Source organism: Specibacter cremeus (assembly GCF_003946885.1).
Lineage (GTDB): Bacteria > Actinomycetota > Actinomycetes > Actinomycetales > Micrococcaceae > Specibacter > Specibacter cremeus.
In genome coordinates, this window is record NZ_RWKQ01000013.1 from 28,729 (window position 1) to 86,399 (window position 57,671).

Sequence of the window (57,671 nt, forward strand, 5' to 3'; positions counted from 1 at the left end):
CTGCTTGAGCCATCGCGTGACAGTACCTTCGGTGACGCTTTCACCCAAGGCGGGCAAGTTCACGGATTCAGACATTTCGTCCCCGTTCTCCTAAATTCTTTTCGCTTAAGTCTGTGATGCACTGCACGGAACGCACGGGTGACGCTGTCCCTCGCAAAATGCCCGACTTCCCAAATGTGTGCTGATGTGATGCGGTGCACCCGGCGCATGCGCCGGGTGCACCGAGATGATTCGCTAGCCGTGCAGCGGGCGGCCCGCCAGGGCCATGGCCGCTTCCCCGAGGGCTTCGTTCTGCGTCGGGTGGGCGTGGATGAGGCCGGCCACGTCCTCCGGGTACGCCTCCCAGTTCACGATGAGCTGGGCCTCGCCGATCTGCTCGCCGATGCGGGTGCCGATCATGTGCACGCCGACCACCGGGCCGTCCTTCTCGCGCACGAACTTGATGATGCCGCCGGTGCCGAGGATGGCGCTCTTGCCGTTGCCGGCCAGGTTGTACTCGGTGCTTTCGACGTTGGCGTCGCCGTACTTCTCCTTGGCCTGCATCTCGTTCAGGCCGACGGAGGCGATCTCGGGATCGCAGAACGTGACCTTCGGGACGTTGATGTCCTCGACGACGACCGGGTTCAGGCCGGCGATCTCCTCGGCCACGAAGATGCCCTGCTGGAAGCCGCGGTGCGCCAGCTGGACGCCGGGGACAATGTCGCCGACCGCGTAGATGTTGCCGACGCCGGTGTGCAGGCGCTCGTTCGTGATGACGAAGCCGCGGTCGATCGTGACACCCGCCTCCTCGAAGCCCAGGCCGGCAGTGGACGGACCACGCCCGACGGCGACGAGCAGCAACTCGGCCTCGAACGTCTTGCCGTCCACCAGGGTGACCTTGACGCCGTCGTCGTCCTGCTCCACGCCCTGGAAGAACGTGCCGGTGTTGAACTTGATGCCGCGCTTGCGGAACGTGCGCTCGAGCACCTTGACAATCGAGGCGTCCTCGTTGGGAACCAGCGAGGGAAGGCCCTCGACGATGGTGACGTCCACGCCGAACGACTTCCACACGGAGGCGAATTCGACGCCGATCACGCCGCCGCCGAGCACGATCACGCTCTTGGGCACGTAGTCCATGGTCAGCGCCTGGTCGGAGGTGATGACCCGGCCGCCGATCTCCAGGCCGGGCAGGGTGCGCGAGTAGGATCCGGTGGCGAGCACGATGTTCTTGCCCGTGTAGTTCACGCCGTTCACGGTGACGGTGTTGGCGGCGGTCAGCCGGCCCTCGCCCTCGATGACTGTGATGCCCTTGCCCTTGATGAGGCCCTGCAGGCCCTTGTACTTGCCGGCGACGATGCCGTCCTTGTACGCGTTCACGCCGGCCATGTCGATGCTGGTCAGTTCGACATTGACGCCGACCTTTGCACCGTCGCGGGCGTGATCGGCAACCTCGGCCGCGTGCAACAGCGCCTTCGTGGGGATACAGCCATTGTGCAGGCAGGTACCGCCAAGCTTGCTCTTCTCCACCAGGCCGACCGTCATGCCCAGCTGGATGGCGCGCAGTGCCGCGGCATAACCGCCGCTGCCGCCGCCGAGAATCAGGATGTCAAATTCTTGCGCAGGTGCCTGTTCGGCCACTTAGACGCTCCCTCGTATTCTGGTGGCGCGCGGGTTTGCGCGCCAGGTACTCAAAATTCGGCAAACACTAGTGCATTCACCTTAGCGGTCACTCGTACCATGCTCCACCCATGCCATGGGATGCGGAATAGGTTTGTGGCCAGTGTCACGCGGCCCTATGCGGCACGGGACACGACGTCCTCGACATAGGCGATGAGCGTGCGAACGGCGTAGCCGGTGCCCTGTTTCGGGGTGTAACCGTACGCGCCGGACTCGTTGAACGCCGGGCCGGCGATGTCCAGGTGCGCCCACGGGATCGTCGCCCCGTCCTTCCCGGCCCCGACGAACTCCTGCAGGAACACGGCGGCCGTCATCATGCCGCCCATGCGTTCGCCGATGTTCGCCATGTCCGCCACGGTCGAATCCAGGGACGGGCGCAGTTCCTCGGGCAGCGGCATCGGCCAGATGAGCTCGCCGGCCCGGTCGGCGGCGGCCTTGATGGCGGCGCTGACCCCCTCGTCGCCCATGACGGCGGCCGTGCGGTGCCCGAGGGCCAACACCTGGGCGCCGGTCAGGGTGGCCACGTCGAGGATCGCGTCGGGCTGTTCGAGCGACGCGGCCGCCAGCCCGTCCGCCATGACCAGGCGGCCCTCGGCGTCGGTGTTGAGCACCTCGACGGTCTTGCCGCCGAACATGGTGAGCACGTCCGAGGGGCGGATGGCCGTGCCGGAGGGCATGTTCTCGGCGATGCACAGCCAGCCGGTGACCTTCACGGGCAGGCCGAGCCGCGCCACGGCCAGCACGGCGTTGAGCACGGCGGCCGCGCCGGCCATGTCGCACTTCATCGTGATCATGCCGGCGCCGGGCTTGATGGAGATGCCGCCGGAGTCGAACGTGATGCCCTTCCCGACGAACGCCAGCGAGACCAAGGCCTTGGCGGGGGCGTATTCCACCTTGACGAGCCGTGGCGGGCGGGCCGAGCCCTGGCCGACACCCATGATACCGCCGTAGCCCTCCTTCTCCAGGCGTTTCTCATCGAGCACCGTCACCTTGACCGGCAGCCCCTTGGCCAGGTCCCTGGCCGCGTCGGCGAACGTGGCCGGGTACAGCCGGCTCGGCGGCTCGTTCACGAGCGTGCGCGTGGCGTTGACGGCGGCGGCGACGACCGAGGCGCGTTCCAGGGCGGTGGCGAGTTCCGGGGCCTTCGACAGGGAGGTGTGGATGGTCACCGTGGCGACGGGGGCCTTCCGGCCATCCTTGCTCGAGTGCAGGCTGTCGAACTGGTAGGCGCCCAGTGCGGCGCCCTCGGCGATGGCGGCGATCTGGGCGACCGACGTCGTCGGCAACGCCATCACCACATGGGCCAGGCCGGCCAGCTGGCGCACGGCCGAACCGGCGGCGCGGCGCAGCGCCTCCTCCGTGATTTCGCCGTTGCCGAGCTTGCCGACGCCGGCCAGGACCAGCACCTTCGCGCCCGTCTCGGCCAGGCCCGGCACGCGGACCACCTGGTCGGCGGCCCCGGTGACACCGAGCCCCTCCAGTGACGCGGCCAGCGACGCGACCGCGTCGGCCGGCAGCGGCGAATCGAGCAGGACGGGGCCGTCGGCGCCCTTGCCGACGCCGACGACGAGCGCGTCCGCCGCCGTCTTCAACAGGTTCCCGGCGATGACGTTGAAGGTGATGTCTTGAGTGGTGACCACGAAATCCGCTTCCGATCGTGTTGGTGTGATGGCTGTGCCTCTTCGTACTGATCGTAGCCGCTTGCCTGCGGCCGCCGCGGCTGCCACGGCCGCTGCGGTACCGTTGGGCCATGACTGAAAATTCCCCCGTACTGCTGCACGGCCCCCTGCATGAATGGCATGTGGCGCATGGTGCGAAGATGGCCGAGTTCGGCGGCTGGCTGATGCCGCTGCAGTACGACGGCGGCGGGGTCGTCGCGGAGCACTCCGCGGTTCGCGAGACGGTTGGCCTCTTTGACGTCTCCCACTTGGGGAAGGCGACGATCACGGGGCACGGCGCGGCGGCTTTCGCGAACCGCTGCCTGTCCAATGACCTGGGCCGGATCGGCCCCGGCCGCGCCCAGTACACGCTGGCACTCACCGATGCCGGCACGGTCACCGACGACCTCATCGCCTACCTGCGGGGGGACGACGACGTCTTCCTGATCCCGAACGCGGCCAACACGGCCGCGGTCGTCGCCGCCCTGCAGGCCGCCCGTGACGCCGAGGGGATCGCGCTGGAGGTCACCGACCGGCACCGCGAGTTCGGCGTGTTCGCCGTCCAGGGACCGAGGTCGGCCGACGTCATGCAGGCCCTGGGCCTGCCCGAGCCCACCGGCTACATGGCCTTCGTGGACGCCACCGTGACCATCGCCGGCACGCCGGTGCCGTTGACCGTCTGCCGGACCGGCTATACCGGCGAACACGGTTACGAGATCGTGCCGCGGTGGGCGGACGCCGCCGTCGTCTGGGACGCGCTCGCGGCCGCCGTCGAGCAGGCGGCGGGCTTGCCGGCCGGCCTGGGCGCCCGCGACACGCTGCGCACGGAGATGGGGTACGCCCTGCACGGCCACGAATTGTCGACGTCCATCACGCCGCTGGAGGCGGGCGTCGGGTGGGCCGTCGGGTGGGGGAAGGACGCGTTCTGGGGCCGCGACGTGCTGGTGGCGCAGAAGGCGGCCGGTGCGCCGCGCAAGTCCGTGGGCCTGCTCGCCACCGACCGGGGCGTCCCGCGCGCGGACATCGACGTGCTGGACGGCGGTGGCGCCGTCGTCGGCCACACGACGTCCGGGACATTCTCGCCGACCCTGGGCGCCGGCGTCGCACTGGCCCTCGTTGATCCGTCCGTGCAGCCGGGCGACACGCTCGCCCTGGACATCCGCGGCCGCAAACTGGCCGTGACCGTCGTGAAGCCGCCGTTCGTCGAGGTCCATGTGGCGAACTGACCACTGCCCATGCCGTGGGAATCGGCGGGTGCCCGGAATGTTTCCGGGCACCCGCGACGTTGTTATGGGGTAGAGAACCTGCCCGGAGGAGAAATTGAAAGACTTGCAGTACACCCCGTTCCAGGACCCGCACGGCCTGTACGCGCTCAATGAGACGCTCATTGGGGAGGCGGACCTGCGCGGGCTGAACCTCCTGATGACCTACACCGGTTTCGCCGACGCCGGGCACGTGGCCGGGCAGGTCGCCGGGGAACTGCTGGAGCAGCTCGACGCCGAACCGCTGGCCGTGTTCGACATCGACCAGTTGCTCGACTACCGGTCCCGCCGGCCGCGGATCACGTTCGACGAGGATCACCTGACCGACTACCAGCAGCCCCGGCTGTGCCTGTACCTGTTGCATGACCCGCTCGGCCAGCCGTTCCTGTACCTGGCCGGCAGCGAACCGGACCTGCAGTGGGAGCGGTTCGCACGGGCGGTGCTGGCCCTGGTGGAACGCTTCGACGTGAACCTCGTCGCCTGGGCGCAGGCCGTGCCGATGCCGGTGCCGCACACCCGGCCCATCGGCGCCACCGTGCACGGCAACCGGCCCGAGCTGATCGAGGGGATTTCGGCCTGGAAGAGCACGGTGGAGATCCCGGCGTCGATCGGCCAACTGCTGGAGGTCCGGCTGACCGAGGCCGGCCGCAACGTCGTCGGCTACGCCATCCATGTCCCGCACTACCTGGCCGAGGCCGAGTACCCGCCCGCGGCCGTGGCGGCGCTCGAATACCTGGGCGCCGCGGCCACGCTGATGCTGCCCAGCGAGCGACTGCGCGAGGCCGGGCGGGCGGTGGAACGCCAGATCGCCGACCAGGTCAACTCCTCGGCCGAGGTCCAGGCGGTCGTGACGAACCTGGAGAAGCAGTACGACCAGTTCAGCGACGGCGCCGGCCGCCGGTCGCTGCTGGCCGGACAGGGCGACGAATTGCCGGACGCCGATGAGCTTGGTGCGGCGGTCGAGGCCTACCTGGCCAGTCGTGACGCCCGTCCGGGCGACGATGACGGGCGCCGCTGAGGTTTCACCCTAGACTGGACCGGTGGATAGCCGGAAAGCGTGGATCGTCTGGGGCGTGGGCGTTTTCGCCTACCTGATCGCCATCACCCAGCGAACGTCGTTCGGCGTGGCCGGGCTGGCGGCGACCGACCGCTTCAACGCGACGGCGTCGGCCCTGAGCGCGTTCACCGTCCTGCAGTTGCTCGTCTATGCGGGCCTGCAGATTCCCGTCGGCGTCCTCGTCGACAGGTTCGGCCCACGCGTCATGATCGCCACGGGCGCCGGGCTCATGGCCATCGGACAGATCCAATTGGCCGCCGCCACGTCGGTGCCGGGCGGCGTCGTGGGGCGTGTGCTCGTCGGCGCCGGGGACGCCATGACCTTCATCGCGGTGATCCGCCTCATCCCGGCCTGGTTCCCGACCGCCCGCGTTCCGGTGCTCACCCAGCTCACCGGCCAGTTCGGCCAGTTCGGCCAGCTCATCAGCGTCATCCCGTTTGCCTTCGTGCTGCACCAGGCGGGGTGGAGCCAGGCGTTCCTGGGCTGCGCCGCGCTCGGCCTGCTGGCCTGCGTGGCGTCCGCCGCCGCCATCCGCAACTGGCCCGACGCCGCGCCCGCCGCCCCCCAGCCCGGTCTCAGGGAGTCGGCCGGGGACTTGGCGAGGGCCTGGCAGCAGCCGGGTACGCGGCTGGGCATGTGGAGCCACTTCACCGTCCAGTTCACCGGCACGGTGTTCATGCTCACGTGGGGTTATCCGTTCCTCGTCTCCGGCCAGGGCGTCGCCCCCGCCGTCGCGACCGTGCTGCTGAGCCTGTTCGTCGTCGTCGGGATCATCTGCGGTCCGCTGTTGGGCGGCTGGGTGGGCCGGCATCCGCTGCGTCGCTCAACCATGGTGCTGGCCGTGACGGCGCTCATCGCCGTCAGCTGGGCCGCCGTGCTGCTCTATCCGGGGCCTGCGCCGCTGTGGCTGCTGGTGGTGCTGGTACTCGCCCAGGCGCTGGGCGGGCCGGCCTCGATGATCGGGTTCGACCTGGCCCGCACGTACAACCCGTCGCACCGTATCGGCACGGCCACCGGCATCGTCAACGTCGGCGGGTTCGTGGCCGCACTCATCGCCATGTACGTGATCGGCCTCGTGCTGGACCTGCTGCACAACAGCGCCGGCGGCGAACTGTATTCCCTGGATTCCTTCCGCATCGCCATGTCCGTGCAACTGGTGCTCATCGCGTTCGGGACGGTGTGCATCATCGCGTGCCGGCGCGAGGTGCGACGGCGCATGGCGGAGGCCGGTTCGGCGGTGCCGCCGCTGCGTGTCGCGCTGGCGGACAACAGGCGCCGGCGCGCCCAGTTTCGGCGCGAACGCCAGGAAGTACGCGGCGGACGCCGGGAACCATAACGGCGCGGCCCCGTCCTCCACAGGACGTCATTTCGGCGGATACGGCACGTCTTGTCCACAGCCGCACCGCCCACCCTGTCGGCCGGTACCGGGTCCGTGCAGCCTTGGGGCATGAAAGAAAACAACGAGCACCCCGCCACCGCAGGCACAGCCAACCCCGGCACGGGTGCATCAAAGACGACAAAGGCAAGCAGGTCCAAGGCCGGCTCGACCAAGGCGGGCGCGGCCACGGCGGGCGATGGAAAGCCCCGTGTGCCGACGTCCGGCGCTGCCCGGCCCGGCACGGGTCCGGACCGGCCGCCGGCCGGCCCGCCCGCTAGTCCGCCCGCGCTCCCGGACCAACCGCTCGAGGCGATTCGGGTCAGCACGGGTGCCGACATCCTCGCGGTCATCCCGCACATCGTCGGGTACTGGCCGAGCAATGCCGTCGTCTGCATCGGCATGGCCGGTCCGCGGCTCCGGGCCACCATGCGGATGGACCTGCCCGCCGCCGGAACGGTCAGTGCCCGGCGCTTCGCCGACACGGCCGCGCACCACCTGGCTGTCGACGGGGAGGCGGACGGGGCGCTGGTCGCCTTCTTCGACGACGCCGAGTGGGCCGGCCCCGGCGACCGGCCGCATGCCGCCCTGTTCGAGGCGATGCTGCACGCCTTCGGCCGGGCCGGCATCCCCGTCCACGACGCCTGGCACGTCGGCCCGGGACACTACCGGCATTACGACTGCACCGAGGCCGACCCGTGCGGATTTCCCGGCCGGCCCAACGACGAGATCCTGGGCAGCCGGGCAAGCGCCGAGCTCGTGTATCGCGGCAGCACCGTCAGGGACAACCCGTTCGACGCCGTACCCGAGCTGGTCAAGGTCGCCGACCGGGCCTTTGCACGCACCGTCCGGTCCCTGCTCGGCCCGTTGCGCCGGGACCTGCTGGCCCGCGGCACCGACGAGAACCAGCTGGCCGTGACACTGGCCGTCTGGGAGCGGGCGCTCACACACTGGCCGACGCCACCGGACGCCGCCACGGCCGCCTTCCTGCTCGCATCACTGGGCAACGTCGGGGTGCGCGACACGGTCCTGGTCCAGTTTGCGCAGTCGCCCGAGGCCGCCTTCAACGGCGCCGACGCCGTCCGGATCGTCCACCGCCCCTCCGCCGGGCCGGTGGCGCCCGCCGGGTGGGACGACGTCGACGCGGCGGCCTACGCGGTACCACGGCCCGGCCAGACACCGGACGCCGCCGACCTGCGCGACATGCACGCGGGGCTGTACACGGAGGTGGTCCTGGGCGGTGCCGTCGACGGACCGCCCCGGCTTGCCCCCGACTGGCCTCGGCTGGCCCGCGCCCAGGCGCTGCTCCTTTTCCTGGCCTGTTCGTCCGGCGGCCCGGACAAGGCGCCCGTGCTGTGCATGCTCGGCTGGATCCAGTGGTGCAAGGGCAGGGGTACGTGGGCCGGGGTGTACTTCCAGGCCGCGCAGCGATACCGGCCGGGCTACCGGCTGGCGGAGCTCCTGGAGCGGCTGCTGGACGCCGGCGTCATCGCCGGCTGGGCCAAGCACCCCCGCACCGCGTGGCGGGGTGATCCGCTTGGCGAGGAGGCGGCCTGACCGGGTGGGTGGGCCAGCCATGAGACAATGAAAGCCGACGACCCGGTTGGGTCCGTGTTTTCAGGCACCAACACCGCTGACGGTCCATAATGACCAACATGCCTGCCCGCGACGGGAACAATGTCGCGGCGGCGGCAGTTGTACATCATGACCCTTCAAGCGTGTGATGCTGTCCGGAAAAGCATCGCGGACTTGACAGGGTCATAGTGGTGTTACCCGCAGGTGACGCCACAGGCCGCTGCATGAAAGGTTTTCTGTGTCTGCAACTTCCAAGAGCAATGACTCTGCACCTGCCGGGGACGCAGCCTCGGTGACCACCGAGGCGTTGACGCCCGCGCAGAAGAGGGCCGCCACGCTCGCCGCCAAGAAGGTCGCCGGCGGCAACGCGCCGGCCAGGGCCGGCCGCAAGGCGGCGGCAGCGAAGAAGGCCGGTTCGAAGAAGGCCGCGACGGACGACGGCGACGATCACGACGAGGCGGCCGGGCCGGCCGACGTGGATCTCGAGCACACGGACGACGCCATCGAGCCGGACGCCGAGGACGTGGCGAAGGATGACGACGAGCAGTCCGGCGAAGCGGCGGCCCCGGCCACCGGCAGCGGCTTCGTGTACTCCGACGCCGACGACGACGACGCGCCCGTCCAGCAGGTCATGTCGGCCGGCGCGACCGCCGACCCGGTCAAGGACTACCTGAAGCAGATCGGCAAGGTCGCGCTGCTGAACGCCGAGCAGGAAGTCGACCTGGCCCTGCGCATCGAGGCCGGCCTGTTCGCCGATTCCAAGCTGAACGGTCCCGACGCGGACAAGATGGACCCACAGCTGCGCCGTGACCTGGTCCGGATCGTGCACGACGGCAAGCGGGCCAAGAACCACCTGCTGGAGGCCAACCTGCGCCTTGTCGTGTCGCTGGCCAAGCGGTACACGGGCCGCGGCATGCTGTTCCTGGACCTGATCCAGGAAGGCAACCTGGGCCTGATCCGTGCGGTCGAGAAATTCGACTACACGAAGGGCTTCAAGTTCTCCACGTACGCCACGTGGTGGATCCGCCAGGCCATCACCCGCGCCATGGCCGACCAGGCCCGCACCATCCGCATCCCCGTCCACATGGTCGAGGTCATCAACAAGCTGGCCCGCGTGCAGCGCCAGATGCTCCAGGACCTGGGTCGCGAACCCACGCCCGAGGAGCTGGCCCTGGAGCTGGACATGACCCCGGAGAAGGTCGTGGAGGTCCAGAAGTACGGCCGTGAGCCGATCTCGCTGCACACGCCGCTGGGCGAGGACGGCGACTCCGAGTTCGGCGACCTGATCGAGGACTCCGAGGCCGTGGTGCCCGCGGACGCCGTGTCGTTCACGCTGCTGCAGGAGCAGCTGCACTCCGTGCTGGACACGCTCTCCGAGCGGGAGGCCGGCGTCGTCGCCATGCGCTTCGGCCTCACCGACGGACAGCCGAAGACTTTAGACGAGATCGGCAAGGTCTACGGCGTCACGCGCGAGCGCATCCGCCAGATAGAGTCCAAGACCATGTCGAAGCTGCGCCACCCGTCGCGGTCGCAGGTCCTGCGCGACTATCTGGACTGATCCCCATGCGAAAGGGAGGGACCCGCGGGGTCCCTCCCTTTCGCATCCCTTTCGCGGGCCGAACGGCCCGCCAGGGTGTCAGTCGACCTGTCAGTCGACGGCGACGGGTTCCTTCTCCAGGAGCCGGCCGGTCTCGTCCTGCCAGGCGGAGGACAGTGGGCGCAGCGACGCCTCGACGCCGCGGGCGTGGTGGCCGCAGAAAAGGAGTTCGCCGCCCGAGGACTCGAGCACGACGCGCACGTAGGCCTGCGCCCCGCAACGGTCGCAACGGTCCAGGGTGTTCAGTTTCTGCTCGGCAACTGCGTTCATCATGGCGGCCTCCTTCGTAGTACCTGTACCCCATACAACCATCCGTGCACCCTTTTCAGTTCACCTGACGCCCCACTTTCGCTGACCGCGTAGCGGGCGGTGCCCGGCACGCCCGCCTCGCCCGCTTACACGGCGACCGCGCCGGCACGCGTTAACCTTGATGGGGGACCCGTCGGCCGGCAGCGGCAGGCGGGGGTCTCGCCGTCGTACTTGATGCAAAAGGAGCCGCCGACCGTGGCACGCCAGAATTCCGATTACACCGCCCGCCACCTCTCGGTGCTCGAGGGGCTGGAAGCGGTCCGGAAACGCCCCGGCATGTACATCGGCTCCACGGATTCGCGCGGGCTCATGCACTGCCTGTGGGAGATCATCGACAACTCGGTCGACGAGGCGCTGGCCGGGTTCGGGCAGAACATCCTCGTGGTGCTGCACCCGGACAACTCGGTGGAGGTGCACGACGACGGTCGCGGCATCCCCGTCGACATCGAACCGAAGACCGGGCTCAGCGGCCTGGAGGTGGTGCTGACGAAGCTGCACGCCGGCGGCAAGTTCGGCGGCAGCTCGTATGCGGCCTCCGGCGGCCTGCACGGCGTGGGTGCGAGCGTCGTGAACGCGCTGTCCGCCCGGATGGACGCGCAGGTGGACCGCGGCGGCAAGACGTACCAGATGAGTTTCCGGCGCGGCGAGCCCGGCCACTTCAAGGACGTGGGCGGGAGGCCGGGCCCGGACGCCGCCTTCGAACCGTTCGTCTCGACGTCCTCCCTGGACGTCGTGGGCAGCACGAAACGCGGCGTCACCGGCACGCGCATCAGGTACTGGGCCGACCGCCAGATCTTCACGCCCGACGCCGCGTTCTCCTACCCCGACCTGGTCGCCCGCGCCCGGCAGACCTCGTTCCTGGTGCCCGGGCTGCGGCTGACCATCCGCGACGAGCGGCGGCTGGCCGGCACGCCGGGGGAGTCCGGCCCGCACGTGGAGGTGTTCCACCACGACGGCGGCATCTCCGAGTTCGTCGACTTCCTGGCCGCCGACGGCCCGGTCACCGACATCTGGCGGCTGCAGGGGCACGGCGCGTTCAAGGAAACCGTGCCCGTGCTCGACGACAGGGGGCACCTCAAGAGCACGGAGGTGCAGCGCGACTGCGAGGTCGACATCGCGCTGCGCTGGGGCATCGGCTACGACACCACCATGCGCAGCTTCGTGAACATCATCGCCACGCCGAAGGGCGGACGGCACCAGGAGGGCTTCGAGGCGTCGCTGCTCAAGACGTTCCGCAAGACCGTCGAGGCGAACGCACGCAAGTTGAAGGCCGGCAACGACAAGATCGAGAAGGACGACGTGCTGGCCGGGCTCACGGCCGTGCTGACCGTCCGCCTGGCCGAGCCGCAATTCGAGGGGCAGACGAAGGAGGTCCTGGGCACCCCGGCCGTGCGCGCCATCGTGGCCGGGGTGGTCGAGAAGGAACTCAAGGCGAAGTTCGCGTCCACGGCCCGGGCCGACAAGACCCAGACGGCGCAGCTGCTGGAGAAGGTCGTCTCCGAGATGAAGTCGCGCATCTCCGCGCGCGTGCACAAGGAAACCCAGCGGCGCAAGAACGCGCTGGAAACCTCCAGCCTGCCGGCGAAGCTGGCCGACTGCCGCAGTGACGACGTTGCGCGCAGCGAACTGTTCATCGTCGAGGGCGACAGCGCCCTCGGCACGGCGAAGCTGGCCCGTTCCTCCGACTTCCAGGCGTTGCTGCCGATCCGCGGCAAGATCCTGAACGTGCAGAAGGCGTCGGTGGGCGACATGCTGGCCAACGCCGAATGCGCGGCCATCATCCAGGTCGTCGGGGCCGGGTCGGGGCGCACCTTCGACCTGCCCGCCGCCCGGTACGGGAAGATCGTGCTCATGACGGATGCGGACGTGGACGGCGCACACATCCGCACACTGCTGTTGACGCTGTTCTTCCGGTACATGCGGCCCATGATCGACGCCGGGCGCATCTACGCGGCCGTGCCGCCGTTGCACCGGGTCGAGGTGGTCAACGCCGGCGCGAAGGCGAACGAGATGGTCTACACGTACTCCGAGGCCGAGCTGCACGCGCTGCTGGCGAAGCTGGAGAAGCAGGGCAAACGCTACAAGGAACCGATCCAGCGCTACAAGGGCCTGGGCGAGATGGACGCCGACCAGCTGGCCGAGACCACCATGGATCCGCGCCACCGCATGCTGCGCCGCGTCACGGCCGCGAACGCCGAGGCCGCGGAGCGCACGTTCGAGCTGCTCATGGGCCAGGACGTGGCCCCGCGCAAGGAATTCATCGTCGCCGGCAGCGCGCAGCTGGACCGGGACCGCATCGACGCGTAGCCGTCAGCCGGCAATGGGCGTGGCCGTCCCCGTGACGGTGATGCCGCCGGTCACGGGGACGTCGACGTGCAGGACACTGGGCCGGCCGACGTGCCGGCCCTGGTGGATCACCACGTGGCCGGGCACGGCGATCAGTCCCAGGTCGCGCAGGTACGCGCCCACCGACGCCGCCGCGGACCCCGTGGCCGGGTCCTCGGCCATGCTGCCGACGGGGAACGGGTTCCGGGCCTCGAACTCGGTCCCCGACATGGCGTGCAGGATGGTCACCGTCCCCGTCCAGCCCCGGCGGTCCATGAGGGCGCGCATGGCGGCCGGGTCGAACGTGAACGCGTCGAACGCGTCGGACCGCGCCAGCACCAGCACCGGGTGCGGATTGCCGGCATGGGACAAACGGGGTGGGTAGCCGGCGGCCAAGTCCACGACACCCAGGCCCAGCAGGGCCAGGATGTCATCGCGGTCGCCATCTGGTAGTTCGCTGACGGCCGGTTCGATGGAGGTGAACGACGCCATGATCCCGTCCGGGGAGCGGGACGTGTCCAGGACGACCGGACCGGCGGCGGTCTCGAAGACGAACGGTCCCACGCCGTGGCGTTCGGCCAGGGCGACCGCCGTGGCGACGGTCGCATGCCCGCAAAACGGCACCTCGGCGATGGGGGAGTAGTAGCGGATGCCCACCGCGCGTGGCGCCGCCGCGGTGGGCGGGGCCGTTACGAACGCCGACTCCGCATAGCCGAGATCGGCGGCGATGCGGAGCATCTGCCCGGCCGTCAGGGTGCTGGCGTCCAGGATCACACCGGCGGGATTGCCGCCGTCGGCCGTTTCGGCGAAGGCGCTCAACCTGAGGATCTCGGTCATGCCCTCAGGTTAGCCGAACGCGCCGGGGACGATCAGCAGCGCCGTCGGCACGGCCAGCAACAGCAGCGCCACCGCCAGGACGAGCGCCTGCCCGCCGGTCCCCATCGCCGGGGCCGGGGTGAGCAGCCTGCCCAGCCGGGCCGACGTCGTCGCCGGCGTGTCGATCTGCTCCGCGCCGGAGCCCACCAGCGAACTGGCCGGCAGTTGCGCCGACCCGCTGGCCACCAGCGCGATGGCCGTGACCAGCGTGTTCGGGGTGACGGTCCGCAGCGCCACGTCGTCGGCCAGGATTTCGATCAGCGACGACACCGACCGCTGGGCCAGCTTGGACGTGGGCAGCCACGGCAGCGCCGACCGCCAGGCCGCGAACGCCCACAGCAGCAGGTGGTGGCGCTGGGCCAGGTGCGTCTGCTCGTGGATGAGCACCGCATGCAACTCGTCGTCCGAGAGCAGCGTCATCAGCCCGTCGGACAGGACGGTGATGGACCGGGCCCCGCCCGGCAGGCAGTACGCCACCGGCGCCTCATGGTTGATGACGAGCGTGTCCGGGCGGTCAAGTGAGGGAGAGCTGAGCAGGGTCAGTAATTCGCGGTGCCGGCGACGCTGCTTGATGATCCGGTAATACGTCAGCCACAGCGTGAACACCAGGTGGGCGGACAGCAAAGCGGCGGCACTGAGGGCGAACGCGTGGACCAGCCCCAGCTCGTCGAGCGAGCGCCGGCCCAGGATGATGTCGACCACCCCGCGCAGGCCCGCCGCCAGGTTGCCGCCCAGCGGGACCAGGCCGTAACAGAGCATGGCGCCGACCATGGACAGCCCGCCGGCCAGCGCGATGGCCTGCCACAGCACCATGGCCGCGAACGGCGCCCGGGCCGGCCAGTGGGCGCGCGACAGCAGCACCGGCACGGGCCAGGCCAGGATGATGGCCAGGGCGGCGAGGAACCATGAGGTCCAGAACATGGTTTAAGGCTAGCGTGCCGGGGTGTGCGGCTGCGGCGAGGCTAGTGGCCGCCGAGCAGCTTGCGCAGCGTGGCGGCCTCGCCGTCGCTGACGGTGCCGATGAAGCGGGCCAGCACGGCCTCGCGGTCCGGCGCCGAACCGAGCACCTCGAGCATGAGCTCGGCCGTATGGTCGGCGCGGGAGGTGACGGCCTTGTAGCGGTGCGGACGGATGGAGCGTTCGCGCTCCACCAGGCCCTTCTTCTCCAACCGGGACAGCACGGTCAGCACGGTGGTGACCGCCAGTGGCCGGGTGTCGCGGGACTGGTCCGCGGCGCTGGGACGAGACGACAGCAGATCCCGCAAGGTGTTCGCCGTCATTGCTTCCGGATGTTCCCAGAGCAGGTCCATGACGGCCCGTTCGAGTTCCCCAAGTGTGGCCATGTGATTCCTTCGCGCGTGATGCTTCCAACATGTAACACTACAAATGTACCCGTTTTCCCGACGATGTTCTACAGTAGGTAGAAGTTACAGTTCTACGCCACGTAGAACTCACTCGCCCGACCTCGTTCGAAGGGGAAAAATGGACGCGTTGGAGATTGCGCGCTGGCAATTCGGCATCGTGACGGTGTACCACTTCCTGATGGTGCCGCTGACGATCGGGCTGGGGCTGCTGGTGGCCGTCCTGCAGACCGTCTGGCACCGCACCGGCAAGGAGGAATACCTGCGCGCCACGAAGTTCTGGGGCAAGCTGTTCTTGATCAACTTCATCATGGGCGTGGCCACCGGCATCGTCCAGGAGTTCCAGTTCGGCATGGCCTGGAGCGAGTACAGCCGCTTCGTCGGCGACGTGTTCGGCGCGCCGCTGGCCATGGAGTCGCTGCTCGCGTTCTTCGTTGAATCGACGTTCCTGGGCCTGTGGATCTTCGGCTGGAAGAAGCTGCCGGCCAAGATCCACCTGGCCTGCCTCTGGGTGGCGGTCGTCGGCTCCGTGGTCTCGGCGTACTTCATCCTCGTGGCCAACTCCTGGATGCAGCACCCGGTGGGGGTGCAGATGGCCAACGGCAAGCCGCACATGGTCGATGCCTGGGCCGTGTTCACCAACAACACCGCGCTCGTGGCGTTCTTCCACACCATCACCGGCGCCCTGGCCGTGGCCGGCGCCTTCCTGCTCGGCATCGCCTGGTACCACCTGTGGCGCCGCCGCCGTGACGGGATCGACACCGTGGGCGCCGACGGCCGGGTCGTCGTGGGCGAATCGGTCGCCATCCCCGGCCGCGACAAGGCGGACCACGCCGTCTGGATCAAGTCGCTGCGCATCGGCGCCGTCGTCGCCATGCTCGCGTTTGCCGGCACGGCCATCTCCGGCGACATGCAGGGCAAGCTGATGTTCGAGCAGCAGCCCATGAAGATGGCCGCCGCCGAGGCCGCCTGCCACGACGGCACCAGCTTCTCCATCCTGTCCCTGGGCGACCTGAGCAGCCGCGACTGCTCCAAGGTGGTGGCCGTCATGGAGGTCCCCGGCCTGCTTTCCTTCCTGGCCCACAACGACTTCTCCACCGACATCAAGGGCGTCAACACGCTGGTGCCGGAATACCAGGCCAAGTACGGCACCCGCCTGCCGGACAACCCGATCTACGGTGACCGGGCCGGCCAGCCCATCAACTATGTGCCCGTCATGCCCGTCACCTATTGGGGCTTCCGCATGATGATCGGCTTCGGCGGGCTGGCCGCGCTGGCGGCGTTCATCGCGTTCTTCATCGCCCGCAAGGGCACCGTCCCCGAGTCGAAATGGCTGATGCGCCTGGCGCTGGTGGGCATCCTGGCCCCGTTCGGGGCGAACGCGGCCGGCTGGATCTTCACCGAGATGGGCCGCCAGCCGTTCGTGGTGGCGCCCAACCCGGCGATGAGCGGCATCGACCAGGTGTTCATGTTCACCGCCGCCGCCGTGTCCCCTGGCGTCTCCGCCGGCGAACTGGTCTTCTCCCTCGTGGCGCTGGGCTCCGTCTACGCGGTGCTGTTGGTGGTGGAGGTGAGGCTGCTGACCAAGTACATCCGCGGCGGCGTGGCCTCGGCCATGCCCGAGCTGGGCGGCCACGGCACCGGCGGCCCCGGCCCGGGCGGGGAGGGCGGCGACGATGTGCTCGCGTTTGCCTACTAGCCCGCCTGCCGGCAGCCCCGAACCGACCCCGCTTCCCGGACCCAAGGACTAGAGACAATGGACTTCCTTCCCACCCTGTGGTTTGTGCTCATCGCCGTGCTGTGGACCGGGTACCTGTTCCTGGAGGGCTTCGACCTGGGCGTCGGCATGCTGATGAAGGCGTTTGCCCGCGACGAAAGGGAGCGGCGCCTGCTCCTGAACACCGTTGGCCCGGTCTGGGACGGCAATGAGGTCTGGCTGATCACCGCCGGCGGCGCCACGTTCGCGGCGTTCCCGCTCTGGTATGCGTCCCTGTTCTCCAGCCTGTACATCCCGCTGGTGTTCGTGCTGCTGGCGCTGATCTTCCGCGCCGTCGCGTTCGAATACCGCGGCAAAGTCCAGCACGACACCTGGCGGCGGGTCTGGGACTGGGCCATCGCCGTCGGGTCCCTCGTGGCCGCGTTCGGCATCGGCATGATGCTGGCGCTGACCACCACCGGCCTGCCGCTGGATGCCAATGGCGACCGCGTGGGCGGCCCGTTTGCCTGGTTCACCTGGCCCGGCGTGCTCGGCGGGCTGGCCGTGGTGGGCTTCTGCCTGATCCAGGCCGCGGCCTTCCTGGCGTTGAAGACCGACGGCGGCGTCCGCCACCGTGCCCGCGCCCTGGTGCGCCGCTGGTTGCCGGCGGGGCTGCTGCCGCTGGCGGCCTGGGTGGTCCTGGTGGCGGTGCAGAACGGCAAGGGATTCAGCTGGATCCTGGTGGCCGTGGCCATTGCCGCCGCCGTGGTCTCGTGGCTGGCAACCCGGGCCGGCCGCGAGGGCGTCGGCTTCCTGGCCATGGGGGCGTTCCTGCTGGCCGGCAGCGCCGCGATCTTCAGCGGCGTGTTCCCCGTGGTGCTTCCATCCACGCTGGACCACGCCTGGGACCTGACCGTCGCCAACGCCTCCTCCTCGCCGTACACGCTGGGCCTGATGTCCGTCGTGGCCGCCATCGGGGTGCCGCTGGTGATTGCGTACCAGGCGTGGACGTACTGGGTGTTCCGCAAGCGCATCAGCGTCCACCACCTGCCCGAGCCGCACGACTTCGCGCCGGCGATTGCACGGTGAGCCCCGCATGAGTCCCCGCCCGCACTTGCCGTCCGGCCGCCCCGCCCGCCTCGCGCTGGCGGCGCTGGCCGGGCTGGCCGCGTTGAAGGCGGCCGCCCTCGTCGTCCTCATGGGTGCGCTGGCCCAGGCGCTGGCCGCGCTGGCCGGCGGGCGGGCCCAGGACGCGGCCGCGCTCGCCATCCAGGGCGGCGCCGGCACGCTGATGCTCGGCGCGGCCGTGTGGGGGCAGCAGGTCGCCGCCCGGCGTGCCGCGCTCGGCACGAAGGAGGAACTGCGGGCCAGGCTGCTGGCACACCGGCTCACCGGGCACCGCGCCCACGGCGACGACAATGCCGGCGCCGAGGGCATGCTGGCCAGCCGCGGCCTGGACGGGCTGGACAACTACTTCACCACGTACCTGCCCGCCCTCGTCGGCTGCGCCGTGCTGCCGCTGCTGATCGGCGTGCGCATCCTGGTCGCCGACTGGGTCAGCGCCCTCGTGATCGTGCTGACCGCCCCGCTCGTGCCGGTCTTCATGGTCCTGATCGGCCACTACACCCAGGACCGCGTCGCGGCGGCCGCGCGCGGGCTGGACAGGCTCTCCACCCACCTGCTGGAGCTGGCCCACGGCCTGCCCGTGCTCGTGGGCCTGCGCCGTGCCACCGCGCAGCGCCGCGCCCTGACCGACATCTCCGACCGCTACCGGCAGACCACCATGGCGACGCTGCGCACCGCGTTCCTGTCCGCCATGGCGCTCGAGCTGATCACCACCATTTCGGTCGCCGTCGTGGCCGTGTTCATCGGCGTGCGCCTGGTCGGCGGCGCCATGGGGCTGGAGGCGGGGCTGCTGGCGCTCATGCTGGCCCCGGAGTGCTTCCGCCCGCTGCGCGACGTGGGCGCCGCCCACCACGGCAGCGAGGACGGCGTCGAGGCGCTGCGGCGGGTCGGCGCCATCCTGGCGGACGAGTCTCCGGTTCCGGTCGTGGCGGGGACGGACGACGGCGGCGCGTACGTCGTGCGCGCCCGTCAGGTCACGCTGGCCTACCCGGGCCGCACCGAACCGGCCCTGGCCGGGTTCAGTCTCGAGCTGCCGCGCGGCGGCACGGCCGTGCTGTCCACGGCCAGCGGCACCGGCAAGTCGACCGCCCTCGCCGTCCTGGCCGGGCTGCTGCCGCCCACGGCCGGGACCGTTGACCTGCCGGCCGCCGGCCGCACCGTCTGGGTCGCCCAGCACCCGGCATTCACCGAGGAGCTGGTCCGGGACGAGGTGTCCTTGTACGCGGCCGGCCCGGACCAGGCTCCCGTCCCGGCCCACGCCGTCGCCGCCGCCCTGGCCGCCGTCAACGCGGCGCACCTGGCCGACCGCCCGGTGGCGGACTGCAGCCCGGGGGAGCTGCGCCGCGTCGCCGTGGCACGGGCGCTGGCGCGCATCGTCTGCGACCCGGCCGTGGAGCTCGCCCTGTTCGACGAACCCACGGCGCACCTGGACCCCGCCTCCGCCGCGCTGGTGCGCGCCGCGGTGGCCGGCCTGCGCGGGTCCGTGGCCGTCGTCGTCGCCACGCACGACCGGCTGCTGTCCGGGCAGCTCGGCGGGAGCGCCGAAACGGGCGGGACGCCGGCAACCGCCGAGCCCGCCCCGGCCTCCTCCGCGCCCCTCGTGACTGCCGGCACCAGCACAACCATCGGGCCGGCCGACACGGATGCCGGCACCGGTTCATCAGGCCCCGTCCGCTTCCGGTGGCGCTGGCTGTGCCGGCTGCCGTTGGCCTCGGCCCGGTTCGCCGCCGGCGTTGTCGTCGCCGCGCTGGCGACCCTCAGCGCGGCGGCGCTCTCCGGCATCTCCGGGTGGCTGATCGTGTGGGCGTCGTGGCAGCCGCCCATGATGTACCTGATGACGTTGATCGTGGGTGTGCGCGCGTTCGGCATCGGCCGGTCCGTGCTGCGCTACGCCGAACGGCTGCTCGTCCACGACGCCGTGCTGCGCTGGACCACGACGCTGCGCGTGCGGTTGTGGGACGCCCTGGCCGGCAACGTGGGCCAGTGGGGGAAGCTGACACGCACGGGCGGGGCGCTGGGCACCCTCGTTGCGGACGTCGACGAGCTGCGCGACGCCCTGCCGCGGGCCATCGTGCCGCTGCCGGCCGCCGTGCTGTCGTACGCCGCCATCCTGGCCGTCACGGCGTGGCTGCTGCCGGGCGCCGCCGTCGTCGTCTGGGTGGCCGGGCCGGTGACGCTCGTCGCGCTGCCCCTGCTTGTGTGGGCGCTGCAACGCCGGGCCGCCGCGGCGTCCGCCGTGCACCGGTCCTGGCTGGCGGGCCGCGCCACGACGCTGCTCGGTGCCGCTGACCAGTTGGCCGTCAACGGCGTGGGAACGGTGCAGGCGCAACGCTTCCGCGCTGGCGACCTGGCCGTCTCCGGGCCGTTGCGGCGGGTGGCGTGGACGTCGGGGCTCGGCCAGGCGGGCGTGTCCGTGCTGACGGGTGCCGCGGCCGTCGCCGTCACGCTGCTGGCCGTGGCGGGCCGCGCCGACGCGCGGGCGGCCGCCGTGGCCGCCCTGCTCATGCTGGCGCTGGCCGAGCCGCTGGGCATGTACGTGGCGGCCATCGGCGAACTGCCGGTCATGGCGGCCATGATGAAGCGCACCATGCCGCTGCTGGACACCCCGCCGACCGTCATTGACGGCGGTGCCCCGGCATCAGGGCCTGCCGGGCGGGTGCGGACGCTGCGGCTCGACGACGTGAGCGCCCGCTACCCGGGCGCCGCCGGGCCGGTGTTCACGGACGTGTCCGGGGGAGTGGGGCGCGGGTCGTGGTGGGCGGTGACGGGCCCGTCGGGTTCGGGCAAGTCGACGCTGCTGGCGGTGCTGCTCGGCTTCCTGCCCCCGGAGCGCGGCCGCTACACGCTGGGCGGCGCCCCGGCCGCCGGCCCGCGGCTGGCACAGGTCGCCTGGTGCCCGCAGGAGCCGTACCTGTTCAACTCGACGCTGCGCGCCAACCTGGCCCTCGCCAGGCCGGCCGGCGACGCACCGGCGGACGGGGAACTCACGGCCGCGCTGGCAACCGTCGGCCTCGGTCCGTGGTTCGCGGCCCTGCCCGACGGCCTGGACACCCGCGTGGGGCCCGGCGGGCACAACCTCTCCGGCGGGCAGCGTTCCCGCGTGTCGGCGGCCCGCACGCTCGTGGCGGGCGCCGCCGTCGTGCTTTTGGACGAGCCGACCGCGCACCTGGGCGCCGACGAATCGGCCGGCCTCATCGCCGACCTGCGCGGCGCGCTCGCCGGCACGGCCGTGGTGCTCGTGACGCATGACGCCGGGCTGGTGGGCCCGGACGACGCCCACCTTTCGTTGGGCGAGCCGGCGCTGGGGGAGGCTGCTACGCTGGCGCGATGAACGCTTTGCCGCCCGCCGCCGACGGTCTCGAATTCCGCCCCGCCACGCCGGCGGACGTGGAGCCGTGGGCGGCGCTTATGACCCGCATCGCCGACGCCGCCGACGCGCCGTGGCATGAGGGCGCCGCCGACCTGGCCGAGGTGTTCGGCACGGCGGTGTACGACCCGGCCCTGGACACGCTTCTCGGTGTGGACGGCGGGGGCGTGCCGCGCGCCCACGCGCGGGTGTCGAAGGCGCCGGACGCCGACGCGGCCTACGTGACAGGCGGCGTGGACCCGGCCTGGCAGCGAAGGGGTGTCGGCTCGGCCGTGCTGGCGTGGCAGGTGGCGCGGGTGCGTGAACGGTCCACCGGATCCGCCCGGGCCCGGGCGCGCACGTTCGAGAACGAGGCGGCCAGCCAGGCATTGCTGCGCGGAGCGGGCTTCTCCATTGCGCGGTACTTCGACGAGATGGTGCGGCCGCTGGACTCGTTGCCTGCGGTGTCCGTGCCCTCCGGGGTGTCGATCGTGCCGCTGACCGCGGACCTGCACGAGGCTGTGCGACTGGCGCACAACGAGGCGTTCGCCGACCATTGGGGTGCGGACCCGCGCGATGCGCGGCGGTGGGGATTCCTGCTGGGGCACGACGACTTCCGCCCCGGGTGGTCGGGGGTGGCCGTGGACGACGCGACGGGGGAGGTGGCCGGGTACCAGCTGGCCATGTACGACGCCACGATCATGGAACGGGAGGGCAGGGCCCGGGGCTACACGGAGCTGCTCGGCGTGCGGCGCCCCTGGCGCGGGCGCGGGGTGGCTGCGGCGCTGTTGGCCGACGCCATGGCCCGGTTCAGGGCCGCCGGCATGGTCGGGGCGGCGCTTGACGTGGACAGCGAGAACCCGACCGGCGCCGTCGGGCTTTATGAGCACATGGGCTACCGGTTGCTGCGCCGGTCCATGGCGTGGGACCTCGTGCTGGACTGATAAGTGGAAACGGCCGGTCAGGCGTGGACGTCGTGCAGGTGGTGGATGACGTCATGCAGGAAGTACTGCGAGAGCGTCAGGACCGTGAACGCCGAACCGTTGCTGCGCAGGCCGCGCCGTCCCCAGTCCTCCTCCGTCACCGAAGCGAACGCCGAGGCGGCGTCGGTGCCCGCCTGTGCAAGCTCACGGGCCACGACGGCCGGGTCCTGTCCGGCGTAGTCGCCGTCCACGGCGGCCTGGTCCTGGTCCCAGTCGGCAAACGTCGGGTTGTCCTGGCCCAGCATCAGGTTCAGCCGGGCCTCGAAGACGCCGAACACGTCCCGCACATGGCAGGCGTACTCCAGCGTCGACCAGGTCGAGTCGTCCGGGCGGACGTCGGCGTCCTGGCGTTTCAGGGCGCCCTGCCAGCGGGGGAGCAGGGCGGGGATGGTGCTGGCCACGGCGGCCGGCGTCGTGTTGTCGGCCGTGAAGCCGCATTCCGGGCAGGGACGCCTGAGCACCCACGTCCAGTCCTTCGTGTCAGGGGTGATCGCCATGGCGCCAGTCTAGGCCACGGCGCCGGGCGCGCGCCGTCCTAATCCAGCTCGAAGGCCGCTTGCAACGGCACGTCGTCCGGCGCGGGAGCCGGAACGGATTCCGCCTGCCCGTCCACGGCCGGACCGACCAGGTCGATCGCCTGGGCCAGCGCGATGCCGGACCCGTCGCGTCGCCCGTACTCGGTGGGCAGGGCCCGGACCGCGCCGTTCGCCGCCGACGCCTTGGCCGGGCCGTGCCCGGCCCACGCCAGCAGGAGCAAATCCTCGCCCTTCAGGAACCGGTGCGCCCGCACGCCGCCGGTCGCTCGGCCCTTCGCCGGGTACTCGTCGAACGCCGTGACCTTGGCGCTGCCGGCCTCGGTGCCCGGCAGCGCGTCGGTGCCGCCGGCAATCGTGACGACGACGGCGCCCGTGTCACCGGCGGCGACGGCACCGAAACTGATCACCGTGTCGCCGGCGCCCAGCTTGATGCCGGCCATGCCGCCGGCCGTGCGTCCCTGCGCCCGCACGGTGGACGCCGCAAAGCGCAGCAACTGGGCCTGGGCCGTGATGAACACCAGGTCGTCGTCGTCCGCGGCCACGGCCACGCCGACGACGGCGTCCTTTGGCTTGAGCGCGATGTACTCCCAGTCGTCCCGGTTCAACGGGTAGTCCGGTTGCACGCGCTTGACCACGCCCGCCGCCGTACCCACGGCCACCACGGCGTTCAGCGGCGCGAAGCCGATGAGCGATTCGCCCTTCCCGAGGGTCAGGAATTCCTTCGCCGGCACGCCGCCGGCCAGGTTCGGCAACGACGCCGTGACCGGCAGCACCGGCATGTCCACGACCTGCAGGCGGATCATCCGGCCGGTCGACGTCAGTGCGCCGATCTCGCCACGGGCCGTGGTGCGCACGACGGAACGGAACACATCGTGCCGGGCCCGCGGGCCGTCGTCGTTCAGGGGATCGGCGGTGGCGGTGCGCGCGATCTGCCCACTGGCGCCCAGGATCACCCAACACGGGTCGTCGGCGATCTCCAACGGCAGCGCGGCCGCCTTCCCCTTCGGCCCGGCGGCGGCCAGCGCCTTCGCGACCGACGGCGCCACGGCCTCGGATTCCAGCAGCACGGTCCGGCGCGGCGTCGCGTACTTGTCCGCCACCTCGGCCAGCTCATCGGAGACCAGCGTGTGCAGCCGCTCCGTGGAGCCTAGGATGGCCTCCAGCTCGGCGATCTCCTCGCGCAATTTGTCGCGTTCCGCCTCCAGCTCGATCAGCGAGAAGCGGGTCAGCTGGCGCAGCCGCAGGGCCAGGATGTGGTCGGCCTGGATCTCGCTCAGTTCGAAGATCTCCATGAGCCGGGCGCGGGCGGCGGCGGCCTCGTCGGAGGCGCGGATGACCTGGATGACCTCGTCGATGTCGACGATGGCCAGCAGCAGGCCCTCGACCAGGTGCAGCCGGTCCTGCTTCTTGGCCAGCCGGAACGCGGTGCGGCGGCGCACCACGTCGATGCGGTGCTCCACGTAAACGCGCAGCAGTTCCAGCAGTCCCAGTGTCTGCGGCTGGCCGTCGACCAGGCACACGTTGTTGATGCCGAACGAGTCCTCGATGGGCGTGTGGCGGTACAGCTGCGCGATGACGGCGGCCGGGTTGAACCCGTTCTTGATCTCGATGACCAGGCGCAGGCCGTTGACCCGGTCGGTGAGGTCGATGACGTCGGCGATGCCGGCGACCTTCTTGGCGTTGACGGCCTCCTTGATCTTCTCGATGACCTTCTCCGGGCCCACCAGGTACGGCAGCTCGGTCACGACCAGGCCGGTGCGGCGGGCCGAAAGCTGCTCCACCCCGATCTTGGCGCGCGTCTTGAACGAGCCCCGGCCGCGCGCGTACGCGTCCCGGATGCCGTCCAGGCCCACGATCCGCCCGCCCGAGGGCAGGTCCGGGCCCGGCACGAACGCCATGATGTCCGCCAGCGTGGCGTCCGGGTGGGCGATCAGGTGCCGGGCGGCGGCGATGACCTCGCCCAGGTTGTGCGGCGCCATGTTCGTGGCCATGCCGACGGCGATGCCGGAGGCGCCGTTGACCAGCAGGTTCGGGTACCCGGCCGGCAGCACCGACGGCTGCATCATCTGGTTGTCATAGTTCGGGACGAAGTCGACGACGTCCTCGTCCAGGTTGTCCGTGAGCGCCAGCGCCGGGGCGGCCATCCGGGCCTCCGTGTAGCGCGGGGCGGCCGGGCCGTCGTCGAGCGAGCCGAAGTTGCCGTGCCCATCGATCAGCGGCAGGCGCAGCGAGAAGTCCTGCGCCATGCGCACCATGGCGTCGTAGATCGCGGCGTCGCCGTGCGGGTGCACCTTGCCCATGACCTCGCCGACCACACGCGTGCTCTTCACGTGGCCCTTGTCCGGGCGCAGGCCCATCTCGCTCATCATGAACAGGATGCGCCGCTGCACCGGCTTCAGCCCGTCCCGGGCGTCCGGCAGCGCACGCGAGTAGATGACCGAGTACGCGTATTCGAGGAACGAGCCCTCCATTTCGTGGCTGACGTCGATCTCGACGATGTTCTCGGTGAAATCCTCGGCGAAAATGTCATCAGCCGGGCGTTGGCGCTTGGCCATGGTGGCGGTGCTTCCTTTGCTCCTGCGGGTGGGACCGAACCGACGGATCGGTACAGTAAGTCTATGGTGAAGCCGCGCGCCGAGGCCGCATATCCGGCCCATTGGGAAGCCGACGTCGTCCTGCGGGACGGGGGCACCGCCCACCTGCGCCCGCTCACCCCCGCCGACGCCGCGGCGCTGCAGGCCTTCCACATGGCCCAGTCGCAGGACTCCGTCTACCTGCGTTTCTTCACGTACAAGTCGAAGCTGACCGAGACGGAACTGCGCCGCTTCACGCACATGGACTACCGGGACCGGGTCGGATTCGCCATCATCCACGGCGCGGAGATTATCGGCGTGGGCCGGTACGACCGGCTCGACAACCCCGGCCAGGCCCCTGACACGGCAGAAGTCGCGTTCAACATCGCCGACGCCCACCAGGGCCGCGGGCTCGGCTCCATCCTGCTCGAGCACTTGGCCGCCGCCGCCCGGGAGAACGGCATCTCCAAGTTCACCGCCGAGGTACTGCCGGAGAACCGCAAGATGCTCCAGGTCTTCTCCGACGCCGGCTATGAGGTGCACCGCCACTTCGACGACGGCGTCGTCTCCCTCGGCTTCGACATCGACCCCACGGAGAAGTCCCGGGCCGTCATGGAGGCACGGGAACACCGCGCCGAGGCCCGCAGCATCGCCGGCCTGGTGGCCCCGGCCGCGGTCGCCGTCATCGGCGCCAGCCGCGACTGGGGCAGCATCGGCCAGCAGCTGCTGGAACACGTCATCGAGGGCCGCTTCACCGGCACCGCGTACGCCGTCAACGACGAGGCCCTGGAGGTGGCCGGGATGATCCCGTACGGCAGCATCGCCGAGGTGCCCGGGCCCGTCGACCTGGCCGTCATCGCCGTGCCGTACGAGCGGGTGCCGGCCGTCGTGGACCAGTGCGGGGCCGCCGGCGTGAAGGGTGTGTTGATCGCCACGGCCGGTTTCGCGGACGACGGCGACCGCGGGCTTGAGCGGCAACGCCGGCTGGTGCGCGGGGCACGGGCCAACGGCATGCGCGTCATCGGCCCGGCGTCGCTGGGCCTGGCCAACACCGCCGCGGCGGTGTCCCTGAACGCGTCCATGGCGCCGGAGCTGCCCCTCGCGGGCGGGCTGGGCGTGTTCAGCCAGTCCGCCGCCATCGGAGCGTCCCTGCACGCCGCCCTGGCCCGGCGCAGCATCGGCGTCTCCACCGCGCTCTCGGCCGGGAACCGGGCCGACGTGTCCGGCAACGACCTCATGCAGTACTGGGAGGACGACCCCGCCACGACGGCGTGCGGGCTGTACCTGGAGTCCTTCGGCAATCCACGGAAGTTCTCCCGCATCTCCCGCCGGCTGGCCCGCAGCAAACCGGTCATTGTGGCGAAATCCGATTCCATGGGGCTGCGCCTGCCGCCCGGGCACGAGGTGCGCACCACCGAGGCCCCGCCCGGCGCCGTGGACGCCATGCTGCGCCAGGCCGGCGTCATCCACGTCAAGACCGTCGAACAGCTGGCCGATGTGGCCCAGCTTGTCGAACACCAGCGGCTGCCGGCCGGCCCCGGCGTCGCCGTGCTCGCCAACTCGCTGGCGCTCGGGCGCGTCGTCGCCGACGCCGTGGAATCCTCCGGGCTGACGCTTGGCCGCCTGGTGGCCGACCTCGCCCTGGACACCGGCCAGTCCGTGGCACTGCCCGTCCTGCGCCGCACCCTGCTGGCGTCGCTTGGGAGTGACGACGTGCATTCGGCCGTCGTGACGCTGCTGCCGTCGCCCGGCCTGACCGTTGACGCCATCGCCGCCGTCCTCGGCGAGTGCGCCGATACCGCCGGCAAGCCCGTCATCGCGGCGTTCACCGGCATCGTCGACCCCCGGATCCTCGTGGACAGGCAGTTCGGCGGCGTGCCGTCGTTCTCCAGCCCCGGCACGGCCGTCTCGGCGCTCGCCGCCGTGGCCCGCTACGCCCGCTGGCGAAGTGAGGAGACGCCGGACTTCGACCCGCCGTCCGGCATCGATGCGGACCGTGCCCATGCCGTCGTGTCGGGGTTGCTGGCCGGCGTGTCCGGGTCCGGGCTGCGGCGGCTGACGGCCGCGGAGGGCGCCTCGGTGCTCGGCTGCTACGGCATCGGCGTGCTGGAATCCGTGCCGTTCGTGACCGACGACGAGGCTGTCGCCGCGGCCGAACGGCTCGGCTGGCCCGTGGCCATCAAGACGCTGGACACGGCGTTGCGGCACCGGCTGGACCTGGGCGGGGTGCGGCTGAACATCGAGGACGCCCAATCGTTGCGACGCAACATCGCCCAGATGCGCAAGCTGCTGGCCCCGTACGGCCGGTTCGCGCTCGAGGTGCAGTCCATGGCCGACGTGGGCCAGTCCTGCACCCTGCGGGCCATCGAGGACCCGCTGCTGGGGCCCGTCGTGTCGTTCGGGCTGGCCGGGGACGCGGTGAACCTGCTCGACGACTGGGCGCACCGGGTGCCGCCGCTGTCCAGCCGCGACACGGCCGAGCTGGTGCGTTCGCCGCGCGCGGCCGTGAAACTGTTCGGGTACGAGGGCCTGCCGGCCGGGGATGTGGCCGCGCTGGAGGACCTGGTGGCGAGGGTCGCGTTCATGAAGGACGAGCACCCGGAGATCGTCCTGGTCGAGTTCAACCCGATCCTTCTCAGCCCGCAGGGGGTCAGCGTGCTGGCCGCCGACGTGCGGATCGGCAACGCCGCGCACCGGACCGACAGCGCCCGGCGCACCTTGCGCTCCTGACCGTTCTGCGCAGGTTGCGGGGTCGTAACCTGCGCAGCCGGCCCCGCTGCGCATCGTGCGCGTGCGAATGTTGCGCAGAACGGCCGGTTCGCCCCGGGCCCGCCCGAGGTGGGAGACTGGAAGGCATGAACAGCTTCGGACCCCCCGCCACCTCCGAGACCGCGGGACGCGACCTGGAAGCCTCCCTGCAACGGGCCGGGTTCTACCCGTTGCTCGTCTCCGACGTCGTCAACGACGCCCTGGACGGGCGCGACTGCCTGTCCCACCTGGTGCACCTGGAAACCCACTTCGACCGCAATGAGGTGCACCGCCACATCACCGTGCTGGTGCTCACCGACGACATGCTGGTCGTCACGCACGTCGACGACCAGCAGCTCGACGATGCCGGCGAGCAGGTCATGGCGCAGGTGTCCACCGAGTCAGTGCCGGTCAGCCAGATCCGGTCGGTCGTGCTCAGCTGCACCTACTCGCAGCCGCAGGACTACAAGCCGTCGGACCCCGTGCGCGAACTCACCCTTGCCATCGCCTGGTCCGGCAGCCAGCGTCTCGACGTCGTGCCGGCCGACTGCGCCGATCCGGCCTGCGAGGCCGACCACGGCTACACCGGCACGGTCGCGCTGGAGGACATCGGGCTGCGGATCAGCGCGGAGGCGGACGGCCTGCAGGCCGTCCAGGACGCCAAGGCGTTCGCCCGCGCGCTGCGCGCGGTCAGCGCGAACGTCACGGCCGGCACCGGGCATGCCGGGGCCTCGCTGCGCTTCCCGGCGCTGGGCCAGCGCGCGGGCCGCGGGCACCACCGCCGCTGATGTCTCCCGCGCACGTCGAGCCGCTGCCCGCGGCCCCCGCGTACGGCACCGGCTCGATCGCCGAGGTCCTGACCAGTTCGGCGGCCGCCCTGGGCGCGCCCGGGTTCACGAACACCCTGGCGCTGCCCGCGGCGCGGCGCGTCTGCGTCGTGCTCGTGGACGGACTCGGCAAGGCGATGCTGAAGAAGCGTGCCGCGCACGCGCCGTTCCTGCGCGGTGTCATGAACGACGACGACGGCGCCGGCCACCCGCGCATGCTACAGGCCGCGTTCCCCACGACCACGGTGACGTCGCTGACCAGCCTGGGCACCGGCGTCGTGCCCGGCCAACACGGCATGGTGGGCTACGACGTCGTCGACCCCGCCCAGGACAAGGTCGTGAACCTGCTGGGCCAATGGGACCCGGGCGTCGACCCGCTCGCCTGGCAGCCGTTCCCCACCGTGTTCGAACGGCTGGACGGGCAGGTCGCCACGGCCACGGTCAGCCTGCCGAAGTTCGCGACCTCGCCCATGACGGCGGCGGCGCTGCGTGGCAGCGAGTTCATCGGCGCCGGCACCGTGCACGCACGCACCGAGGCGGCCGCCGGGTCGCTGGCCGCGCACGAGCGCATGCTCATGTACTTCTACTGGAGCGAGCTGGACAAGGCCGGGCACGGGTACGGCATCGACTCGGACCGGTGGGACTACGAGCTGGAGGAACTGGATGCGTCGCTCAAGCGGCTGGCCGCCTCCGTCCCGCCGGACACGCTGATCCTGCTCACCGCCGACCACGGCATGGTCGACGTGCCCGAGTCGGCGCGCATCGACTACTCGGCCGAACCGGAGCTGGTGGCCGGCGTACGGCACACGGCGGGGGAGCCGCGCATGGTCCATCTGTACCTGGAACCGGACGCGACGACCGCCCACCGGGCGGCGCTGGTCGCGGCCTGGCGGCGGCGGTACGGCACGCGGGCGTGGATCGTGACCCGGGAGGAGGCCGTCCGGGCCGGCTACTTCGGCGACGTGCGCGACGCCGTGGCCGGGCGGATCGGCGACGTGCTGGTCATGGCCCGCGAACCCATCGCGTTCTACGACACCCGCCGCACGGGCACCGACCCCATGAAGGTGGTCGGCCAGCACGGCTCGATCACGAAGGCCGAGCGCGAGGTGCCGCTGCTGCGCATCCCGGTGGTCAACACGCCCAAGGGCCGGAAAAGGCGCTAGCCGCCAGTCAGGCGCGCCGGCGGCCCTTGGCGAAGTACGCGACGGGGCCGGCGAAGTTGATGAAGGATGCCGCCACCCACGCGACCTTGGGCCCCCTGACCTGGTCGGCCGGGCGTTTGGCCAGGTCGCGCAGCGCGGCGACCTGCAGCGACACCTGGAGGAGGCCGAAGAGAACGATGCGACCGCGCGCGGCGGGGCTCAGGTCCTTCCAGCGCAACTTGCTCCGTGTCATGTGTTGTCCTCTCCCGCGTTCGACGTGGTGGTTCCAGTGTATGCGCCGGTGCATCGGCGGCTGACGCGGCGCCGGGGCGGACCGGCGCTCAGTCGCCCTTCGTGCCGAACACGATCTCGTCCCAGCTCGGCACGCTGGAGCGTTTGGGCTTGGCCGAGGCCTTGCGTTCGAACCGGGCCGTGACCTCGCTGTCGCTGGGCATGGGTTCCTCCCCGGCGGCCCCCGCCGCGGAGGAATTCACGGCGGCGAAGCCCTTGCCGCGACGGTCGGCCGGTTCGCCGGAGAGCGTGATCTCCCGCGTGTTCGTGTCCACGTGGTGCAAGGCGATGCTGTCCGCCTCGTCCTGGGGCAGCGACGGGGCCAGCGACAGCAGCGGCAGGACCCGGGCATGGGTCCGCGGATCGACCAGGATGCCGGCCTCCGCGTCGGGGGCATCCCCGGCGTCGCCGCCGGGTGCGTCGTCGCGCGGGTGCGCCGCCGGCACATGCGCCCCGAGCATCGAGGCCAGCTCGTCGTCGGCGTCCTCGTCCAGTCCCAGACGCTGGCCACGGCGGGAGCGGAGCATGTTCAACAGGCCGTCGCCCGGGTAGTCATCCGGCTCATCCGCCGGCACGGCGTCGGGACCGTCCACGCCGGAGCCGGGTTCGTCGTCGGCCACGTCCGTTTCAAAGTCAAAGGGCCGGTCGGAGACGGCACTGAGCCGCCGGGCAGGCACGGGGCCGTCGACGGGTTCCAGTTCGCTCAACTGCTGGGCCCAGCGGTTCGCGTTGAGCAGCGACTTGCGCCCCGCGTGGAACGTCCACTGCGCCGGGGCCGGCTCGCCGATGCTGCTGGCCGCGCCGGCCGTGCCCGGGTTGAAATCGGCCGTGACCGTCCAGGTCCCGTCGCTGCGCCGCCACGCGTCCCAGGCCAGCGTGGACCTGTCGACGCCGAACGCGAGGAGGCGGTGGGAGACCATCTCCTCGAGCGTGGCCGGGTTGTCGCCGAATGCCGACCGATACCCGTCATGGTTGGGCACGGCGGTGGCGACCACGATGCCGCGCGCCAGCCGGGCGATGTGGTCTCGTTCGGCCAGCACCGGGCCCTCGTAGCGCCGCACCTGCTCGATCGGCAGGCCGGAGAGCTGGGCCACCTCGTCGGCGCTGGCACCGGCGCGGATCTGCGCCTGGATCTCGCGCGGGGACAGGCGGGTGCCGGCCGGGGCGGCGTCCCGGGACGGCAGCCGGTGCGGTGTGCGCGTGGCGGCCACGCGCAGCGCCTCGTCGATGGGGAGGGTGAAGATCTCGCCGCCGGGTCCACTGAGGAGCAGGTGCTCGCCATCGTCGTGGACGCCGACCAGCCGCAAATCCGCCATGTAGTCCTCCCAAATCAAACCCGTACCACTGAAGAACTTTGCCATCATGTACCCGGTTTACCTACTAACCCGGTGGGCGTGGCGTGAAATGGTCCGGTGGTTACGCCCAATGCGAACACGGGCATAACTGGTCCCGATTTGGCCTTGACACGCTTAGGGTGTTGGCAACCAAACCGGCATCCGGAGAAGAACAACGCGATTGGGAGCGTGACACACATGGCCACTGACTACGACGAGCCGCGGGCGAAGGACGACGAGACCGCGGCGGGCGTCATCAACGTCCTGACGCAGAGCCGATCCAGCCAGCAGTCCGCGGCAGTCATCGACCTGGAGGAGAGCGACGCCGCCGACGGCTACCTGTTGCCCGGCGGGGACGTGCCCGCGGAGGAACTGCAGGTCGAGGTGCTGCCGGCGCAGGCGGACGAATTCACCTGCGCCTCCTGCTTCATGATCCGGCATCGCACGCAGATCGCGCGCACGAAGGACGGGCTGTCCTACTGCAAGGACTGCGAGGGCTAGGAACGCAGCGCCTTGGCGAGTTGCTCCGGACGCCGCGACGAGGCCAGCCAGTAGGGGGTGGGATCGGCCGGATCGGTGATCTCGATCCGCACCACGTGCTGGATCCAGCCGCGCAGGCACAGGAACGCCAGCCCGTTCAGCCGCGGACCGCGCTGGGCCATGGCCTCGGCGTCCCGGTAGGCGGTGACGTCGCCGACGAAGGAGCGCTCAATGTGGGCCCTGCCCACCTGCAGCGACTCCCGCGTGACCTTGATGGTCGGCGTCGACCAGAGCAGGGCCACGACCTGGATGACCAGCATGATCACGGCGGCCGCGTACCCGGCGAACGTGCTGATCGGGATGAACATCAGGATGCCGGCGGCCGAGAGCCCGAGCACGATGAGCCAGATCCCCGGCGTCGGCCACAGCTTCTCCAGGTAGAGGACCGTGGAATCGGGAGTGGCCCCTGAATCGGGGGTGGCGTTGACGGCCGGCTCGGAAGACATGGGACCATGTTTTCACCTTTCGGCCACGAATTCACCTTGGCCGCATTCCGGGGCCCACCTGCGCGGCCGCTAGAGTGAACGCGTGACGAATACCTCCCCGAGCCTTGAAATCCAGCTGGTCATGCTCGACGACCAGCTGCCGCCGCCCAGCTACGCCCATCCCGGCGACGCCGGCGCCGACCTGCGCACCCGCATCGACGTGCACCTGGCCCCCGGCGAACGCGCCCTCGTGCCGACCGGGGTGGCCATCGCCCTGCCGGACGGGTTCGTCGCACTGGTCCATCCACGCTCCGGACTGGCCACGAAACATGGGCTGACGGTCGTCAACGCCCCCGGCACGGTCGATGCCGGGTACCGCGGCGAAATCTCCGTCACCTTGCTGAATACGGACAAGCATCACAGCATCTCCCTGTCCCGGGGCGATAGAATTGCACAACTGGTGATCCAGCGGGTCGAGCGGGCCGCGTTCGTCACCGTCGCCGAGCTGCCCGACTCCGTGCGCGGCACGGGCGGGTTCGGCTCCACCGGCGGAAACTGACCGCGCAGCGCGCACACAAGGAGAAAAGTCCCCCATGGTTTTTGGGTTCGGCAAGAAGAAGTACGACGACGATGCCCCCGCCGCAGTTGACGACGTCACGGCTGCCGCGGTGCCGGAAACGACGGACGACGACGCCGCACAGGCGGGCGGGCCCGGCCTGCGGGCATTGCCGCCGAGCCCGGCCGACACCGCCTACGAGCGTGGCGTGCACGGCCCGCTCGACGCCGACGAGATCCGCAGCCACGACGGCTACGTCGACCTGGGCGCCCTGCTCATCACGCCACGCGAGGGCCTGCAGCTGCGCCTCGAGGTCGAGGAGAGCACCAACCGGGTCATCGCCGTCACCTTGGACCTGAACGGTTCCAGCCTGCAGCTGCAGGCGTTCGCGGCGCCGCGCTCCGAGGGCCTGTGGCGGGACATCCGCGAACAGATCGGCCTGTCCGTCGGCTCCCAGGGTGGCGAGATCGAGATCCTGGACGGCACGTTCGGCAAGGAGGTGCTGGCCAAGCTGCCCGCGCAGGCTGCCGACGGCAGCCACGGCTACCGCGTGGCCCGCTTCATCGGCGTCGACGGGCCCCGCTGGTTCCTGCGCGGCGTCTTCGGTGGGGACGCCGCCACGGACCGGGACGCCGCGGCCGCCCTGGAGGACCTGTACCGCGGCGTCGTCGTCGTGCGCGGTGAGACGCCGCTGCCCCCGCGCGACCTGCTGGTGCTGCGCATCCCGCGCGACGCCGCCGACCCGTCCGGCAACGTCGCCGGCGACCACGCCGTCCCGGCGCAGGGCGGCCAACCGTTCCGGCGCGGGCCGGAAATCACCCAGATCGGCTAGCCATGGCATTGCAACAGGGGACCTGGCCGGCGGCCAGCCCCATCAGCGAGCTGCCCGTGCGCGGCCGCGTCGTTTGCGCCGGTGTCATCGACGCCGTCACGATCCTGCCGGCGGCCGAAAAACCGGCGTTCACCGCCATCGTCTCCGACTATGACGCCGCACCCGCCCCCGGCGGGGCCGTCCACCGGGTGCGGCTGGTGTGGCTGGGCCGGCGCCGCGTGCCCGGCATCTTCGCCGGGACCCGGCTGCGCCTGGAGGGCATGGTGGCCCCGCGCGACGGGCTGCCCACCATCTTCAACCCGCGCTACGAAATCATCGGCACCCAGGAGGGCTAAGTGACTGATTCCCGCGAGACCGGCGCCCCGGACGCCGGAGGTCCGGAGCCGGGCCCGTTCGCCGGGCTGGCCGAGGGCATGGCCGCGAAGTCCGCGCTGGTGCGCAAGGGCGACGGCCAGATCGACCTGCTGGCCGCCGCCGGGGGCGTGCGCGGCATCGCCGAGAGCGTCCTGCCGGGGCTGGTGTTCCTGGTCGCCTTCACCATCACCCGCGAGCTGGCCTGGGCGCTGGCGGGCTCCGTCGCCGTGGCCGTCGTGTTCGTCGCCGCCCGGCTGGTCCAGCGCACCCCGCTCACGCAGTCGCTGGCCGGCATCGTCGGCGTCCTCATCTCCGCGTTCCTGGCCATGAAGACCGGCAAGGCGACCGACTACTACGTGTGGGGATTCGTGACGAACGCGGCCTACATCGCCGCGCTCGTCGTCTCCATCCTCGTGAAGTGGCCCGTGCTCGGACTGCTGTTCGGCTACGCCCGCAACGAGGGCGTGCGGTGGCGCAAGGTTCCGCAGCGGCTGCGCGCCTACCGCGTGGCGACCTGGATCCTGGTCGGCGTCATGGCCGCCCGCCTGCTCGTGCAGCTGCCGTTGTACCTGGCCGACGCCGTCGACGCGCTCGGCGCCATGCGCCTGCTCATGGGCGTTCCGCTGTACGCGTTCGGGCTGTGGGTGGCCTGGCTTCTCAGCCGCCCGATCAAGCGGGACTAGCAAGCGGGACTGCGGCTACGACCCTGCGGGTGCCGCGGCCGCCCGCGCCGCGATGGCCTTGGCCTCCGCCTGGATCGTCGCGCCGTAGCCGCCACCCAGCGCCGTGTCCTTGATCTTCGTGGCATCGGCGTCCCGATCGGCCAGGGCGGCCGCCTCCAGCGACTTCAGATCCGATTGCAGGGCCGCCGGCAGCTTGGCGAACGCCTTCGGGTGGTGGATCAGCACGTACGCGACCTCGTGGGCCCTGTCGCCGAAACCGGACGTGGCACGGATGTCAATGCGCAGCTCGCTGCGCAGCGTCCCGGCGAAGTGGGCACGGCCGTGCCGATGGGCCGGGGCGGTGGACGCCGGTGACGAGCCGGCGGACGGCGCCGGGTTCGGGCTCGCGGCCGAGGCGGCCGTCACGCCGAACACGGCGCCCCCAACCAGTGCGGCGCCGCCGGCCGTGGCCACGATGCGGGTGACCCAGCGCTTGCGCGGGGCGGGGTTGGTGGGGGTGGTGTTCATGGCTTGTTCTCCTCGATGTCTCCCGGACGGCCCGTCCTGGCCGGCCTCACGTCCATTGTGGCCGGGCGGGATGCGCCCGGTGTTCAGCCAATGTTAGGGGACGGTAAAGTCTGGCCGGCGTCCGGCGCCGTGCCGGTGACAGGGCGTTCAATGGAGGCATGAGGCAATCGAACGGACCGGACCCCCACCCCGCGACGGGGCTGGTCCTGGTCGTGGAGGACGAACAGGCGATCGCCGACGTGGAGCGGCTCTACCTCGGCCGCGCGGGCTACGGCGTGCACGTCGAGGCCACGGGCGAGGCGGGGCTCGAGCAGGTCCAGGCGCTGCGGCCCACCGCCATCGTGCTCGACGTCGGCCTGCCGGGCATCGACGGGATCGAGGTGTGCCGGCGGCTGCGCGCCCGGGATGACTGGACCCCGATCATCTTCGTCACCGCGCGCGACGAGGAGGTGGACATGCTCCTGGGGCTGGAACTGGGCGCCGATGACTACCTGACGAAGCCGTTTTCCCCGCGTGAACTGGTCACCCGCCTCAAGGCCGTGCTCCGGCGCACGGCCGGGCCGGCCACGCGCGAGGTCCTGCGCAGCGGCGCCGTCGCACTGGACGAGGCCCGCCGCACCGTCACCGTGGACGGATCGGCCGTCGAACTGACCGCGAAGGAGTTCGACGTGCTGGCCTTCCTGCTGGCCAGCCCCGGGCGGGTGTTCACCCGGCAGCAATTGCTGGCCTCGGTGTGGGGGCAGGCCAGCTACACCGCCGGACGGACCGTTGACGTGCACGTCGCCGCGCTGCGCGCCAAACTGGGCGGGGACAGCCCGATCCGCACGGTGCGCGGTGTCGGCTACACCGCCGGCCACGGTCCCGGTGCCGCCGGCCGGCCCGGGGAGTGGGGGCCGCGGTGAGGGCCTGGCTGCGTTCGCTGGCCGGCGGGATCACGGTGGTGACCGCCGTCGTCGCGATCCTGGCCGTGCTGGTCACCGGGCTGGCGGCGTTCCCGCTGATCCGCGCCGCGGCGGTGGGCCAGGCCCGCTCCCAGCTGGCGAGGGCGGCGGATGCCTTCGCCGCGGCCCCCGCCGCCTCGCAGGCCCTGGACCTGCGGGTGCGGCACGTGCTTGGCTCCGACTACTACGCACTCTCCGTCATCGCGGCCGACGGCACCGTCACCGGCCCTGCCGGCCAGGTCCTTGGTGCCGGAGAGGTGGCGCGCGTGCTCTCCGGCGCGACGGTGTCGCAGACCGTCAACCGCGCCGGCGTCCAGCTGCTGGTGGAGGCGCGACCCCTGAACCGTGGCGGCGGCATCGTGCTCACGCGGTCGATCAAGGACGTGAACGCCGCGTCCGCCCAGGAATTCCAGCGCACCCTGTTGGCGCTTGCCCTGGGCCTGGTGATTGCGGGCCTGGCCGGCACCCTGCTGGCCCGCCGGCTGGCCAGGCCCCTGGTGCGCACGGCGGCGGCCGCACGCCGGATGGCGGCCGGTGAGCGTGCCGTGGAGCTGGCGCCGGCCGGCGTCACGGAGGTGCGCGAGGTCGGCGAGGCCGTCAACACGCTGGACCACGCGCTCGTGGCCAGCGAGGCGCGGCAACGTGAATTCCTGCTGTCCATTTCGCACGAGATCCGCACGCCGCTGACGGCGATGCGCGGATATGCGGAGGCCATGGTGGACGGGCTCGTCCCGGCGCGTGACATGGCCGACGTCGGGCGGACGCTGGCGGCACAGACGGACCGGCTGGACGGGTTTGTCCGGGACCTGCTGGAGTTGGCGCGACTGGAGGCCGACGACTTCGCGCTGGCGGAGGAACCCGTCGACGTGGCCGCCCTGATGGGCCAAGTCGAGGCCGCATGGCGGGGCGGCGCCGCCCAGGCCGGCGTGCTGTTGGAGCTGCGGCTGGAGCTGGGGCAGGACGAGGGGGAGCCGGTGGTGGTGGTCACGGATGGGGCGCGGCTGCGGCAGATCGTGGACGGGCTGGTGGGCAACGCGCTGCGCGTGAGTCCGCCCGGCGGGCCGCTGGTGCTGGCCGCGCGGCTGGAACATGCGGGGGCCGGGGGACGGGACATGGTTGCCCTTGACGTGCGCGACAGCGGACCCGGGCTCACCGCCGAGGACGCCGCGGTCGCGTTCGAGCGCGGCGTCCTGTACCGGCGCTACGCCGGGCAACGACCGGTGGGAAGTGGACTGGGGTTGTCGATCGCGGCCCGGCTGGCATCCCGGCTGGGCGCGCGGCTGTCGGTCGAGCCGGCGGCGACGGACGACGCCGGCGCCACCTTCTGCGTCCGGCTGCCGCTTGCCTAGAACCTTGCCTAGCCCCCGGCCGCCGCCTGCAGCACGGCCTGGGCCAGCGGGCCGCCCGTGATCGCCCCCAGGTCGCCGTCCTCGACGAACACGGCGATGGCCGTATCACCCTGCGCGGCGATGACCCAGGAATGCGTGCGCGGCGGGTTGTCGGTGCCGTACTCGGCCGTGCCGGTCTTGCCGATCACGTCCCCGCCGGGCAGTCCCAGCAGGTCGGTCAGGTAGCCGTCGGTCACCACGGCTCGCATCATGGTGCGCAGGCCCGCCGCCTCCGGGGCGGTGAGCGTCGCGCCCGCGGCCGGCTTCGCGGCGCCGTCGTGCCCGTCGACCAACCGTGGGACGACCACCTGGCCCTTCACGATCGTCGCCATCATGGTGGCCATGGCCAGCGGGGACACCAGCACCTTGCCCTGGCCGATCATCGACGCCGCATGCGCCGTGCCGGTGTCGTCGCGCGGGAGGGCGCCGGTGAACGCGTCCAGGCCAAGGTCGTTCGTCATGCCGATGCCCAGTGCGCCGGCGGCGTCCGCCAACCGCGGCTGGGACAGCTTCCCGAACTCGGAGACGAACGCCGTGTTGCAGGAGTGCGCGATCGCCGTGGTCAGCGTGATTTTCCCGAGCACGGCCGGGTCATAGCCGGTCGCGTTCTGGAACTTCTTGCCGTCGGCCACATACGACGGGTCGCACTGCACCGTGGACGTGGGCGTCAGGCCGGTGCGGAACAGCCCCAGCGAGGTGGCCATCTTGAAGGTGGATCCGGGCGTGTACCGGCCCAGGAACGCCGTGTTGTAGCCATCGCTGTCCGGCCCGTTGGCGGCCGCGAGGATGGCACCCGTGGAGGGGCGGACGGCCACGATGGCGCTGGGCGACTTGACGCCGGCCAGCGCCTTCTCGGCGGCCTCCTGAAGTGCCGGGACCAGCGTGGTCTTCACGGCCGTGCCGTCCACCGGGGTGGTGGAGAACAGTTCGTGGCTTTCCGGCGTGCCCCCGTCGGCCGGTTGCTTGGCCGCGACGGCCAGGATGCTGACGCCCGGGCTGCCGGCCAGCCGGGCGTCGAAGGCCGCCTGCAGGCCCGACGCGCCAACGGTTTGGCCGGCGGTGACGGCGCCCTTGGACTTCTTGATGTCCTCGGCGGTGGCCTCGCGGACCGACCCGAGCACGGCCGAGGCGAAGGTGCGGGTGGGGGCCAGCGGCAGCTGGCCCGGCACGGCCAGGAAGCCCTTGATGGACTTCAGCTGTTCCTGGTCCAGCGCATCGAACGCGTCCTGGCGCAGCGTGACGGCGTCGACGAATGCGACGGGGCCATACGCCAACACCCTGGCCGCGAAGGCGGCCGGATCAACGCCGACGACGGCGGCCAGCGCCGTCGCGGAGGCCCGGGCCTCCGCGTCCGAGAGCCCCTGCTTGTTGATGCCCACCACCCGGACGGGCCGGTCCGTCACGATCGGCGCCCCATCGCCGGCCAGGATGTCCGCCCGCTTGCCGTCGACGGTCCTGACCTCGAGCCGTTCGCCCTCGGCCAGGCGCGGCTGGACGATCGCGGCGGACCAGTGGACGGTCCAGCCGTCGCCGGCGCGGGTGAGGTCGGCGTTCGCCTTGTACTGCCACGGCGTCTTGACCCGCGGCACCGTCCACGTGTAGTCGAGCGTGGCACGCACGTGGGTGTCGTCCACCTTCTCGACACCGCCCAGGGCCACCTTCGGCCAGACGGGGTCGACGCCGTCGAACAGCGCGGTGAGCCGCTTCTGGACGTCCGCGGCCGGCGTGTCGAACTGGACGGAGCCGACGGTGTGGGCGCCCAGCGCCTCGGCCAGCGCCCGGGCGGTGGACGTGCCGTCATCCTTCGGGGCGCAGGCCGTGCCGGCCAGGAGCAGGGCAAGGACGACGGCAAGACCGGTGACGCGACGAAGCATGGGACCCCCAGGGTTGATGTGGGATCAGCCTACAGGTGGTCCCGTCGGTGCGCGTTCTAGTGCTTGTGCGGCGAGAGCAGCTTGCGCAGTTCGTCCTCGGCCGCGATGGTCGTGATGAAGAACAGTTCGTCGCCGTTCTCCATGACGTCGTCCGTGGTCGGGGTGATGGGCGCCTCGTCGCGCAGGATGGCCACGAGCGTGACGTCCTGCGGCCAGTCGACCGAGCCGACGGTCGCGCCGATGACGTGGGATTCGGCCGGGACGGTGAACTCGACCAGGCTGGTGACGCCGGTCTGCAGCGTCAGCAGCCGCACCAGGTCGCCGATCTCCACGGCCTCCTCGACGAGCGCCGTCATCAGCTGCGGCGTGTTGACGGCCACGTCCACACCCCAGGAGTCGTCGAACATCCAGTCGTTCTTCGGATTGTTGACCCGTCCCACGGTGCGTCCCACGCCGAACTCGGTCTTGGCCAGCAGCGACACGACCAGGTTGACCTTGTCGTCGCCGGAGGCGGAGACGACGACGTCGGCCTCCTCCAGCCTGGCCTCCTTCAGCGTGCTGATCTCGCACGCATCGCCCACCAGCCAGCGGGCGCCGCGCAGCCCGCTGCGGCCGATCACCTCGGGCTTGGGGTCGATGAGCAGGATCTCGTGCCCATGGGCGAGCAGCTCGCGGGCGATCGAGCACCCGACGCTGCCGGCGCCGGCAATGACGACCAGCACTTAGTACTCCTTCTTCGGGGCGGCGGCCAGCAGATGCGTGACCTCGTCGTTGTCGCTCACGCGCAGCATGACGTGCACGGAGTCGCCCTGCTGGTAGCTGGTGTCCGCGGCCGGCAGCATGCCCTCGCCGAACCGGGTCAGGTATGCGACACGGCACTTGGCGGCCCGTTCGATGTCGCTGATGTGGCGTCCGATCCAGTCCGGGTGCAGGTCCACCTCGGTGAGGATGAGCCGGCCGGAGGGTTCGCGGAAGTCGCTGCTGAGGGTCGCCTCGGGCAGGATGCGGCGCAGCACCTGGTCGGCGCTCCAGCGCACGGCCGCGACGGTGGGGATGCCCAGGCGCTGGTAGATCTCGGCACGGCCCGGGTCGTAGATGCGGGCCACCACATGCTCCACATGGAACGTCTCGCGGGCCACGCGCGTGGCCAGGATGTTGGAGTTGTCGCCGCTGGAGACGGCCGCGAACGCGTACGCCTCCTCGATGTCGGCCTGCTTGAGCGTTTCGCGGTCAAACCCGACGCCCGTGACCTTGCGCCCGCCGAAGCCGGTGCGGAGCCGGCGGAACGCCCGCTCCTCCTGGTCGATGATGGCGACCGAGTGCCCGGCATCCTCGAGCGTGTGTGCGAGGGTGGCGCCCACGCGGCCGCAGCCCATGATCACGAAGTGTGCCACGAAAGAGTCTCCTTGAAAGTTGTCCGTCATGACTTTACCCCGGGGACCGACTACCGTTACCCGCGTGCTGAATTTTTTCAACGCGTTCAAGCGAGTGCTGGTCGGCCGGCCGTTCCGCAGCGACAAACTGGCGCATACACTGCTGCCCAAGCGCATCGCGCTGCCCATTTTCGCCTCGGACGCGTTGTCCTCGGTGGCGTACGCGCCGGACGAGATCCTGTTGACGCTCGCCCTGGCCGGCGTGGCCGCCGTGACCGTCGCCCCTTGGGTGGGCGCGGCCGTCATCGTGGTGCTGATCACCGTCGTCGCCTCGTACCGGCAGAACGTGCACGCCTACCCGTCCGGCGGCGGCGACTACGAGATCGCGACCACGAACCTGGGCCGCTTCGCGGGGCTGACGGTCGCCTCCGCGCTGCTCGTCGACTATGTGCTCACGGTGGCCGTGTCGATGTCCTCCGCCGCGAACTACCTGGCCACGGCGGTGCCGGGCATGCACGGCACCCAGGCGCTCATCGCCGTCGTCGGCGTCGTCGTCCTGGCGCTCGTGAACCTGCGTGGCATCCGGGAGGCCGGCAGCGTCTTCGCCGTCCCCACCTACATCTTCATGGTCTGCATTCTGGGCATGACGGCGGTGGGCCTGTTCCAGGCCGTCTCCGGCAATCTGGGCCGTGCGGCGTCGGCCGATTTCCAGATCGTTCCCGCCCCGGGCTTCGACCAGGGCCTGGTGGGCCTGGCCGGCGGCTTCCTGCTGCTGCGCGCGTTCTCCTCCGGCGCGGCCGCCCTGACGGGTGTCGAGGCCATCAGCAACGGTGTGCCGAACTTCCGCAAGCCCAAGAGCAAGAACGCCGCCACCACACTGCTCATGCTCGGCGTGCTGGCCGCCTGCATGATGGCCGGCATCCTGTACCTGGCCAACGCCACCGGCGTGCACATGGCCGCCGACCCGGCCGGCGAATTCCGCGTGAACGGGCACCCGCTTCCGGCCGACTACGTGCAGAACCCCACGATCAGCCAGATCGCGGCCACCGTGTTCGGGGCCGGGTCGGTCCCGTTCTTCATCATCGTCGCCGCCACCGGGGTCATCCTCGTGTTCGCGTCCAACACGGCGTTCAACGGGTTCCCGGTGCTGGCCTCCATCCTGGCCCAGGACGGCTACCTGCCGCGCCAGCTGCGCACCCGCGGCGACCGGCTCGCGTTCAGCAACGGCGTGCTCGCCCTGGCGGCCGGCGCGCTGGTGCTGATCATCGCGTTCAACGCCGACGTGACAAAGCTGATCCAGCTGTACATCGTGGGCGTGTTCATCTCCTTCACGGCCAGCCAGCTGGGCATGATCCGGCACTGGACGTCGCTGCTGCGCACCGTCAAGGAACGCGGCGTGAAGTTCCGCATGATCCGCTCGCGCGTGATCAACTCGCTCGGCTTCCTCATGACGCTGACCGTGCTGATCATCGTCCTGGTCACGAAGTTCGAACAGGGCGCGTGGATCGCACTGCTGGCCATGGTGGTGCTGTTCCTGATCATGTGGAGCATCCGCGCCCACTATGTGAAGGTCGCCAAGGAGCTCGCGGTCGACGGCGATGCCGCCCCGCGCGCGCTGCCGGCCCGCATCCACGCCCTCATCCTCGTCTCGCACGTGCGCAAGCCCGTGCTGCGCGCCCTCGCGTTCGCCCGCGCGTCCCGGCCGTCCACGCTGGAGGCCATCACGGTCGACCTCGACCCGGTCGAGACGGAGCAGACCATCGCCGACTGGGACCGCCTGGACATGCCCGTCCCGTTGACCGTGCTGGCCAGCCCCTACCGCGAGACACTCATGCCCATCATGAACCACATCAAGGCCATGCGCGCCGATTCGCCGCGGGACCTGATCGTCGTCTACATTCCGGAGTATGTGGTGGGCAAATGGTGGGAGCAGCTGGTGCACAACCAGACGGCCCTGCGCATCAAGACCCGGCTGCACTTCGAACCGGGCGTCATGGTCGCGAGCGTGCCGTGGCAGCTCAAATCGTCCGAAGACTCGCAGAAATACCAGGAACTTTCATAAATGAACGCCCGTCCCATCCATCTTGACGTCACGGTAGGGCCCATCGCGCACGGCGGCCACTGCGTGGCCCGGCACGACGGACGTGTCATCTTCGTCCGCCACGCGCTGCCGGGCGAACGCGTCACGGTCGTCCTGACCGAGCACGACGACGACGCCAAGTTCTGGCGCGCGGACGTGACGGCCGTGCTCGAACCCTCCGCCGACCGGGTCCCGCATTTCTGGGCCCCGGCGGACGCGCTGCGGGCCGCCACGCACGGCGCCCCGCCGGTGGGCGGGGCCGAGTTCGGGCACATGGGCCGCGCGGCGCAGCGCAGGCTCAAGGCGGCCGTCGTCAGGGAGCAGCTGTCCCGCCTGGGCGGGCTCGACGACACCGAGGTGGCGCGCCTCACGGCGTCGATGGCCGACGGCGTCGAGGACGTCGACGGGGACGGCACGGCCGGCCAACGCGCCGGGCTGGGCTGGCGCACCCGGGCCGCGTTCGCCGTCACCGGCGGCGGCCGGCTCGGCATGCACGCCCACCGGTCGCATGAGGTGCTCCCGGTGCGCGAGATGCCGCTGGCCGTGCCGGCCGTGAACGAGCTGGCCCTGTGGGACGTGGACCTGACCGGCGTCGTCCGCGTCGAGGTGGCCGCCCCCGCCAACGGGTCACGCCCCCTCATGCTGCTGGTTCCGGACCCCGCGCTCGGCGAGAAGGCCGCGGGCCTGGCGCTCAAGCGCGTCGCCCGCGCCCTGGCCTCGCACGCAACCCCGCCGTCCGTGGCCCGGTGGGATCCCGAATCCGGCGCGGTGGACGTGCTGGCCGGCCGCGGCTGGGTGGCCGAGACCGCGCTCGGGCACGACTTCCGCGTCACCGGCGCCGGATTCTGGCAGATCCACCGCCGCGCCCCCGAGGTGCTTGTCGGTGCCGCCCTGTCCTTCCTGGCCGGCAGCCCGGCCGACACCGCCCTCGCCGCCGGATCCGGCGTCGCGGACCTGTACGCCGGGGCCGGCCTGTTCACGGCGCCGCTGGCCGACGCCGTGGGGGAGACCGGCTCCGTCCTGTCCGTCGAGGGTTCCCCGGGCACCAGCAGGGACGCACGCAAGAACCTGCACACCGCCGCCCAGGTGGAGATCCGCCAGGGCCGGGTGGAGCGCGTCCTGGGCGCGCAGCGGCGCCGGTTTGACGCGGTCGTCCTGGACCCGCCACGTGCCGGGGCCGGCAAGGCCGTGGTGCGCCAGCTGGTGGCCGCCGACCCGCGCGCCATCGCGTACGTGTCCTGCGACCCGGCGTCGTTCGCCCGGGACGTCGGCTTTTTCGGCCGGGCCGGCTGGGAACTGGCGGCGCTGCGCGCGTTCGACCTCTACCCGCACACCCACCACGTCGAGACCGTCGGCCTGCTGGTGCCCGGGGGCTCGTAGGTGCAACGGGACCTGACCCGCAACAAGCCCAAGGGAACGGTTCTGGCGGAGCGGCGCGACACCCAGCGGCGGGCCGTCCTCGCCCAGGCGCGGGAGGGCCTGGGGCCCGTCGACGCGGCACTGTTGGCGGCCACCGGGCTCACGGCCGCGCAGGTGCATGAGCGGCGGAAGGCGGAGCTGACCAACGAGGTCCGGCATGAGAGCAGCCGCAGCGTCTGGGCCATCATGCGGGCCAATATCTTCACCTTGTTCAACGGCGTGCTCGGCGCCGCCCTGGTGCTTGTCCTGCTGGTCGGGGACCCGCGCGACGCACTGTTCGGGTTCATCGTCGTGGCGAACGCCGCCATCGGCGTCGTGCAGGAGTACCGGGCCAAGCGGACGCTGGACAGGCTGGCCGTGCTGCACGCGCCGCGCGCCGTCGTCGTCCGCGACGGCGCCGAGACGCCCGTCGCGGTCGCGGACGTGCTGTACGACGACGTGCTGGTGCTGCGCACCGGCGACCAGGTGCCCGCCGATGCGGTGGTGCTCCACAGCGACTCGCTGGAACTGGACGAGTCGCTGCTCACGGGCGAATCGGACCCCGTGGACAAGGCCACCGGGGACGAGGTGCTCTCCGGTTCGGCCGTGGTGGCCGGGTCGGGCCGGGCCCGCGTGCACCGGGTCGGCCCCGACTCGTACGCCAGCGCGCTGACGGCCGAGGCGCGGCGCTTCTCGTTGGTCAACTCCGAGATCCGCAACTCCATCAACCGCATCATCATCTACATCACCTGGGCGCTGGTGCCGATCATCCTGCTCGTCGTCAACGGCCAGATGCGCGCCCATGGCGGCTGGCGGGCCTCGCTGGCCGACGGCCAGTGGCGGGCGGCCGTGATCAGCGCCGTGGCCTCCATCGTGGCCATGATCCCGGAGGGGCTGGTGCTGCTGACCAGCATCTCATTCGGCGTGGCCGCCGTGACGCTCGCCCGGCGGCAGGTCCTCGTCCAGGAGCTCCCGGCCGTCGAGGGCCTGGCCCGTGTGGACATGCTGTGCCTGGACAAGACCGGCACCCTGACCGAGGGCCGGATGGAACTGGCCGGCACCGCCATGCTGGCCGACGTGCCGGTGGACGGGTGGGCGGAGGTGCTCGGCTGGCTGGCGTCGCATCCGAACGCGAACGCCACCGCCGCCGCGCTGCTGCCCGGCTACCCCGATCGTCCGGCCGCCGACCCCGCGGACAGCGTGCCGTTCAGCAGCGCGCGCAAGTTCAGTGCCGTCAGGTTCGATGACGCGGCCGGCAGCTTGGCGGGTGAGTGGGTGTTCGGCGCACCCGAGGTGGTGCTGGACGGCCGGGTGCACGATGCGACCCACGGCGCCGCACTGGCCCGGGCCGCCTCGGCGGCGGAAGGCGGGCTGCGCGCCGTCGTGCTGGCCCACACACCGCCCGGCGGGCCGGTCGCGCCCGTGGCCCTGCTGACGTTTCGCGAAAAGGTCCGCGCCGATGCCGCCGCGACCCTACAGTATTTCCGCGACCAGGGCGTGGCGTTGAAGATCATCTCCGGCGACAACCCCGTCACGGTTTCCGCCGTGGCCTCCGGGCTCGGCGTCACCGGCGCCGGTTTCGACGCCCGGGAGCTGCCGGAGGACCCGGACGCCCTGGGCGAGGTGCTGGACGCGCACACGGTGTTCGGGCGGGTCACCCCGGAACAGAAGAAGGCCATGGTGCTGGCCCTGCAGCGGCGCGGGCATGTCGTGGCCATGACCGGCGACGGCGTCAACGACGCGCTGGCGCTCAAGCACGCGGACATCGGCATCGCCATGGGCTCCGGCGCCGCGGCCACGAAGGCGGTGTCGCGGCTGGTGCTGCTCGACGGGCAGTTCTCCCGGCTGCCCGGCGTCGTGGCCGAGGGCCGGCGCGTCATCGCCAACGTTGAGCGTGTGGCGAACCTGTTCCTGACGAAGACCGCCTACGCCGTCATCATCTCCATCGCGATCGGATTGCTGGCCTGGCGCTACCCGTTCCTGCCGCGCCAACTGTCCATCATCAGCTCATTGACCATCGGCGTGCCCGCGTTCTTCCTGGCGCTCATGCCGAACCGGCGCCGCTACCACCCCGGCTTCCTGCGCCGCACGCTCGGCTTCGCGATCCCGGCCGGCACCATTCTGTCGGCCTGCATCATGGCCGTGTACGGGATCGGCCGGTGGCTGGGCGCCACCGAGGTCGAGGCGGCGACGGCCACGACCATGACGGTGCTGCTCGTGGCACTGTGGGTGCTCGGCGCCTTGGCACGCCCGTTCGACGCATGGCGGGTTCTGCTCGTGGCGGCCATGGCCGGGGCTCTGGTACTGATAATGCTGGTCCCCTTCGCCCGCGACTTCTTCGCCCTGGCACTACCGTCAGGCCTAATGTTTGCCGTTACGATGGGCGTAGTGGCCGCAGGCTGTGCGGCAATCGAGGCGCTGTACAGGTGGCTGAAAAGGCGTGGCGCGATTTCCGGACGTGAGTAAGGGTTGCCTAACTGGCATCGGACCGGTCGCGTGGCAAGATGAAAACTGTGGCGAGAGGAGTCCATCGATGACAAATGTGGACAGTTTTGGTTCCAAGGGCGTACTGAACGTGGCCGGAACCGACTATGAGATTTTCCGGCTTGACGCGGTCGAGGGCGCCAAGGCCCTGCCGTACAGCCTCAAGGTTCTGCTGGAGAACCTGCTGCGCACCGAAGACGGTGCCAACATCACCGCCGGCCACGTGCGCGCCCTGGCGGGCTGGAACCCGGACGCGGAGCCGGACACGGAGATCCAGTTCACCCCCGCCCGGGTCATCATGCAGGACTTCACCGGCGTGCCCTGCATCGTCGACCTGGCCACCATGCGCGAGGCCGTCAAGGACCTCGGCGGCGACCCGAAGCGCGTGAACCCGCTCGCCCCCGCCGAACTGGTCATCGACCACTCCGTGCAGATCGACGTGTTCGGCAACGCCGACGCGATCGAGCGCAACATGGAGATCGAATACCAGCGCAACGGCGAACGCTACCAGTTCCTGCGCTGGGGCCAGAGTGCGTTCGAGGACTTCAAGGTCGTCCCCCCGGGCATGGGCATCGTCCACCAGGTCAACATCGAATACCTGGCCCGCACCGTCATGACGCGCACCGTGGACACGGAGAACGGGCCCGTGCTGCGCGCCTACCCGGACACGCTCGTCGGCACCGACTCGCACACCACCATGGTCAACGGCCTGGGCGTGCTCGGCTGGGGCGTCGGCGGCATCGAGGCCGAGGCCGCCATGCTCGGCCAGCCCGTGTCCATGCTCATCCCGCGCGTCGTCGGCTTCAAGCTGACCGGCGCCATCCCGGCCGGGGCCACCGCCACCGACGTCGTGCTGACCATCACCGAGAAGCTGCGCAAGCACGGCGTTGTCGGCAAGTTCGTCGAATTCTACGGTGAGGGTGTCGCCCAGGTGCCGCTGGCCAACCGCGCCACCATCGGCAACATGAGCCCGGAGTTCGGCTCCACGGCGGCCATGTTCCCGATCGACGATGTGACCCTGGACTACCTGCGCCTGACCGGCCGCGACGACGACCAGGTTGCGCTCGTCGAGGCGTACGCCAAGGAGCAGGGCCTGTGGCACGACCCCAGCATTGACATCAAGTTCTCCGAGTACCTCGAGCTGGACCTGTCCACCGTGGTGCCCTCGATCTCCGGCCCGAAGCGCCCGCAGGACCGCATCGAGCTGACCAACGCCAAGAACCAGTTCCGTTCGGACCTGCTCAACTATGTGGCCGAGGACGTGAACGCCGAGGGCAACACGCTCGACGAGTCGCTGGAGGAATCGTTCCCGGCCTCCGACGCGCCGTCGTTCACGCACCCGGGCAGCCACCAGCATGAGACCGAGCGCCACGTGGCCTCGGCGGCGGAGGGCGCCGACGGCCGCGTCTCCAACCCCGTGCACGTGAAGACCGCGGCCGGCACCGAGTTCGAACTCGACCACGGCGCCGTGTCCATCGCCTCGATCACGTCGTGCACCAACACGTCCAACCCGTCGGTCATGCTGGCCGCGGCCGTGCTGGCCCGCAACGCCGTGAACAAGGGCCTGGCGTCCAAGCCGTGGGTCAAGACCTCGGTCGCCCCCGGCTCGAAGGTCGTCACCGACTACTACGAGAAGTCGGGCCTGATCCCGTACCTGGAGAAGCTGGGCTTCTTCACGGTCGGCTACGGCTGCACCACCTGCATCGGCAACTCCGGCCCGCTGGACGCCGAGATCTCCCAGGCGATCGCCGACAACGACCTGTCCGTCACGGCCGTCCTGTCCGGCAACCGCAACTTCGAGGGCCGCATCAACCCGGACGTGAAGATGAACTACCTGGCGTCCCCGCCGCTGGTCATCGCCTACGCCCTGGCCGGCACCATGGACTTCGACTTCGAGAACGACGCGCTGGGCACGGACGCCGACGGGAACGACGTGTTCCTGGCGGACATCTGGCCGAACCCGGTCGAGGTCCAGGAGGTCATGGACGCCTCGATCGACTCGGACATGTTCGTCTCCTCCTACGCGACGATCTTCGACGGCGACGAGCGCTGGAAGGCGCTGGACACGCCGGCCGGCGACACGTTCGCCTGGGACGCCGGGTCCACGTACGTGCGCAAGCCCCCGTACTTCGAGGGCATGAAGGCCACCCCGGACCCGGTCGCCGACATCGCCGGCGCCCGGGTGCTGTTGAAGCTGGGCGATTCGGTCACCACCGACCACATCTCCCCGGCCGGCTCGTTCAAGTCCGACACGCCCGCGGGCCAGTACCTGATCGCGAACGGCGTGGACCGCAAGGACTTCAACTCCTACGGCTCGCGTCGCGGCAACCACGAGGTCATGATCCGCGGCACGTTCGCGAACATCCGCATCCGCAACCAACTCCTGGACAACGTCGAGGGCGGCTTCACCCGCGATTTCACCCAGGCCGGCGGCCCGCAGGCGTACGTGTACGACGCGTCGCAGAACTACCAGGGCGCCGGCACCCCGCTGGTCGTCCTGGCCGGCAAGGAGTACGGGTCCGGGTCGTCCCGGGATTGGGCGGCCAAGGGCACCGCGCTGCTGGGCGTCAAGGCCGTCATCGCCGAGAGCTTCGAGCGCATCCACCGCTCCAACCTGATCGGCATGGGCGTGCTGCCGCTGCAGTTCCCGGCCGGCCAGAACGCCGACTCGCTGGGCCTGACCGGCACCGAGACGTTCGCGATCGAGGGCGTGACGGAGCTCAACCACGGCACCACGCCGAAGACGCTGAAGGTCACGGCGACCGCCGGGGACGGCACCGTCACCTCGTTCGATGCCGTGCTGCGCATCGACACGCCCGGCGAGGCCGACTACTACCGCAACGGCGGCATCCTGCAGTACGTGCTGCGGCAGATCTCCGCGAACTAGAAAAACGCCGGAGGGCGGGCATCCGAGACTTCGGATGCCCGCCCTCCGGCGTTCGTGCTTCGTGTGGGAAGCGGCGCCCGTATATCCTTAGGTGTTGGCAGCACGGTCCAGGGAGGACGCATGGGACTTTTGGAGACGATCGCGGATCCGCGGGATCTGGGCAGGCTAAGCGAGCGCCAGATGGTCGCACTGGCCCAGGAGATCCGCGAATTCCTGATCGCCAACGTGTCCCAGACCGGAGGCCACCTCGGCCCCAACCTCGGTGTCGTCGAGCTGACGCTCGCCATCCACCGCGTGTTCGATTCCCCCCGGGACTCCATCATCTTCGACACCGGACACCAGTCGTACGTGCACAAGCTCGTCACCGGCCGGCAGGACTTCTCCACGCTGCGCAAGCAGGGCGGCATGTCCGGCTACCCGTCACGCGCCGAATCCGTGCACGACATCGTCGAGAGCTCACACGCGTCCTCGTCGCTGTCCTGGGCCGACGGGATCTCCCGGGCCCGGGCGCTGACCGGCGACGCCGAACGGTATGTGGTCGCCGTCGTCGGTGACGGGGCCCTGACCGGCGGCATGACATGGGAGGCGTTGAACAACATCGCCGCCGACAAGCACCGCCGCGTCGTCATCGTCGTCAATGACAACGGCCGCTCCTACGCCCCCACGGTGGGCGGGCTCGCCGACTACCTGGCCTCGTTGCGCCCCGCCATCGACCATGTCCGCACGCACCAACGCTACGAGTCCTCGCTCGACTGGGCCAAGCGGAGACTCCAGGAGGGCAACGCCGCCGGCCAGTTCGTGTACAAGGGACTGCACGCCGCCAAGGAGGGCATCAAGGACTGGTGGGCCCCGCAGGGCCTCTTCGACGACCTCGGCCTGAAGTACGTCGGTCCGGTGGACGGCCACGACGAGAAGGCCATGGAGGCGGCCCTGACCGCCGCGAAGAACTTCGCCGGCCCGGTGATCGTGCACGCCATCACGGAGAAGGGCCGCGGCTACGCGCCGGCCCGCGCGCACGAGGACGACCAGTTCCACGCCGTCGGCGTCATCGACCCGTCCACCGGCATCCCCGTCGACACCCCCAGCGGCAAGTCCTGGACGGGCGTGTTCGGCGACGAGATCGCCCAGATCGCGGACGAACGCCCCGACGTCGTCGGCATCACCGGGGCCATGCTGATCCCCGTCGGGCTGCAGAAGTTCGCCGACAAGCACCCGCGGCGCGTCATCGACGTCGGCATCGCCGAACAGCACGCGCTGACCATGGCGGCCGGCATGGCCTACGGTGGGCTGCACCCGGTGGTGGCCATCTACGCCACGTTCCTGAACCGCGCGTTCGACCAGTTGCTCATGGACGTGGCGCTGCACAAGGCCGGTGTCACCGTGGTCCTGGACCGGGCCGGGGTGACCGGGCCGGATGGCGCCAGCCACCACGGCATGTGGGACATGTCCATGCTGCAGATCGTCCCCGGCCTGCACCTGGCCGCCCCGCGCGACGCGGTCCGGCTGCGCGAGGAACTGCGGGAGGCCGTCGCCGTTCCGGACGCGCCAACCGTCATCCGCTACTCCAAGGGCAAGGTCGGGCCGGAGGTGAAGGCCCTCGAACGGCTCTCCGACGGCGTCGACGTGCTGGCCCGGCACGAGCACAACAGCCATGGACCCGCCGAGACGGACGCCGACGTGCTGGTCGTCAGTGTCGGGGCCATGAGCGAGCTGGCACTGGACGTGGCCGGGCGCATCGGCGCGCAGGGCATCTCCTCCACCGTCGTGGACCCACGCTGGGTGCTGCCCGTGCCCCGGTCCATCGTCGCCCTGGCCTCGCGGCACCGCATCGTGATCGTCATCGAGGACGGGGTACGGGCCGGCGGCATCGGTTCGCGAATTCGCCAGGAACTGCGCGCCGCCGGCGTCGACACGGCCCTGAACGAGGTCGGGCTGCCGGTCGAGTTCCTGGACCACGGCACCCGTGCCGAGGTCCTTGAGCGGGTCGGGCTGACCGCCCAGCGTGTCGCCCAGGACGTGGTGGAGCAGGTGCTGGGCACACGGGTGCCGTTCGCGCGCCCGCTGCCCGGCCAGGAGGCCCCGCGGACCGGGCAGTTGCCGATCCTGTGACGGTCGCAGCCACCGGCACGGACCGCCGGACCGCGCCCACCTTGCATCGCGGTGAGCTCGTCGTGGCCCGCAACCGCAAGTGGGACGGCACCGCGCACTGGGTGGTGCCGGGCCGCTACCTCGGCGCGGACGGGTTCGGGCACTGGATCTTCCAGGGCACGGGCGAGTTCATCTCCCGCCCCGGCGCGGCCCTGTACACGGCCTCCGACGCCGTCCTGCTGGTCCCGCACGATGGCGACTGGGTGGCCACGTTCTACGATGCCGCGCACCCCGACGGCGTGGAACTGTACATCGACATGGCCGTCGACTTCGCCTGGCGGCGCATCCGGCCCGCCGTCGTGGAATTCCACATGATCGACATGGACCTGGACGTCATCCGCACCCGGTCCCGCGGCGTGTTCATTGACGACGAGGACGAATTCGCCGAGCACCGGGTGCGGATGAACTACCCGGCCGGGCTTGCCGCGCACCTCGAAGCCGAGTGCGCATCCCTGGCCGTCGCCGTCACGGCGGGCCTGGCCCCATTCGACGGCCGCGCCGCGGCCCGTTTCACCGAAGGCAGGAACCTGTAGTGACTGAGTTGAATGACGCTGAGTTGAATGACGCCGAGTTGAATGACGCCGGGACGGCCGACGCCGGCATCGTGCGCGTGTACAAGACGGACGACGGCGGCACACTGGTATTCCGGGAGGCCTGGGTTGACGCCGGGGCCGGGGACGAAGGGTCCGGGAATGCCGTGCCGGCGTACTTCGTGGTGAACCACGGCACCGTGGGCCACCAGAGCACGTCGCGCGAACGCGCCGTCGCGTCCGGCGAGGAGGCCCGCGGCCTGCTGGACGCGTTCACCGCCCAGTGCGCCGAGGACGGCTACGCGGCCCTGGTCCCGGCCGAGCAGTGGTGGGTCGTGGCCCAGTATGCGCTCAAGAGCGACCGCGTCACCGACCGGGACAAGTACCTCGACCACAAGGCCAGGGAGGCGCTCACCGCGCACCTGGCGTGGCGGGGCAGCGGCACGGTGGAGCGGACGGAATTCACCGCCGCCGCGCACGGGACCGGGAAACTGAACCTGTTCGTGCTGGCCCCCGACCCGGCCATCGCCGTCGCGAACATCCTGGTGTGCCTGCGCGAGGCGAAGCTCGACTTCACCAAGCTGACGGTGGCCGTCGCCCCCCACGCGGACCCGACCGCGTTCAAGCAAAAGCACCCGAAGCCGTCGAAGGGGCCGTTCACGCTCGGCGGCTGAACGGTGATCGAGACGGTGGTCGAGCCTGTCGAGACCCGCCCTCGGGTCTCGACAGGCTCGACCACCGGTGATTGAGCTTGTCGAAATCCGGTCTCGACAAGTCCGGGTCTCGCTCCCCAGCCGCTCCCCACCCTCGCACGCTCGGGCGGGGCCCCTCGCGGCCGTGGGCCCAGGCTCGACCCCCGCGGGTCTCGACAAGCTCGACCACCGGGGATCAGTCGGTGCCGGCGTCGAACGCGGCGCTCTCCATGGCACGGTCCGTGGCGAGGGCGTCGTCGCCGGCCGTGTCCAGGTCGACGATGCTCCCGGCGCCGCCGGACTCCAGCGCGCCGACGAGCTTCGCCGTGGCGTCGCCGACCAGGCCCTGGTTCGCGTACTGCTCAAGGCGGGCGCGCGAGTCGGCGATGTCCAGGTTGCGCATGGTCAGCTGGCCGATGCGGTCCAGCGGGCCGAACGCGGCGTCGCCCACGCGCTCCATCGAGAGCTTGTCCGGGTGGTAGCTCAGGGCCGGGCCCCTGGTGTCGAGGATCGAGTAGTCGTCGCCGCGGCGCAGGCGAAGCGTGACGGAACCCGTGACCGCGGAGCCGACCCAGCGCTGCAGCGACTCGCGCAGCATGAGCGCCTGCGGGTCCAGCCAGCGGCCCTCGTACATGAGCCGGCCCAGGCGGCGGCCCTCGGCGTGGTAGTTGGCGACCGTGTCCTCGTTGTGGATGGCGTTGAGCAGCCGCTCGTAGGCGATGTGCAGCAGGGCCATGGCCGGGGCCTCGTAGATGCCGCGGCTCTTCGCCTCGATGATGCGGTTCTCGATCTGGTCGCTCATGCCCAGGCCGTGGCGGCCGCCGATCGTGTTGGCCTCGTTGACCAGGGCGACGGCGTCGGTGAACCCGGCCCCGTTGATGGCCACCGGGCGGCCGGCCTCGAACGTGATGGTGACGTCCTCGGTGGCGATGGCCACGGATTCGTCCCAGAATCGCACGCCCATGATCGGCTGGACCGTCTCCAGTGACGTGTCCAGGTGCTCGAGTGTTTTGGCCTCGTGCGTGGCGCCCCAGATGTTCGCGTCCGTCGAGTACGCTTTCTCCGCGGAGTCGCGGTATGGGAAGCCGTGGGCGGCGAGCCATTCGCTCATCTCGGCGCGGCCGCCCAGTTCGGCGACGAACTGCGGGTCCAGCCACGGCTTGTAGATGCGCAGCTTCGGGTTGGACATCAGGCCGTAGCGGTAGAACCGCTCGATGTCATTGCCCTTGTAGGTGGAACCGTCGCCCCACACGTCAACGCCGTCCTCGCGCATGGCGCGCACCAGCAGCGTGCCCGTGACGGCCCGGCCCAGCGGCGTCGTGTTGAAGTAGGCCCGGCCGCCGGAGCGGATGTGGAACGCGCCGCAGGCCAGGGCGACCAGCCCCTCCTCGACGAGGGCCGGCTTGCAGTCGACCAGGCGGGACGCCTCGGCACCGTACTCGAGCGCGCGCCCGGGCACGGCGCCGATGTCGGGCTCGTCATACTGCCCCAGGTCGCCGGTGTAGGTGTAGGGGATGGCGCCCTTGTCGCGCATCCAGGCGACGGCGACGGACGTGTCGAGGCCGCCGGAGAACGCGATTCCGACGCGTTCTCCGACGGGAAGGGAGGTGAGGACTTTAGACATACCCAAAATGCTACCTGCTGCCTATCACGGGTCCGGACCCGCGGAACCGGGCGTGTAACGTCGACGGCGTAGCCGTAGTCACCATCCGCCACCATTGAAGGAAGTTCTCCGCCCATGAGCACCACGTTTCGCCAGCTTGGCCGGTCGGGCCTCACCGTTTCAGTCGTCGGGCTCGGGTGCAACAACCTTGGCCGCAGCGGCACCGTCACCGAGACGCAGGAGGGGACCGACGCCGTCGTCCATGCCGCGCTGGAGGCCGGCGTCACCCTGTTCGACGTGGCGGACACGTACGGGCGTGAGCCAGGGCTCAGCGAGACCATGCTGGGCCGGGCGCTGGGTGCCGAGCGGCAGAACGTGATTGTTGCCACGAAGTTCGGCATGGATGCCCGGGGCGCCAACGGCGTCGACTGGGGCCGGCGCGGCTCCCGGAAATACATCATGCAATCCGTGGAGGCATCGCTGCGGCGCCTCGGCACGGACTGGATCGACCTGTACCAGTTCCACACCCCGGACCCGCACACCCCCATCGGCGAGACGCTCGCCGCGCTCGACGACCTGGTGCGGGCCGGCAAAGTCCGCTACATCGGGCACTCGAACCGGGCCGGCTGGCAGATCGCCGAGGCCGAGTTCACCGCCCGCGCCGCCGGCACCACCCGCTTCGTGTCCAGCCAGAACCATTACAACCTGCTGGACCGCCGCGCCGAGCTGGAGGTCACCCCGGCCGCAGAGGCGTACGGCCTGGGCGTGTTGCCGTACTTCCCGCTGGCCAACGGCCTGCTGACCGGCAAGTACAGCTCCGGCAAGGCGCCCGAGGGCAGCCGGCTCACGCACGCCCGGCAGAATCTCATGTCGGATTCAGACTTCGAGCAGTTGCGCGGGTTCGGCGCGTTCGCCGCCGCCCGCGGGCTGACCGAGTTGCAGGTCGCGTTCTCCTGGCTGGCCAGCCGGCCCTCGGTGGCCAGCGTCATCGCCGGGGCGACGAAACCGGAGCAGATCCGCCAGAACGCCGCGGCCGTGTGCTGGGAGCCGTCCGCGGCGGACCTGGCCGAGCTCGACGAGCTGTTCCCGCCGGTGCCCAAGGTCGCGCTGTTCTAGAAGTTCGGTGGTCGAGCGAGACCCGGGGTTTCGGCAAGCTCAACCACCGATACGGTGGTCGAGCCTGTCGAGACCCGGTGACAGGCTCAATCAGCGCGGGCGGTCCAGCGGCACATAGGTGTTGACGGGCCGGCCGGTGGCCCCGTAGCTCAGCTCCAGGGCGATGAATTCGCGGCGTTCCAACACGCCCAGGTAGCGTTGCGCGGTGGGGCGGCTGATGCCGATCCGTTCGGCGATCTCCGCCGCGCCGATGGGCGTGGGGGAGCGCCGGACGGCGTCGAACACCTTGGCCATGGTCGGCTGCAGGCCGCGGGGGTCGCGGGCCACGGGGGCCGGTGCGGCGGGCGCCTGCCGCAACTTGTACAGGCTGTCGATCGTGGCCTGGTCCGCGACGCCGGACGCCGCCAGCTGTTCGGTCCAGCGGCGGTACGCCTCCAGCTGCACGCGCAGCGCCTCGAAGCCGAACGGCTTGACCAGATAGTACACGGCCCCGCTGCTCATGGCGTTGCGGACCGTCTCAAGGTCCCGCGCGGCCGTGATGATGATCGCGTCCACGGGCGTGCCGGCGGCCTGCAGGGAACGCAGCAGCGCGATGCCGCTCTCATCGGGGAGGTACACGTCGAGCAGCAGCAGGTCGGGGTGCAGCCGCTCGATGGCCGCCCGCGCCGCGGCGCCCGTGTGCGCCTGGCCGATGCACTCGAATCCGTCCACCCGGGCCACCCGGGCGGCGTGGATGCCGGCCACCCGGAAGTCGTCGTCGACCACCAGGGTCCTGATCATGCTGTTCCTTCCTCCATGGTGAGCGTGCCGGCGCTCGCGGGTGCCCTGGCGCCCGTGGGCAGCCACACCTCCACATGGCCGCCCGGACCGGCGAACACGTCCAGGGTGCCGTTGTGGCGGCGCACCAGCCGGTTGATGAGCGCCAGTCCCACGCCGCGGTGGATGCCCGGGCGGGCCGGTTTGGTCGAGTAGCCGTCCGTCAGCACGTCCTGGAGCCGGTCCACCGGGATCCCGGGGCCGGTGTCCTGTACCGAGATGAACAACCCGTCCGTGTCGTCGATCAGCACGGTGACGGTGCGCTCCGCCGCGCCGCCGCCGGGGGCCCCGGCGACGGCGTCGACGCCGTTGTCGACCAGGTTGCCCACGATGGTCAGCACCGTGCCGAGTTCGACGCCGGCGTCCTCGAGGTGCGAGCCGTCGGCGACGACCACGGCCACGTCCTGTTCGGCGGCGACGGCGGTCTTGGCCACCAGCAGGGCCGCCAGTTCCGGCGCGGCGAACCGGGCGCGCAGGCTCTCGGCCAGCGTCGCCGAACCCTGGGCGATCTGCGCCAGGTAGCCGCGGGCCGTGTCCGTGTCGCCGATCTCCAGCAGCCCGGCCACCACGTGCAGCCGGTTGGCGTATTCGTGTTCCTGGACGCGCAGCGCGTTCATGAGGCCGTGCGCCGACTGCAGGTCCCGGCCCAGGTTCTCCGGTTCGGTCCGGTCGCGCAGCGTGACGACGTGGCCGATGCTGCGCCCGGCCAGTTGCACGGGCATGCGGTTGATCACCAGCACCGCGTCCTCGGTCAGGACCACCTCGTCGGAGCCACCGACTTTGCCCGTCAAC

46 protein-coding genes and 1 pseudogene (2 of these 47 only partly in view) are annotated in these 57,671 nt (G+C 70.9%); 28 read left to right on the forward strand and 19 right to left on the reverse strand.

Annotation, left to right across the window (positions count from 1 at the left end; all coding sequences use genetic code 11):
* From sucB to EJC77_RS06725, 3 genes and pseudogenes are all read right to left on the reverse strand, one after another.
* Positions 1–75: pseudogene (gene sucB / locus EJC77_RS06715) on the reverse strand (2-oxoglutarate dehydrogenase, E2 component, dihydrolipoamide succinyltransferase); it reaches 1,623 nt to the left of the window's first position.
* A 159-nt stretch (positions 76–234) separates the two neighbouring features.
* Entirely contained in the window at positions 235–1,617 is a 1,383-nt protein-coding gene (gene lpdA / locus EJC77_RS06720) for a dihydrolipoyl dehydrogenase (RefSeq protein WP_125610903.1), read from the reverse strand.
* Positions 1,618–1,772: 155 nt separating this feature from the next.
* A complete protein-coding gene (locus EJC77_RS06725) occupies positions 1,773–3,296 on the reverse strand; it encodes a leucyl aminopeptidase (protein WP_125610905.1) in 1,524 nt (507 codons plus the stop codon).
* 110 nt (positions 3,297–3,406) lie between these two features.
* On the opposite strand from EJC77_RS06725, the gene gcvT reads away from it, so the two are divergent.
* The 5 genes from gcvT to EJC77_RS06750 all read left to right on the forward strand — a co-directional run bounded on the left by gcvT (position 3,407) and on the right by EJC77_RS06750 (position 10,141).
* Entirely contained in the window at positions 3,407–4,540 is a 1,134-nt protein-coding gene (gcvT, locus tag EJC77_RS06730; RefSeq protein WP_125610907.1) for a glycine cleavage system aminomethyltransferase GcvT, read from the forward strand.
* A 94-nt stretch (positions 4,541–4,634) separates the two neighbouring features.
* Positions 4,635–5,594 carry a proteasome assembly chaperone family protein gene (locus EJC77_RS06735; protein ID WP_420820303.1) on the forward strand — a complete coding sequence of 320 codons (960 nt, stop codon included), beginning with the start codon at positions 4,635–4,637 and terminating at the stop codon, positions 5,592–5,594.
* A 22-nt stretch (positions 5,595–5,616) separates the two neighbouring features.
* A complete protein-coding gene (locus EJC77_RS06740) occupies positions 5,617–6,969 on the forward strand; it encodes an MFS transporter (protein WP_125610909.1) in 1,353 nt (450 codons plus the stop codon).
* A gap of 111 nt (positions 6,970–7,080) precedes the next feature.
* Complete coding sequence (locus EJC77_RS06745) at positions 7,081–8,565, forward strand: DUF4192 domain-containing protein (RefSeq protein ID WP_125610911.1); 1,485 nt, start codon at positions 7,081–7,083, stop codon at positions 8,563–8,565.
* 256 nt (positions 8,566–8,821) lie between these two features.
* The gene (locus EJC77_RS06750; protein ID WP_125610913.1) at positions 8,822–10,141 is read left to right on the forward strand and encodes an RNA polymerase sigma factor; all 1,320 of its coding nucleotides are present in this window, start codon (positions 8,822–8,824) and stop codon (positions 10,139–10,141) included.
* 90 nt (positions 10,142–10,231) lie between these two features.
* On the opposite strand, the gene EJC77_RS06755 is transcribed toward EJC77_RS06750, so the two are convergent.
* Positions 10,232–10,453 carry a DUF7455 domain-containing protein gene (locus tag EJC77_RS06755; protein WP_125610915.1) on the reverse strand — a complete coding sequence of 74 codons (222 nt, stop codon included), beginning with the start codon at positions 10,451–10,453 and terminating at the stop codon, positions 10,232–10,234.
* A 210-nt stretch (positions 10,454–10,663) separates the two neighbouring features.
* Between EJC77_RS06755 and EJC77_RS06760 the strand changes: the two genes are divergently transcribed.
* Positions 10,664–12,796 carry a DNA gyrase/topoisomerase IV subunit B gene (locus EJC77_RS06760; protein WP_125610917.1) on the forward strand — a complete coding sequence of 711 codons (2,133 nt, stop codon included), beginning with the start codon at positions 10,664–10,666 and terminating at the stop codon, positions 12,794–12,796.
* Positions 12,797–12,799: 3 nt separating this feature from the next.
* On the opposite strand, the gene EJC77_RS06765 is transcribed toward EJC77_RS06760, so the two are convergent.
* From EJC77_RS06765 to EJC77_RS06775, 3 genes are read right to left on the reverse strand one after another with little or no spacing between them, the layout of a single operon-like run.
* Positions 12,800–13,651, reverse strand: a complete 852-nt coding sequence (locus EJC77_RS06765) for a PhzF family phenazine biosynthesis protein (protein ID WP_125610919.1) — start codon at positions 13,649–13,651, stop codon at positions 12,800–12,802.
* A 9-nt stretch (positions 13,652–13,660) separates the two neighbouring features.
* On the reverse strand, positions 13,661–14,611 hold the full coding sequence (locus EJC77_RS06770; RefSeq protein WP_125610921.1) for a M56 family metallopeptidase: 951 nt from the start codon (positions 14,609–14,611) through the stop codon (positions 13,661–13,663).
* 41 nt (positions 14,612–14,652) lie between these two features.
* A complete protein-coding gene (locus EJC77_RS06775; RefSeq protein ID WP_125610923.1) occupies positions 14,653–15,033 on the reverse strand; it encodes a BlaI/MecI/CopY family transcriptional regulator in 381 nt (126 codons plus the stop codon).
* Between the two features lie 139 nt (positions 15,034–15,172).
* Here EJC77_RS06775 and EJC77_RS06780 point away from each other — a divergent pair, with 139 nt between their 5' ends.
* From EJC77_RS06780 to EJC77_RS06795, 4 genes are read left to right on the forward strand one after another with little or no spacing between them, the layout of a single operon-like run.
* Positions 15,173–16,750, forward strand: coding sequence for a cytochrome ubiquinol oxidase subunit I (locus EJC77_RS06780; protein WP_125610925.1), 1,578 nt, complete (start codon positions 15,173–15,175; stop codon positions 16,748–16,750).
* Positions 16,751–16,807: 57 nt separating this feature from the next.
* Entirely contained in the window at positions 16,808–17,836 is a 1,029-nt protein-coding gene (gene cydB / locus EJC77_RS06785) for a cytochrome d ubiquinol oxidase subunit II (RefSeq protein ID WP_125610927.1), read from the forward strand.
* Between the two features lie 7 nt (positions 17,837–17,843).
* Complete coding sequence (cydC, locus tag EJC77_RS06790; protein WP_125610929.1) at positions 17,844–21,203, forward strand: thiol reductant ABC exporter subunit CydC; 3,360 nt, start codon at positions 17,844–17,846, stop codon at positions 21,201–21,203.
* A complete protein-coding gene (locus EJC77_RS06795) occupies positions 21,200–22,162 on the forward strand; it encodes a GNAT family N-acetyltransferase (protein ID WP_125610931.1) in 963 nt (320 codons plus the stop codon). Before cydC ends, EJC77_RS06795 begins: the two co-directional genes overlap by 4 nt.
* 17 nt (positions 22,163–22,179) lie before the next feature.
* On the opposite strand, the gene EJC77_RS06800 is transcribed toward EJC77_RS06795, so the two are convergent.
* Both EJC77_RS06800 and EJC77_RS06805 read right to left on the reverse strand, forming a co-directional pair.
* On the reverse strand, positions 22,180–22,698 hold the full coding sequence (locus tag EJC77_RS06800) for a DinB family protein (RefSeq protein ID WP_125610933.1): 519 nt from the start codon (positions 22,696–22,698) through the stop codon (positions 22,180–22,182).
* Positions 22,699–22,736: 38 nt separating this feature from the next.
* The gene (locus EJC77_RS06805; protein ID WP_125610935.1) at positions 22,737–25,292 is read right to left on the reverse strand and encodes a DNA gyrase/topoisomerase IV subunit A; all 2,556 of its coding nucleotides are present in this window, start codon (positions 25,290–25,292) and stop codon (positions 22,737–22,739) included.
* A gap of 63 nt (positions 25,293–25,355) precedes the next feature.
* Here EJC77_RS06805 and EJC77_RS06810 point away from each other — a divergent pair, with 63 nt between their 5' ends.
* The 3 genes from EJC77_RS06810 (at position 25,356) to EJC77_RS06820 (ending at position 30,048) form a co-directional block, all read left to right on the forward strand.
* A complete protein-coding gene (locus EJC77_RS06810) occupies positions 25,356–28,040 on the forward strand; it encodes a bifunctional acetate--CoA ligase family protein/GNAT family N-acetyltransferase (protein WP_125610937.1) in 2,685 nt (894 codons plus the stop codon).
* A 125-nt stretch (positions 28,041–28,165) separates the two neighbouring features.
* Positions 28,166–28,846, forward strand: coding sequence for a DUF5998 family protein (locus EJC77_RS06815; protein ID WP_125610939.1), 681 nt, complete (start codon positions 28,166–28,168; stop codon positions 28,844–28,846).
* On the forward strand, positions 28,846–30,048 hold the full coding sequence (locus EJC77_RS06820) for an alkaline phosphatase family protein (protein ID WP_125610941.1): 1,203 nt from the start codon (positions 28,846–28,848) through the stop codon (positions 30,046–30,048). The genes EJC77_RS06815 and EJC77_RS06820 overlap by 1 nt, the downstream gene beginning before the upstream one ends.
* Before the next feature lie 7 nt (positions 30,049–30,055).
* Here the strand turns inward: EJC77_RS06820 and EJC77_RS06825 are convergent, their stop codons facing one another.
* Together EJC77_RS06825 and sepH are read right to left on the reverse strand one after the other, a co-directional pair.
* Complete coding sequence (locus EJC77_RS06825; RefSeq protein ID WP_125610943.1) at positions 30,056–30,280, reverse strand: PLDc N-terminal domain-containing protein; 225 nt, start codon at positions 30,278–30,280, stop codon at positions 30,056–30,058.
* A gap of 88 nt (positions 30,281–30,368) precedes the next feature.
* Positions 30,369–31,634, reverse strand: coding sequence for a septation protein SepH (gene sepH, locus EJC77_RS06830; RefSeq protein ID WP_125610945.1), 1,266 nt, complete (start codon positions 31,632–31,634; stop codon positions 30,369–30,371).
* 216 nt (positions 31,635–31,850) lie between these two features.
* Here sepH and EJC77_RS06835 point away from each other — a divergent pair, with 216 nt between their 5' ends.
* Entirely contained in the window at positions 31,851–32,153 is a 303-nt protein-coding gene (locus tag EJC77_RS06835) for a DUF4193 domain-containing protein (protein WP_125610947.1), read from the forward strand.
* Here the strand turns inward: EJC77_RS06835 and EJC77_RS06840 are convergent.
* Positions 32,150–32,638, reverse strand: a complete 489-nt coding sequence (locus tag EJC77_RS06840) for a DUF3093 domain-containing protein (protein WP_125610949.1) — start codon at positions 32,636–32,638, stop codon at positions 32,150–32,152. The genes EJC77_RS06835 and EJC77_RS06840 overlap by 4 nt on opposite strands.
* Before the next feature lie 82 nt (positions 32,639–32,720).
* Here EJC77_RS06840 and dut point away from each other — a divergent pair, with 82 nt between their 5' ends.
* From dut to EJC77_RS06860, 4 genes are all read left to right on the forward strand, one after another.
* Positions 32,721–33,176: a dUTP diphosphatase gene (gene dut, locus EJC77_RS06845; protein ID WP_240629873.1), complete on the forward strand. Its 456-nt coding sequence runs from the start codon at positions 32,721–32,723 to the stop codon at positions 33,174–33,176.
* Between the two features lie 34 nt (positions 33,177–33,210).
* Positions 33,211–34,005, forward strand: a complete 795-nt coding sequence (locus EJC77_RS06850) for a DUF3710 domain-containing protein (protein ID WP_125610951.1) — start codon at positions 33,211–33,213, stop codon at positions 34,003–34,005.
* 2 nt (positions 34,006–34,007) lie between these two features.
* Positions 34,008–34,340, forward strand: coding sequence for a single stranded DNA-binding domain-containing protein (locus EJC77_RS06855; RefSeq protein ID WP_125610953.1), 333 nt, complete (start codon positions 34,008–34,010; stop codon positions 34,338–34,340).
* A 78-nt stretch (positions 34,341–34,418) separates the two neighbouring features.
* Positions 34,419–35,042 (forward strand): DUF3159 domain-containing protein, encoded by a 624-nt coding sequence (locus EJC77_RS06860; protein WP_125610995.1) that lies wholly within the window; start codon positions 34,419–34,421, stop codon positions 35,040–35,042.
* 15 nt (positions 35,043–35,057) lie between these two features.
* Here EJC77_RS06860 and EJC77_RS06865 read toward each other — a convergent pair whose 3' ends face one another.
* Positions 35,058–35,549, reverse strand: coding sequence for a hypothetical protein (locus EJC77_RS06865; protein WP_125610955.1), 492 nt, complete (start codon positions 35,547–35,549; stop codon positions 35,058–35,060).
* Between the two features lie 158 nt (positions 35,550–35,707).
* On the opposite strand from EJC77_RS06865, the gene EJC77_RS06870 reads away from it, so the two are divergent.
* Together EJC77_RS06870 and EJC77_RS06875 are read left to right on the forward strand one after the other, a co-directional pair.
* Entirely contained in the window at positions 35,708–36,451 is a 744-nt protein-coding gene (locus EJC77_RS06870) for a response regulator transcription factor (RefSeq protein WP_125610957.1), read from the forward strand.
* Positions 36,448–37,839, forward strand: coding sequence for a sensor histidine kinase (locus EJC77_RS06875; protein WP_164520336.1), 1,392 nt, complete (start codon positions 36,448–36,450; stop codon positions 37,837–37,839). Before EJC77_RS06870 ends, EJC77_RS06875 begins: the two co-directional genes overlap by 4 nt.
* 8 nt (positions 37,840–37,847) lie before the next feature.
* Here EJC77_RS06875 and EJC77_RS06880 read toward each other — a convergent pair whose 3' ends face one another.
* Genes EJC77_RS06880 through EJC77_RS06890 form a run of 3 tightly spaced genes read right to left on the reverse strand, consistent with a single transcriptional unit; the run spans position 37,848 to position 41,146 of the window.
* A complete protein-coding gene (locus tag EJC77_RS06880) occupies positions 37,848–39,752 on the reverse strand; it encodes a penicillin-binding transpeptidase domain-containing protein (protein ID WP_125610961.1) in 1,905 nt (634 codons plus the stop codon).
* Between the two features lie 56 nt (positions 39,753–39,808).
* Positions 39,809–40,474, reverse strand: a complete 666-nt coding sequence (locus tag EJC77_RS06885) for a potassium channel family protein (protein ID WP_125610963.1) — start codon at positions 40,472–40,474, stop codon at positions 39,809–39,811.
* Positions 40,475–41,146, reverse strand: a complete 672-nt coding sequence (locus EJC77_RS06890; protein ID WP_125610965.1) for a potassium channel family protein — start codon at positions 41,144–41,146, stop codon at positions 40,475–40,477.
* Between the two features lie 28 nt (positions 41,147–41,174).
* Between EJC77_RS06890 and EJC77_RS06895 the strand changes: the two genes are divergently transcribed.
* The 7 genes from EJC77_RS06895 (at position 41,175) to EJC77_RS06925 (ending at position 53,326) form a co-directional block, all read left to right on the forward strand.
* Positions 41,175–43,187: an APC family permease gene (locus tag EJC77_RS06895; protein WP_125610967.1), complete on the forward strand. Its 2,013-nt coding sequence runs from the start codon at positions 41,175–41,177 to the stop codon at positions 43,185–43,187.
* Positions 43,188–44,585 (forward strand): class I SAM-dependent RNA methyltransferase, encoded by a 1,398-nt coding sequence (locus tag EJC77_RS06900; RefSeq protein ID WP_125610969.1) that lies wholly within the window; start codon positions 43,188–43,190, stop codon positions 44,583–44,585.
* Complete coding sequence (locus tag EJC77_RS06905) at positions 44,586–47,069, forward strand: cation-translocating P-type ATPase (protein WP_240629877.1); 2,484 nt, start codon at positions 44,586–44,588, stop codon at positions 47,067–47,069.
* 67 nt (positions 47,070–47,136) lie between these two features.
* Positions 47,137–49,974: an aconitate hydratase gene (locus EJC77_RS06910; RefSeq protein WP_125610971.1), complete on the forward strand. Its 2,838-nt coding sequence runs from the start codon at positions 47,137–47,139 to the stop codon at positions 49,972–49,974.
* A gap of 120 nt (positions 49,975–50,094) precedes the next feature.
* Positions 50,095–52,083, forward strand: coding sequence for a 1-deoxy-D-xylulose-5-phosphate synthase (gene dxs, locus EJC77_RS06915; RefSeq protein WP_125610973.1), 1,989 nt, complete (start codon positions 50,095–50,097; stop codon positions 52,081–52,083).
* Positions 52,080–52,655 carry a ribonuclease FAU-1 family protein gene (locus EJC77_RS06920; protein WP_205786952.1) on the forward strand — a complete coding sequence of 192 codons (576 nt, stop codon included), beginning with the start codon at positions 52,080–52,082 and terminating at the stop codon, positions 52,653–52,655. Before dxs ends, EJC77_RS06920 begins: the two co-directional genes overlap by 4 nt.
* Positions 52,656–52,663: 8 nt before the next feature.
* A complete protein-coding gene (locus tag EJC77_RS06925; protein ID WP_240629882.1) occupies positions 52,664–53,326 on the forward strand; it encodes a hypothetical protein in 663 nt (220 codons plus the stop codon).
* A gap of 214 nt (positions 53,327–53,540) precedes the next feature.
* On the opposite strand, the gene argG is transcribed toward EJC77_RS06925, so the two are convergent.
* Positions 53,541–54,968 (reverse strand): argininosuccinate synthase, encoded by a 1,428-nt coding sequence (gene argG, locus EJC77_RS06930; RefSeq protein WP_125610975.1) that lies wholly within the window; start codon positions 54,966–54,968, stop codon positions 53,541–53,543.
* 114 nt (positions 54,969–55,082) lie between these two features.
* Here argG and EJC77_RS06935 point away from each other — a divergent pair, with 114 nt between their 5' ends.
* Entirely contained in the window at positions 55,083–56,063 is a 981-nt protein-coding gene (locus EJC77_RS06935) for an aldo/keto reductase (RefSeq protein ID WP_125610977.1), read from the forward strand.
* A gap of 90 nt (positions 56,064–56,153) precedes the next feature.
* On the opposite strand, the gene EJC77_RS06940 is transcribed toward EJC77_RS06935, so the two are convergent.
* Complete coding sequence (locus tag EJC77_RS06940) at positions 56,154–56,843, reverse strand: response regulator (RefSeq protein ID WP_125610979.1); 690 nt, start codon at positions 56,841–56,843, stop codon at positions 56,154–56,156.
* Positions 56,840–57,671: the final stretch of an ATP-binding protein gene (locus EJC77_RS06945; protein WP_205786954.1), read on the reverse strand. The gene runs 902 nt beyond the window's last position; 832 of the gene's 1,734 nt are visible here — the last part of the coding sequence; its start codon lies off the right edge, out of view — the gene reads right to left on this strand; its stop codon occupies positions 56,840–56,842. The genes EJC77_RS06940 and EJC77_RS06945 overlap by 4 nt, the downstream gene beginning before the upstream one ends.

Coding starts and splice junctions, on each gene's coding strand:
- gcvT (WP_125610907.1), top strand. CDS start 3,407: ATGACTGAAAATTCCCCCGTACTGCTGCACGGCCCCCTGCATGAATGG.
- EJC77_RS06745 (WP_125610911.1), top strand. CDS start 7,081: ATGAAAGAAAACAACGAGCACCCCGCCACCGCAGGCACAGCCAACCCC.
- EJC77_RS06755 (WP_125610915.1), bottom strand. CDS start 10,453: ATGATGAACGCAGTTGCCGAGCAGAAACTGAACACCCTGGACCGTTGC.
- EJC77_RS06760 (WP_125610917.1), top strand. CDS start 10,664: ATGCAAAAGGAGCCGCCGACCGTGGCACGCCAGAATTCCGATTACACC.
- EJC77_RS06765 (WP_125610919.1), bottom strand. CDS start 13,651: ATGACCGAGATCCTCAGGTTGAGCGCCTTCGCCGAAACGGCCGACGGC.
- EJC77_RS06770 (WP_125610921.1), bottom strand. CDS start 14,611: ATGTTCTGGACCTCATGGTTCCTCGCCGCCCTGGCCATCATCCTGGCC.
- EJC77_RS06775 (WP_125610923.1), bottom strand. CDS start 15,033: ATGGCCACACTTGGGGAACTCGAACGGGCCGTCATGGACCTGCTCTGG.
- EJC77_RS06780 (WP_125610925.1), top strand. CDS start 15,173: ATGGACGCGTTGGAGATTGCGCGCTGGCAATTCGGCATCGTGACGGTG.
- cydB (WP_125610927.1), top strand. CDS start 16,808: ATGGACTTCCTTCCCACCCTGTGGTTTGTGCTCATCGCCGTGCTGTGG.
- cydC (WP_125610929.1), top strand. CDS start 17,844: ATGAGTCCCCGCCCGCACTTGCCGTCCGGCCGCCCCGCCCGCCTCGCG.
- EJC77_RS06795 (WP_125610931.1), top strand. CDS start 21,200: ATGAACGCTTTGCCGCCCGCCGCCGACGGTCTCGAATTCCGCCCCGCC.
- EJC77_RS06800 (WP_125610933.1), bottom strand. CDS start 22,698: ATGGCGATCACCCCTGACACGAAGGACTGGACGTGGGTGCTCAGGCGT.
- EJC77_RS06805 (WP_125610935.1), bottom strand. CDS start 25,292: ATGGCCAAGCGCCAACGCCCGGCTGATGACATTTTCGCCGAGGATTTC.
- EJC77_RS06810 (WP_125610937.1), top strand. CDS start 25,356: ATGGTGAAGCCGCGCGCCGAGGCCGCATATCCGGCCCATTGGGAAGCC.
- EJC77_RS06815 (WP_125610939.1), top strand. CDS start 28,166: ATGAACAGCTTCGGACCCCCCGCCACCTCCGAGACCGCGGGACGCGAC.
- EJC77_RS06820 (WP_125610941.1), top strand. CDS start 28,846: ATGTCTCCCGCGCACGTCGAGCCGCTGCCCGCGGCCCCCGCGTACGGC.
- EJC77_RS06825 (WP_125610943.1), bottom strand. CDS start 30,280: ATGACACGGAGCAAGTTGCGCTGGAAGGACCTGAGCCCCGCCGCGCGC.
- sepH (WP_125610945.1), bottom strand. CDS start 31,634: ATGGCGGATTTGCGGCTGGTCGGCGTCCACGACGATGGCGAGCACCTG.
- EJC77_RS06835 (WP_125610947.1), top strand. CDS start 31,851: ATGGCCACTGACTACGACGAGCCGCGGGCGAAGGACGACGAGACCGCG.
- EJC77_RS06840 (WP_125610949.1), bottom strand. CDS start 32,638: ATGTCTTCCGAGCCGGCCGTCAACGCCACCCCCGATTCAGGGGCCACT.
- EJC77_RS06850 (WP_125610951.1), top strand. CDS start 33,211: ATGGTTTTTGGGTTCGGCAAGAAGAAGTACGACGACGATGCCCCCGCC.
- EJC77_RS06855 (WP_125610953.1), top strand. CDS start 34,008: ATGGCATTGCAACAGGGGACCTGGCCGGCGGCCAGCCCCATCAGCGAG.
- EJC77_RS06860 (WP_125610995.1), top strand. CDS start 34,419: ATGGCCGCGAAGTCCGCGCTGGTGCGCAAGGGCGACGGCCAGATCGAC.
- EJC77_RS06865 (WP_125610955.1), bottom strand. CDS start 35,549: ATGAACACCACCCCCACCAACCCCGCCCCGCGCAAGCGCTGGGTCACC.
- EJC77_RS06870 (WP_125610957.1), top strand. CDS start 35,708: ATGAGGCAATCGAACGGACCGGACCCCCACCCCGCGACGGGGCTGGTC.
- EJC77_RS06880 (WP_125610961.1), bottom strand. CDS start 39,752: ATGCTTCGTCGCGTCACCGGTCTTGCCGTCGTCCTTGCCCTGCTCCTG.
- EJC77_RS06895 (WP_125610967.1), top strand. CDS start 41,175: ATGACTTTACCCCGGGGACCGACTACCGTTACCCGCGTGCTGAATTTT.
- EJC77_RS06900 (WP_125610969.1), top strand. CDS start 43,188: ATGAACGCCCGTCCCATCCATCTTGACGTCACGGTAGGGCCCATCGCG.
- EJC77_RS06910 (WP_125610971.1), top strand. CDS start 47,137: ATGACAAATGTGGACAGTTTTGGTTCCAAGGGCGTACTGAACGTGGCC.
- dxs (WP_125610973.1), top strand. CDS start 50,095: ATGGGACTTTTGGAGACGATCGCGGATCCGCGGGATCTGGGCAGGCTA.
- argG (WP_125610975.1), bottom strand. CDS start 54,968: ATGTCTAAAGTCCTCACCTCCCTTCCCGTCGGAGAACGCGTCGGAATC.
- EJC77_RS06935 (WP_125610977.1), top strand. CDS start 55,083: ATGAGCACCACGTTTCGCCAGCTTGGCCGGTCGGGCCTCACCGTTTCA.
- EJC77_RS06940 (WP_125610979.1), bottom strand. CDS start 56,843: ATGATCAGGACCCTGGTGGTCGACGACGACTTCCGGGTGGCCGGCATC.